The 57,367-nt window shown below is 67.4% G+C and carries 52 protein-coding genes and 1 tRNA gene (2 of these 53 only partly in view); 20 read left to right on the top strand and 33 right to left on the bottom strand.

Annotation, left to right across the window (positions count from 1 at the left end):
• On the bottom strand, window positions 1–260 hold the 5' portion of the coding sequence (locus EL338_RS19875; RefSeq protein WP_126335322.1) for a GAF domain-containing protein. It extends 220 nt beyond the left edge of the window; 260 of the gene's 480 nt are visible here — the first part of the coding sequence; its start codon is at window positions 258–260; its stop codon lies beyond the left edge, outside the window.
• A gap of 2 nt (window positions 261–262) precedes the next feature.
• Window positions 263–1,465 (bottom strand): menaquinone reductase MenJ, encoded by a 1,203-nt coding sequence (menJ, locus tag EL338_RS19870; protein ID WP_126336975.1) that lies wholly within the window; start codon window positions 1,463–1,465, stop codon window positions 263–265.
• Between the two features lie 63 nt (window positions 1,466–1,528).
• On the opposite strand from menJ, the gene grcC1 reads away from it, so the two are divergent.
• On the top strand, window positions 1,529–2,536 hold the full coding sequence (gene grcC1 / locus EL338_RS19865) for a nonaprenyl/(2E,6E)-farnesyl/geranylgeranyl diphosphat synthase (RefSeq protein WP_163791859.1): 1,008 nt from the start codon (window positions 1,529–1,531) through the stop codon (window positions 2,534–2,536).
• A gap of 72 nt (window positions 2,537–2,608) precedes the next feature.
• Window positions 2,609–3,517 (top strand): zinc metalloprotease HtpX, encoded by a 909-nt coding sequence (gene htpX, locus EL338_RS19860; protein ID WP_126335321.1) that lies wholly within the window; start codon window positions 2,609–2,611, stop codon window positions 3,515–3,517.
• On the opposite strand, the gene EL338_RS19855 is transcribed toward htpX, so the two are convergent.
• The 11 genes from EL338_RS19855 to EL338_RS19805 all read right to left on the bottom strand — a co-directional run bounded on the left by EL338_RS19855 (window position 3,511) and on the right by EL338_RS19805 (window position 14,775).
• Complete coding sequence (locus EL338_RS19855) at window positions 3,511–4,299, bottom strand: DUF3298 domain-containing protein (protein ID WP_126335320.1); 789 nt, start codon at window positions 4,297–4,299, stop codon at window positions 3,511–3,513. The two genes, htpX and EL338_RS19855, sit on opposite strands and share 7 nt — an antisense overlap.
• Window positions 4,300–4,316: 17 nt before the next feature.
• A complete protein-coding gene (locus tag EL338_RS19850) occupies window positions 4,317–4,970 on the bottom strand; it encodes an Rv1363c family protein (protein WP_126335319.1) in 654 nt (217 codons plus the stop codon).
• Window positions 4,971–4,998: 28 nt separating this feature from the next.
• Window positions 4,999–6,252 (bottom strand): MlaD family protein, encoded by a 1,254-nt coding sequence (locus EL338_RS19845; RefSeq protein ID WP_126335318.1) that lies wholly within the window; start codon window positions 6,250–6,252, stop codon window positions 4,999–5,001.
• Window positions 6,249–7,484 carry an MlaD family protein gene (locus tag EL338_RS19840; RefSeq protein ID WP_126335317.1) on the bottom strand — a complete coding sequence of 412 codons (1,236 nt, stop codon included), beginning with the start codon at window positions 7,482–7,484 and terminating at the stop codon, window positions 6,249–6,251. Before EL338_RS19840 ends, EL338_RS19845 begins: the two co-directional genes overlap by 4 nt.
• A complete protein-coding gene (locus EL338_RS19835) occupies window positions 7,481–8,596 on the bottom strand; it encodes an MlaD family protein (RefSeq protein ID WP_126335316.1) in 1,116 nt (371 codons plus the stop codon). The genes EL338_RS19840 and EL338_RS19835 overlap by 4 nt, the downstream gene beginning before the upstream one ends.
• Complete coding sequence (locus EL338_RS19830) at window positions 8,593–9,642, bottom strand: MlaD family protein (protein WP_126335315.1); 1,050 nt, start codon at window positions 9,640–9,642, stop codon at window positions 8,593–8,595. Before EL338_RS19830 ends, EL338_RS19835 begins: the two co-directional genes overlap by 4 nt.
• Window position 9,643: 1 nt before the next feature.
• Window positions 9,644–10,690 (bottom strand): MCE family protein, encoded by a 1,047-nt coding sequence (locus tag EL338_RS19825; protein WP_126335314.1) that lies wholly within the window; start codon window positions 10,688–10,690, stop codon window positions 9,644–9,646.
• Entirely contained in the window at window positions 10,687–12,102 is a 1,416-nt protein-coding gene (locus tag EL338_RS19820) for an MlaD family protein (RefSeq protein ID WP_126335313.1), read from the bottom strand. Before EL338_RS19820 ends, EL338_RS19825 begins: the two co-directional genes overlap by 4 nt.
• Window positions 12,103–13,000 (bottom strand): IS5 family transposase gene (locus tag EL338_RS19815; protein WP_410431126.1). Its coding sequence is split into 2 segments (ribosomal slippage): window positions 12,103–12,655 and window positions 12,654–13,000, totalling 900 coding nucleotides; the frame shifts between segments, so codons are not numbered across the junction.
• 46 nt (window positions 13,001–13,046) lie between these two features.
• Window positions 13,047–13,904 (bottom strand): MlaE family ABC transporter permease, encoded by an 858-nt coding sequence (locus EL338_RS19810; protein ID WP_126335312.1) that lies wholly within the window; start codon window positions 13,902–13,904, stop codon window positions 13,047–13,049.
• Between the two features lies 1 nt (window position 13,905).
• The gene (locus tag EL338_RS19805; RefSeq protein WP_276005641.1) at window positions 13,906–14,775 is read right to left on the bottom strand and encodes an MlaE family ABC transporter permease; all 870 of its coding nucleotides are present in this window, start codon (window positions 14,773–14,775) and stop codon (window positions 13,906–13,908) included.
• A gap of 468 nt (window positions 14,776–15,243) precedes the next feature.
• Here EL338_RS19805 and EL338_RS19800 point away from each other — a divergent pair, with 468 nt between their 5' ends.
• On the top strand, window positions 15,244–15,780 hold the full coding sequence (locus EL338_RS19800; protein WP_163791857.1) for a hypothetical protein: 537 nt from the start codon (window positions 15,244–15,246) through the stop codon (window positions 15,778–15,780).
• Between the two features lie 10 nt (window positions 15,781–15,790).
• Here EL338_RS19800 and EL338_RS19795 read toward each other — a convergent pair whose 3' ends face one another.
• The 3 genes from EL338_RS19795 to EL338_RS19785 all read right to left on the bottom strand — a co-directional run bounded on the left by EL338_RS19795 (window position 15,791) and on the right by EL338_RS19785 (window position 18,973).
• Window positions 15,791–16,816, bottom strand: coding sequence for an NAD(P)H-dependent glycerol-3-phosphate dehydrogenase (locus EL338_RS19795; protein ID WP_126335311.1), 1,026 nt, complete (start codon window positions 16,814–16,816; stop codon window positions 15,791–15,793).
• Between the two features lie 72 nt (window positions 16,817–16,888).
• Window positions 16,889–18,400, bottom strand: a complete 1,512-nt coding sequence (locus tag EL338_RS19790; protein WP_126335310.1) for a flavin-containing monooxygenase — start codon at window positions 18,398–18,400, stop codon at window positions 16,889–16,891.
• Window positions 18,401–18,481: 81 nt separating this feature from the next.
• Window positions 18,482–18,973 (bottom strand): YajQ family cyclic di-GMP-binding protein, encoded by a 492-nt coding sequence (locus EL338_RS19785; protein WP_126335309.1) that lies wholly within the window; start codon window positions 18,971–18,973, stop codon window positions 18,482–18,484.
• 117 nt (window positions 18,974–19,090) lie between these two features.
• On the opposite strand from EL338_RS19785, the gene EL338_RS19780 reads away from it, so the two are divergent.
• Window positions 19,091–19,176 (top strand) — tRNA-Tyr (locus EL338_RS19780).
• 208 nt (window positions 19,177–19,384) lie between these two features.
• Here EL338_RS19780 and EL338_RS19775 read toward each other — a convergent pair.
• From EL338_RS19775 to EL338_RS19755, 5 genes are all read right to left on the bottom strand, one after another.
• The gene (locus EL338_RS19775) at window positions 19,385–19,750 is read right to left on the bottom strand and encodes a hypothetical protein (protein WP_235666221.1); all 366 of its coding nucleotides are present in this window, start codon (window positions 19,748–19,750) and stop codon (window positions 19,385–19,387) included.
• Window positions 19,747–20,019: a transposase gene (locus EL338_RS19770; RefSeq protein WP_126335308.1), complete on the bottom strand. Its 273-nt coding sequence runs from the start codon at window positions 20,017–20,019 to the stop codon at window positions 19,747–19,749. Before EL338_RS19770 ends, EL338_RS19775 begins: the two co-directional genes overlap by 4 nt.
• Before the next feature lie 141 nt (window positions 20,020–20,160).
• Window positions 20,161–21,666: a CotH kinase family protein gene (locus EL338_RS19765; RefSeq protein WP_126335307.1), complete on the bottom strand. Its 1,506-nt coding sequence runs from the start codon at window positions 21,664–21,666 to the stop codon at window positions 20,161–20,163.
• Window positions 21,647–22,324 carry a DUF4956 domain-containing protein gene (locus tag EL338_RS19760; RefSeq protein ID WP_126335306.1) on the bottom strand — a complete coding sequence of 226 codons (678 nt, stop codon included), beginning with the start codon at window positions 22,322–22,324 and terminating at the stop codon, window positions 21,647–21,649. Before EL338_RS19760 ends, EL338_RS19765 begins: the two co-directional genes overlap by 20 nt.
• Before the next feature lie 24 nt (window positions 22,325–22,348).
• A complete protein-coding gene (locus EL338_RS19755; RefSeq protein WP_126335305.1) occupies window positions 22,349–23,227 on the bottom strand; it encodes a polyphosphate polymerase domain-containing protein in 879 nt (292 codons plus the stop codon).
• Between the two features lie 181 nt (window positions 23,228–23,408).
• Between EL338_RS19755 and EL338_RS19750 the strand changes: the two genes are divergently transcribed.
• Entirely contained in the window at window positions 23,409–24,218 is an 810-nt protein-coding gene (locus tag EL338_RS19750) for a TspO-related membrane protein (RefSeq protein ID WP_126335304.1), read from the top strand.
• An 18-nt stretch (window positions 24,219–24,236) separates the two neighbouring features.
• On the opposite strand, the gene EL338_RS19745 is transcribed toward EL338_RS19750, so the two are convergent.
• Window positions 24,237–25,172, bottom strand: coding sequence for a serine hydrolase (locus tag EL338_RS19745; protein ID WP_126335303.1), 936 nt, complete (start codon window positions 25,170–25,172; stop codon window positions 24,237–24,239).
• A 205-nt stretch (window positions 25,173–25,377) separates the two neighbouring features.
• Window positions 25,378–26,781, bottom strand: coding sequence for an IS1380 family transposase (locus EL338_RS19740; protein WP_126332676.1), 1,404 nt, complete (start codon window positions 26,779–26,781; stop codon window positions 25,378–25,380).
• Between the two features lie 287 nt (window positions 26,782–27,068).
• Between EL338_RS19740 and EL338_RS19735 the strand changes: the two genes are divergently transcribed.
• Both EL338_RS19735 and EL338_RS19730 read left to right on the top strand, forming a co-directional pair.
• Window positions 27,069–28,073: a hypothetical protein gene (locus EL338_RS19735; protein ID WP_126335302.1), complete on the top strand. Its 1,005-nt coding sequence runs from the start codon at window positions 27,069–27,071 to the stop codon at window positions 28,071–28,073.
• A gap of 63 nt (window positions 28,074–28,136) precedes the next feature.
• Window positions 28,137–28,595 (top strand): hypothetical protein, encoded by a 459-nt coding sequence (locus EL338_RS19730; RefSeq protein WP_126335301.1) that lies wholly within the window; start codon window positions 28,137–28,139, stop codon window positions 28,593–28,595.
• On the opposite strand, the gene EL338_RS19725 is transcribed toward EL338_RS19730, so the two are convergent.
• Entirely contained in the window at window positions 28,592–29,419 is an 828-nt protein-coding gene (locus tag EL338_RS19725) for a sigma-70 family RNA polymerase sigma factor (RefSeq protein ID WP_126335300.1), read from the bottom strand. The two genes, EL338_RS19730 and EL338_RS19725, sit on opposite strands and share 4 nt — an antisense overlap.
• 127 nt (window positions 29,420–29,546) lie before the next feature.
• Here EL338_RS19725 and EL338_RS19720 point away from each other — a divergent pair, with 127 nt between their 5' ends.
• The 9 genes from EL338_RS19720 (at window position 29,547) to EL338_RS19680 (ending at window position 37,739) form a co-directional block, all read left to right on the top strand.
• A complete protein-coding gene (locus tag EL338_RS19720; protein WP_126335299.1) occupies window positions 29,547–29,897 on the top strand; it encodes a DoxX family protein in 351 nt (116 codons plus the stop codon).
• A 132-nt stretch (window positions 29,898–30,029) separates the two neighbouring features.
• Window positions 30,030–30,857, top strand: coding sequence for an SDR family NAD(P)-dependent oxidoreductase (locus EL338_RS19715; RefSeq protein ID WP_126335298.1), 828 nt, complete (start codon window positions 30,030–30,032; stop codon window positions 30,855–30,857).
• 9 nt (window positions 30,858–30,866) lie between these two features.
• Entirely contained in the window at window positions 30,867–31,724 is an 858-nt protein-coding gene (locus EL338_RS19710) for an enoyl-CoA hydratase-related protein (protein ID WP_126335297.1), read from the top strand.
• A gap of 29 nt (window positions 31,725–31,753) precedes the next feature.
• Window positions 31,754–32,749 carry a DUF7064 domain-containing protein gene (locus EL338_RS19705; protein ID WP_126335296.1) on the top strand — a complete coding sequence of 332 codons (996 nt, stop codon included), beginning with the start codon at window positions 31,754–31,756 and terminating at the stop codon, window positions 32,747–32,749.
• Window positions 32,750–32,767: 18 nt separating this feature from the next.
• Window positions 32,768–34,315 carry an AMP-binding protein gene (locus tag EL338_RS19700; RefSeq protein WP_126335295.1) on the top strand — a complete coding sequence of 516 codons (1,548 nt, stop codon included), beginning with the start codon at window positions 32,768–32,770 and terminating at the stop codon, window positions 34,313–34,315.
• On the top strand, window positions 34,308–35,447 hold the full coding sequence (locus tag EL338_RS19695) for an acyl-CoA dehydrogenase family protein (protein WP_126335294.1): 1,140 nt from the start codon (window positions 34,308–34,310) through the stop codon (window positions 35,445–35,447). Before EL338_RS19700 ends, EL338_RS19695 begins: the two co-directional genes overlap by 8 nt.
• Complete coding sequence (locus EL338_RS19690; RefSeq protein WP_126335293.1) at window positions 35,447–36,223, top strand: SDR family NAD(P)-dependent oxidoreductase; 777 nt, start codon at window positions 35,447–35,449, stop codon at window positions 36,221–36,223. Before EL338_RS19695 ends, EL338_RS19690 begins: the two co-directional genes overlap by 1 nt.
• Before the next feature lie 27 nt (window positions 36,224–36,250).
• On the top strand, window positions 36,251–37,318 hold the full coding sequence (locus EL338_RS19685; protein ID WP_126335292.1) for a phosphotransferase family protein: 1,068 nt from the start codon (window positions 36,251–36,253) through the stop codon (window positions 37,316–37,318).
• Window position 37,319: 1 nt separating this feature from the next.
• Entirely contained in the window at window positions 37,320–37,739 is a 420-nt protein-coding gene (locus EL338_RS19680; RefSeq protein WP_126335291.1) for a hypothetical protein, read from the top strand.
• Between the two features lie 11 nt (window positions 37,740–37,750).
• Here EL338_RS19680 and EL338_RS19675 read toward each other — a convergent pair whose 3' ends face one another.
• A complete protein-coding gene (locus EL338_RS19675; protein WP_126335290.1) occupies window positions 37,751–38,983 on the bottom strand; it encodes a TetR/AcrR family transcriptional regulator in 1,233 nt (410 codons plus the stop codon).
• 231 nt (window positions 38,984–39,214) lie between these two features.
• On the opposite strand from EL338_RS19675, the gene EL338_RS19670 reads away from it, so the two are divergent.
• Window positions 39,215–41,053, top strand: coding sequence for an acyl-CoA dehydrogenase (locus tag EL338_RS19670; protein ID WP_126335289.1), 1,839 nt, complete (start codon window positions 39,215–39,217; stop codon window positions 41,051–41,053).
• Window positions 41,054–41,344: 291 nt separating this feature from the next.
• Here the strand turns inward: EL338_RS19670 and EL338_RS19665 are convergent, their stop codons facing one another.
• On the bottom strand, window positions 41,345–43,408 hold the full coding sequence (locus EL338_RS19665; protein ID WP_126335288.1) for an acetate--CoA ligase family protein: 2,064 nt from the start codon (window positions 43,406–43,408) through the stop codon (window positions 41,345–41,347).
• Window positions 43,409–43,582: 174 nt separating this feature from the next.
• Here EL338_RS19665 and EL338_RS19660 point away from each other — a divergent pair, with 174 nt between their 5' ends.
• On the top strand, window positions 43,583–44,479 hold the full coding sequence (locus EL338_RS19660; protein WP_126335287.1) for an alpha/beta hydrolase: 897 nt from the start codon (window positions 43,583–43,585) through the stop codon (window positions 44,477–44,479).
• A gap of 43 nt (window positions 44,480–44,522) precedes the next feature.
• Window positions 44,523–46,025, top strand: coding sequence for a histidine phosphatase family protein (locus tag EL338_RS19655; RefSeq protein ID WP_235666220.1), 1,503 nt, complete (start codon window positions 44,523–44,525; stop codon window positions 46,023–46,025).
• 196 nt (window positions 46,026–46,221) lie between these two features.
• On the opposite strand, the gene EL338_RS19650 is transcribed toward EL338_RS19655, so the two are convergent.
• Window positions 46,222–47,427 carry an acyl-CoA dehydrogenase family protein gene (locus EL338_RS19650; protein WP_126335285.1) on the bottom strand — a complete coding sequence of 402 codons (1,206 nt, stop codon included), beginning with the start codon at window positions 47,425–47,427 and terminating at the stop codon, window positions 46,222–46,224.
• A 191-nt stretch (window positions 47,428–47,618) separates the two neighbouring features.
• Here EL338_RS19650 and EL338_RS19645 point away from each other — a divergent pair, with 191 nt between their 5' ends.
• Window positions 47,619–49,166: an acyl-CoA synthetase gene (locus EL338_RS19645; RefSeq protein ID WP_126335284.1), complete on the top strand. Its 1,548-nt coding sequence runs from the start codon at window positions 47,619–47,621 to the stop codon at window positions 49,164–49,166.
• Between the two features lie 7 nt (window positions 49,167–49,173).
• Here EL338_RS19645 and EL338_RS19640 read toward each other — a convergent pair whose 3' ends face one another.
• From EL338_RS19640 to EL338_RS19615, 6 genes are all read right to left on the bottom strand, one after another.
• The gene (locus EL338_RS19640) at window positions 49,174–50,076 is read right to left on the bottom strand and encodes a TIGR03619 family F420-dependent LLM class oxidoreductase (RefSeq protein WP_126335283.1); all 903 of its coding nucleotides are present in this window, start codon (window positions 50,074–50,076) and stop codon (window positions 49,174–49,176) included.
• A 2-nt stretch (window positions 50,077–50,078) separates the two neighbouring features.
• A complete protein-coding gene (locus EL338_RS19635; RefSeq protein ID WP_126335282.1) occupies window positions 50,079–52,241 on the bottom strand; it encodes a 3-hydroxyacyl-CoA dehydrogenase NAD-binding domain-containing protein in 2,163 nt (720 codons plus the stop codon).
• A 19-nt stretch (window positions 52,242–52,260) separates the two neighbouring features.
• Window positions 52,261–53,472, bottom strand: a complete 1,212-nt coding sequence (locus tag EL338_RS19630; protein WP_126335281.1) for an acetyl-CoA C-acetyltransferase — start codon at window positions 53,470–53,472, stop codon at window positions 52,261–52,263.
• A 30-nt stretch (window positions 53,473–53,502) separates the two neighbouring features.
• Complete coding sequence (locus tag EL338_RS19625; protein WP_126335280.1) at window positions 53,503–55,431, bottom strand: flavin-containing monooxygenase; 1,929 nt, start codon at window positions 55,429–55,431, stop codon at window positions 53,503–53,505.
• A complete protein-coding gene (locus tag EL338_RS19620; RefSeq protein WP_126335279.1) occupies window positions 55,428–56,480 on the bottom strand; it encodes an LLM class F420-dependent oxidoreductase in 1,053 nt (350 codons plus the stop codon). Before EL338_RS19620 ends, EL338_RS19625 begins: the two co-directional genes overlap by 4 nt.
• 268 nt (window positions 56,481–56,748) lie before the next feature.
• Window positions 56,749–57,367, bottom strand: partial view of a PDR/VanB family oxidoreductase gene (locus EL338_RS19615; RefSeq protein WP_308213139.1) — the 3' portion only. 338 nt of this gene lie beyond the right edge of the window; 619 of the gene's 957 nt are visible here — the last part of the coding sequence; the start codon falls outside the window, past its right edge; its stop codon occupies window positions 56,749–56,751.

Below are 57,367 nucleotides of genomic sequence, written 5' to 3'. Positions count from 1 at the left end.
AGCCGGAACAGCCCGTCGGGGTCCCGGGCCCACACCAACGCCCCGGCGGCGACGGCGGCGAACCGCTCGATGAGCGCGCTGGTGCGCGGGTCGTACTGTTCGCCGGCCAGGCGCAGCGCCGAAGCCAGATCGCGCGGGGCGGGCCGCAGGACACCGCCGAATCCGCACAGCCCGAGGGTCATCGCCCGGTCGAAGGCCAACGCGGGATCGATGTCGGCGCGGCGGGACCGCAGCGGCGCCCGATACACCCCGACCGACATGGCTAGGCGAACGGCGCACGCCGGTCGAGGCGTCGCGATCCGGCACCCGCGGCGCGCCAGACCTTCGCCACCCAGTCGGCGTCCTCGTCGGTCACCAGGTTGCCCATGACGCGCACGGCGATGCCCATCAGCGCGGTCGAGCGCATCGCGATCGGGCCGGTCATGGGCAGGAAGCGGGGGATGGTCAGCAGCAGCGCCAGCCGCCGGGCCACCGAGAACCCCTTGGCGTAGTGCTCCTGCAGGACCGCCGGCCAGGCGCGCGAGAGGTCGGCGACGTCGAGCATGTCGGCGGCCAGCCGCCCGGTCTCGAGTCCGTAATCGATGCCCTCCCCGTTGAGCGGGTTGACGCAGGCCGCGGCGTCGCCGATCAGCATCCAGTTCGGTCCGGCCACCCCGGACACCGCCCCGCCCATCGGCAGCAGCGCCGACGACACCCGCAGCGGCGGACCCTCGAAACCCCAGTCCGCACGCTTGAGATCGGCGTAATGCCTGATCAGCGGCTTGAGTGCGACGTCGGCGGGGCGCTTCACGGTGGCCAGCGCACCCACCCCGAGATTCACCTGACCGTTGCCCAGCGGGAAGATCCAGCCGTAGCCGGGCAGCACGGCGCCGTCGGTGGAACGCAGTTCCAGGTCCGAGGAGATCCACGGCTCGTCGGCGCGCGGGGAGTCCAGGTAGCCGCGCACCGCCACGCCGTAGACGGTTTCCTGGTGCCACTGCCGGCCCAGCACCCGGCCCAGCGTGGAGCGCGCCCCGTCGGCGACGATCAGGGTGCGACACCGCACCCGGGCCCCGTCGGAGAGCACCAGCGTGTCGACCCGCCCGGCGGAATCGCGCTCGACATCAACGACTTTCACGCCGAGCAGCATCTTGGCCCCGGCGTCCTCGGCCACCTGCCGGATCCGGTCGTCGAGTTCGGTGCGCGGAACCGCCGAACCGGTCGACGGGAACGCCGGGCCCGGCCAGTCCACCTGGACCGCCGAACCGAAGCCCGCCAGCCGCAACCCGCGGTGCCGGATGTGCTCGTCGAGCCAGCCGTCGAGACCCAGCAGAGCGAGTTCGGCGACCGCCCGCGGGGTCAGCCCGTCGCCGCAGGCCTTGTCCCGCGGGAAGGTGGCCGAATCGATGACCACGACGTCGCGGCCGGCGCGCGCGGCCCAGGCCGCGGCCGCGGAACCAGCCGGTCCGGCACCCACCACAACCACCTCGGCGGTGTGGGCGGCGCAGGTTGGTTCCGAGATGTTCACGAAGCCCAGTATGTTGGACGCATGAGGACGCCGGCGAGCGTGGTTGCGGGAGTGGACTTCGGGGACCCCGATTTCGCGCGAAGTGTCCGCGACGGGGTTGAGCAGATCGAGAAGCTGATGGAGGCCGAACTCGGCCGATCCGACGGCCTGATGTCCGAGGCGGTGCAGCATCTGTTCCGCGCCGGCGGAAAGCGGTTCCGGCCGCTGTTCACCGTGCTGTCGGCCGGGCTGGGGCCGCGGCCGGACGCCCCGGAGGTCACCATCGCCGGTGCGGTGATCGAGATGGTGCACCTGGCGACGCTGTACCACGACGACGTGATGGACGACGCCCAGGTTCGCCGCGGCGCGCCCAGCGCCAACGCGCGCTGGAGCAACAACATCGCGATCCTGGCGGGCGACTACCTGTTCGCGACGGCCTCGCGGCTGGTGTCCCGGCTGGGCCCGGACGCGGTGCTGGTGATCGCCGACACGTTCGCCGAATTGGTCACCGGTCAGATGCGCGAGACCCGCGGCGCGGCCGAGGACGCCGATCCCATCGAGCACTACCTGAAGGTGGTGTACGAGAAGACCGCGTGCCTGATCTCGGCCTCGGGCCGCTTCGGTGCGACCTTCTCCGGGGCCGCCGAGGAGCAGGTCGAGCGGCTGGCCCGCCTCGGCGGTCAGGTCGGCATGGTCTTCCAGATCTCCGACGACATCATCGACATCGACAGCGACCCCGACGAGTCGGGCAAGCTGCCCGGCACCGACCTGCGCGAGGGTGTGCACACGCTGCCAGTGCTCTACGCGCTGCGCGAAGACGGTCCCGACGCCGCGCGGCTGCGGGAACTGCTGAAGAAGCCCGTCGAGGACGACGACGTGCTGGCCGAGGCGTTGGGCCTGCTGCGGGCCTCCCCGGGCATGGCCAGGGCCAAGGAAACCGTGCGGGACTACGCCGAGCAGGCGCTGGCCGAGCTCGAACAGCTGCCCGATGTACCGGGCCGGTACGCCCTGGCGTCGCTGGTGAACTACACCGTCAACCGGGACGGTTAGTCCCGTTCGCGGAACTTCGGTGCCTCGGTTGCCGTTTAATCAGCTGACAGCTGTCAAGGTAGGAGGACGTTGATGACTTGGCACCCGACCGGTAACCGGATCAAGACTTTCGTGTTGTTGGTGGGCTTCACCGCCCTGATCATGTTCATCGGCGCGCTGTTCACCCAGTCGACCGGGTCGACGATCTGGATCTGGATCGCGCTGCTGTTCGCGCTGGGCACCAACGCCTACACCTATTTCAACAGCGACAAGCTGGCGCTGCGGGCCATGCACGCGGTGCCGGTCACCGAGGTGCAGGCCCCGGTGATGTACAAGATCGTGCGCGAGCTCGCGACCACCGCGCACCAGCCGATGCCGCGGCTGTATGTCTCCGACACCGCCAACCCGAATGCCTTTGCCACCGGTCGTAATCCGCGCAACGCCGCGGTGTGCTGCACCACCGGCATCCTCAACATCCTCAACGAGCGCGAACTGCGTGCGGTGCTCGGCCACGAGCTGTCCCACGTCTACAACCGCGACATCCTGATCTCGTGTGTGGCCGGGGCCATGGCCTCGGTGATCACCGCGCTGGCCAACTTCGCCTTCTTCGCCAACATGTTCGGCGGTAACCGCCAGGGTGGTGGCGGCGGGAACATCTTCGCGCTGCTGCTGATTCAGCTGCTCGGTCCCATCGCGGCGACCGTGGTGCGGCTGGCCGTCTCGCGTTCGCGGGAGTACCAGGCCGACCAGTCGGGCGCCGAACTCACCGGCGATCCGCTGGCCCTCGCCTCGGCGCTCCGCAAGATCTCCGGCGGGGTCGAGCGGGCCCCGCTGCCGCCCGACCCGAAGCTGGCCGATCAGGCGCACCTGATGATCGCCAGCCCGTTCCGCGCCGGCGAGAAGATCGGCAAGCTGTTCTCCACGCATCCGCCGATGGAGGAACGCATCAAGCGCCTCGAGGACATGGCCGGCCGCGGCGGGCTGCGTCCCGGCGGCTACTGACCGCCGAACTCGGGGCGCAGCACCGGCCGCAGCGCCGACAGCGGGATGTGCGCCTCCACGGTGCCGCCGTCCATCGACCACTGCATGACGCCCGGGGTGAAATCGGTTGGGCTGTCGCGTCCCACGGGATAGTCGGGCATGTAGAGGATCAGTTCGTCCGGGGTCAGCGCCCACGCCTTGTAACCACCCGAATACACCTTGTCCGGGGTCCAGCGGTCCGCGACGAACGGGTAGGTCCCCGGTTGGTGCGGCGGCTGCGCGCGGTCCAGCGCGGCCACCACGTAGGGCTGCGCCAGCGGCGGTAGCGCCACCAGCGGGTCCACGCCCGGCTGCACCAGGTCGGCCAGGCCGAGTTGACGGCCACCGGCCATGTCGAACGTGAAGGTGCGGTAGGCGTTGTTGAAGTCCGGACCGTCGGCGTGATAGGTCTCCCGGAACACCGCCGAGACGACGTCACCGCGCCGGTGGATCTGATAGTTACCCTCGCCGAAGCTGTCGGCGACCATGTTCGCCCCGGCCCGCCGCCAGTTCTCCACCAGGGTGTTGAGGTATCCGCGCACCACCGGCCCGGCCACCGGGTCGTCGACGAGTTCGGCGGGGATCGCGACCTTGATGTCCCGCACCGCGTTTCGCTGCGAGACGACCGAGGTGCGGCAGTACTGCCCGTCCCACTGGCCGCGCAACTCGTCACAGAACGATGCCTGCGAGGCGCCGGCCCCGGGCGCGACGAGTAGCGCCGCGGCGGTCGCGATCGCCGCGGCCAGGCCGAATCGGATACCCATACTGGTCACCGCCGCGCTCAGGGCAGCTCGACTTTGCTTGCGCGCCAACGGCCGTCGACCAGCTCCATAGTCATCTTGATCCGGCTGCGGTCGATGCGCGGATCGGGCACGCTGGTGTTGGACACCGACTGGTCGACGAACAGCAACACCACGACCTCGTCGGGGCTGGCGGACTGCACCGCGGACTCGACGACGACGCCGTGCGCAGTGGCCTTGTTGTCGATGAGCAGTTGCCGCAGCTGGGTGCTGGACTGCGAGTACATGTCCTTGAACTCGCCGGTGGCGCCGTCGAGTACCTGGTCGAAGTTCTCGTCGACCTTGTTGGAGTCGATGCTGGTCAGCACCTGCGCGTAGGCGTTGGCGGCCTCCTGGGCCTGCCGACCGGCCTCGTCGACGCTGGTGACGTTCCACAGTTTCCAGCCCAGGAACCCGGCTCCGGCCAGCGCAACGACGAGCGCCCCGGCCAGGGCGCCGACCAGCCAGCCGGGCCGTGACGACGCGTTGGTGGTCGGCGCGTCGGTGGACTCGGAACTCTCGGGGCTGTCCGCAGCGTCGGCGGCGTCGGGTTCGGTGGCCGACTCCTCGGTGCCTTCGGTCTCGTGGATCTCCTCGGTGGCCTCGGTGAGTTCTTCGGGGGCGGTGTCGGTCTTCTTGTCAGTGGTCACAGTCAAGTCAGTCTCCTTTCTCTGACTGTCGGGGTCAACGGGGTGGGTCGATCGGCAGCTGGGGACCGCCGTACGGGGTGGGGATCGAGAAGCGGCCCCGCGGCGTCGGATCGGTCTGCCGGCCGAGGTCGGCACCGGCGGGCGGACCCGCGCCGTTGTCCGCCTCGGCGGGGCGCGGCGCGTTCTTGGCGCCCCGCACCAGCACGCCGGGATGGTCGTCGCGGCAGTAGGTGTACATGAACGGTTCGGCGAAGTCGGCGGCCGACGGTGGGCGCCGTGGCGTGCCGTAATCGCAGGAATACCGGGTGTAGATGTCCGCGGTGGCCCACAGCCCGTTGTCGTGCATCACGCTGCCCAACGCGTCGAGCACGGAGGTGCGGTAGTCCGGGAACAGCGCGTGCAGCGCCGGCACCCGCAGGTAGAGCAGTCGCGAAGTGGTGGTGAGGTTGCCGAGCAGTTGCACCATGGTGTCGGAGTTGTCGACGAACAGGTGGTCGATCGACGTCAGGGCGTCGGGGGTCTGGTCGGTCAGGCGCCGGAAACCCTCGCGCATATTGCTGACACCAGTCAGCGTGTGGCGCAGATTGTCGGCGGCCACGTCGATGCCGGCGTTCTTGTCGGCGGCCAGGGTCAGCACCACGCGGCTGGTGCGCAGCACGCTGGTGGTCTCGGGCAACACGGAGTCCAGCGTCGAGAGCAGGAACGTGCCGCCGTCGATGATGTCGGCCAGCTTCTGCGGCCCGGCCTGGCTCAGGCTCAGCTCGTGCTTGATGAGCTCGATCTTGTCGGTGTCCACCTGGGCCAGCGCGCCGTCGGCGTTGGCCAGCAGTTCGGCGAGGCTGACCGGCACGGTCGCCCGCCCGTGCGCGACGACGGCGCCGTCCTGCAGGAAGGGGCCGGTATCGGAGTCGGCGACGAAGTCGATGTACTGTTCGCCGGCCGGCGAGAGCCCGGAAACCCGGACATCGCTGGATTCCGGTATCTGGACCGTGGACTTCACGGTGACGACCGCGTCGACGCCGGCCGGGGTGATGTCGAGGTGTTCGACCCGCCCGATCGGCACCCCGCGCAGCGTCACATCCTGATTGGGTAGCAGCCCAGCCGATTCCGGCAGTTCGACGGTCACCCGATAGCTCGAGGCGAACGGGTTGACCCGCAGCGCGCCCAGCAGCAGGTACGCGGTGGCCACCAGCAGCGTGAGCACCAGGGCGAGCCCGGACAGCCAGGCGCGCTTGCGGTGCCCGGCGCGCACCACCCCGACGATGCCGTCGGCGACCGCGCCGATCATCGCGGCCCCTCCGCCGGAAGCGGCCCGGCCGGGGGCGGTTCGGGCGGCGGCGGTTCGGCGGGGGCCAGCACCACCTGACCCGGCTCGGTCGGGCTCGGCTGCACCGGCACCTGCGGCACGCCCGGGCCCCTGCCGACGATGCGCTCCTGCAGCCGCCACAGGGTGTACTTGAACGACCCGACCAACTGCTCCCAGTTGTAGCGTTTGGGCCCGTGCAGACCGGCGTCGCCGGTGAACCCGATGTCGGGTATCGAACCCAGGATCAGGCGGTCGATGCTGGCTCGGGTGGCCAACGAATTGCCCGCGGTGCCCTTGATCAGTGGCGGCATCAGCCGGTTGAGCGAATACAAGGTGGCATCCGGGGCCAGCACCAAATCGTTCCAGGCCGCGGCGATCTGGTTGGCGTCGGCGATGACGCTGCGCCCGCTGGCGTCGGTGCCGGCGATCGACGGGAACTTCTTGAGCTGATCGGTGGTGTCGCCGACCTGGCGGACCAGATCGGTGATGCCGGTGGTGTGTTCGGCCAGCGTGTTGGCGGCCGGGCCGGCCTGGGTCATCAGTTCGCCGAGCGCGTCGTTCTTCGTCTCGATCTGGGCCACCAGCTCGTTCGTCTCGGAGATCGCGGTGGAGATCTCCTCGGAGCGCGCGTTGAGCTTGCCCAGCGTCCGGTTGGTCTTGCCGATCAACGCGCCGAACGCATGCCCCTGATCGCCGGTCGCCTTGCCCAGGCCGTTGATGATGTTGGTGAAGTTGCGCACCGCGCCGCCGTTGACCAGGATGGCCGCCGAGCCGAGCACGGATTCGACGGTGGCCGCCGAGGTGGTGGAATCCAGGCCGATGGTGTCGCCCTCGCCGAGCACCGGTGCGTCCGGAGCGGCATCGTCCGGCGGTCGCACGGAGATGAAGACATCGCCCAACGGTGTGGCCGAACGCAATTCGGCCGTGGTGCCCTGCGGCAGCCGCACACCGTCCATGATGCGCAGCGTCGCGACCGCCGTGTAGTCGCGGGCCACCATCGATTCCATCTGCCCCACGTCGGCGCCGGCGAGTTTCACCTTGGCGTCCGACGGCAGGTTGAGCGCGTTGCCGAACACCGCCGTGAGGGTGTAGCCGCTCGAGCCCACGCCGGGTGCGGGCAGCGGCAGGCTGCCCAATCCCTCGGTGGCGCAACCGGACAGCCCGAGTGTCGTCGCGAGCAAGACGGGCAGCAGAGCGCGGCGGCGGGAGGTCATTTCTGCCCCATCGCCGCGAGTCCGTCGAGCACGTAGGACAATCCGAAGTCCGGGCCGAAGTCCTGCAGCGTGCCGGTGCTGCAACCGAGTTGGCGCAGGCCCATCATGTTGCAGACCTCCTTGATGGTCTGGGTGTCGAACAGCACCTTGTCGACCAGCACGTGCGCGCGCGCCGCGCCGTTCTTCTGGTCGACGACGTTGTAGATGTTGTCCAGCGTCAGCGGCGCCACATCGAGGAACTCGGCGAGGTCGCGTCGATGCTCCACGGTGGTGAACAGCGAGGTGTCACCGTTGGCCACAATCTGTTTGATGGTGTCGCGGTGGGTGTCGAGCACCTCGCTGAGTTGCGTGACGACCTCGTTGATCTTCTGGCCGGTGGTCCCGGAGCCCAGGTTCTCGTCGGCGAGGATCTGGCTCAGGGCGCGCACCGAGGACCCGAACTCGCGCAGCGTGGCGTCGTTGTCGGCGGCGGCCTGCATCAGCGAACTGAGGTTGCGGATGATGGTGGTCAGCTGATCGCGGGTGACATCGCCGCGGTCGGCGCTGAGTCGCAGCGCGTTCGACAGCTCACCGAGCGCATCCTTCATCAGTTGGCCGTTGCCGTCGGCGATGGCCGCGCTGGCGTTGACCACCGAGGCCAAGGGGCCGTTGCCCTGGCCGTCACCGCGCAGGGAACCGGCCATCTTGTCCAGGACGTCGAGCACGCGGGCGAATTCGACCGGGGTCTTGGTCCGGTCCAGACCGATGGTGGCGTGGTCCTGCAGTCGGGGGCCGCCGCTGTAGGCCGGGGTGAGCTCCACCTGGCGGTCGGTCAGGATCGAGTTGGAGATGGTGACGGCCTGCACGTCGGCGGGCACCGCGACGTCGGCGTCGACGGTGAAGTCAACCTCGACGTAGCCGCCCTTCGGGGTGATCTTGGTGACCTGCCCCACCGGCATGCCCAGCACCGCGACGGTGTTGCCCTCGTAAAGTCCTGCGGCGCTGTCGAACTGCGCGGTGACGTTGATGGTGTTCATCCGGTCCTGCAGATAGAACCAGCCGACGCCGACCGCGCCGAGAACCAGCGCGACGGCGGCGACGAGCACCACGGCCAGCCTGCTGCGCGCGCTCATGCCTTGCAGTCCTGGTAGTACTGGATCATCCCGAACTGCTCGGCGCGACCGCTGATGGCGCACATCCACGAGTCGATGAGCAGACCGCCGGGGGCGTGCAGGTCGGCGGCGTTGCCGTTGCCGGTGGCGTTGGCGATGCCGCGCAGGGCCACCGGGCCGGACTGCAGGATGCTGCGCAGCAGGTCGTCGTGCTGGGCGAGCATGTCGGTCAGTTCCCGGATGTTCTGCAGCAGCGCCTCGAGTTCCGGCCGGTCCTCGATGACGGTGTCGGACAGCGTCTCCACGAGGTTGGTCAGACCGGCCATCATGGCGCGGAACGAATCCCTGCGCGCGACGAACTCGCCGATCAGGCTGTTGCCCTGGTGCACCAGGCTGCCCAACGTGGACTGCTGCCGACGCAGCGTGTTGGTCACCTTCTCGGTGGTCGCGAGCAGCGACCCGAGTTGGTCGCGGCGTTCGGCGATGATGGTCGACAGCGTGTGGGTGTTCTGCATGGCCTGCGGCACGATCTCGGGCAGCGACTCCATCTGGTTGCCCAGGATGCCCAGCGTTTCGGCGAACTTGTCGGAGTCGACCTGTTCGAAGGTCGTGGTGACGTCGGCCAGGGCCTCCTGCAGGTCGTAGGGGACCTCGGTGTGGTCGAGGTCGAAGGTGTTGTCCGGCAACGATCCGGGGCCGGCGGGGTGCAGCGCCAGGTAGCGGGAGCCGAGGATCGTGGTGATCTTGATGGTGGCGCGGGAGTTCTCCCCGAACGAGATGTCGTCGCGCACCTTGAGTTCGGCCTCGACGTGGTCGCCGGCCAGGCGCATGGCGGTCACCTCGCCGACCGGGATGCCGGCGATGGTGATCGGGTTGCCCGCCCGCAGCGCCGCGGCCTGCGCGAACTTGGCGGTGTAGTGGCGGTGGCCGACGTCGGCGAGCTTGACCGCCAGCAGCCCACCGATCAACACCGCCACGACGGCGACCGCGACCACGCCGAGCCAGGTCTTGTTCAGGCTCTCCAGGGTCCGGCGCCGGTGGTGCTCTTGCGGGGTGTCCTCAGCCATGTCAGTTGTTCCTGCATCGGGGGGTGTATTGCACGCCGTCGCCGGGGCTCGCGGCGTCGACGATGATCGGCACGACATCGTTGAGGCCGGGGAAGAACCCGGTGATGTTCAAGTCGCAGATGTAGGCGTTGACGTAGGAGCCCTCGCCGGTGACCCGGGCAAAGCCCTTGAGCAGCAACGGCAGATTGGCGCCGGTGAAGGCCAGCTGCGGTTCGATGCTGACCAGGTGCTGGGCGAAGCCGGGTTCGCGGACCACGAGCTCGTTGAGGTCGGGGTACACCTCGTCGGAGATCTTCGACAGCTGCTGGACCACCGCCGAGATCGACCCCACCGACGCCACGAGTTCGGGACGGCGGGCGTCGAATGTGCTCACCATGGAACGGGTTTCGCCGATCACCTCGTCGAGGGTGTCGTTGTGCTGGGCCAGGTTGCCCACCACCGAGTTCAGGTCGGTGATGACCTTGCCGAGTTCCTGGTCCCGGCCGGCGAACGAGTCGGTCAGCTGCGAGGTCTGATCGACCAGCGCGGCGATCGAGGCCCCGTCGCCCTGCAGCGATTCGATCACCCCCTTGGTGAGGTTGTCGGCGGCGCGGGGATCGAGCACGCTGAACAGCGGTTCGTAGCCGTTGAGCAGGGTGCCGACGTCGAAGGAGGGGTCGGTGCGTTCGACGGGGATGACGCTGCCCGGCGGCAGCGGTCCGGGTTCACCGAGGGTGCCCAGCGACAGGCCGAGGTAGCGCTGGCCGACGATGTTCTGATAGATCACCGAGGCCACGGTGCGGCCCAGCACCTGCTGATCGGATTGCACGACGAACGACACCTTGGCCAGATCGCCCTGCAGTTCGATCTTTTCGACCCGGCCCACGCGGACCCCGGCCATCCGGACGTCGTCGCCCTCACGCAGGCCGAACACATCGGAGATCATCGCCGCGTACGGCACGGTGTGGCCGGCCACGTCGCGACGCAGCGTCACGTACACCAGCCAGGTCAGGGTGAGCGCGACGACCATGAACAGCGACAACCCGATGAGCGCACCGCGATCTTTCATGGCGATCCTCCCTCTGCGGCAAAGCCCGGCGGTGGTGCCTGACCCGGCTTGGGGGCTACCGGCGCCGGCGGCGACAGCGGCACCGGTGGCGGCGGTGTCGGGATCAGGGCGGGGTTGGCGGTTCCCGGGACCGGCGGCGACGGGTTCATCCCCGGCGGCAGCGGCGGGTTCGGGTCGGCGAGGCTGGGGTTCGGGTTCACGTACGGCGGTCCGACGGCGACGAGGTTTCCGTTGGCGCCCAACACCGTCCCCGGTGGCGGTGCCAGGTCCTTGGGCGGTTGATAGTTCTGCGGCAGCAACACATCCGGCAGCTCCGGGCGGGTGGGCACCAGCGGAGCCGTGAAGCAGCTCGGGCCCTTGAGTTCGCCGTATTGCGGGCAGTCGGCCCGGGTGTAGGAGTACGACGGCGTCAGCGACAGGTTCACCCGCATGTTCCCGATGCCGTACTCGGGCAGGTAGACGTGTTCGAAGTACTTGTCCGCCAGGCCGTTCATCTTCAGGAAGGCCGGCAGGAAGTGGTGCGCGGTCTGGGCCACCGCACCCAGCACCGGTGTCAGGTCACTGGTGATCCCGACCAGCCGGTCGGAATGGTTGTGCAGCGCGGTGTGCGTGGTGCCCATCGTGTGCAGGCCCCCGCTGAGCAGCGTCGACAGCTGCGCGCGCTGTTCGACCAGTGTCTGCATGGGCGCCACGGCCTCGTGCAGGGCGTCGACCAACTCCGGGGCCGTGCTCTGCAGGCCGCGGGCCGCGGCGGTCAACGCCGAGACGGTGGTGGGCCCGGGGTCGGTGGCCACCACGGCGTCGAGTTCGTCGAGCAGCCGGTTGAGCTGGGCGCCGGCGGTCAGCAACTCGGTGCGCCGGTTCTCGGTGGCGGCGTTGACCGCGGCCAGCAGGCCGATGGTCTTGTCCTCGCGGCCGCGGCCGGTGGCGGCCAGGATGTCGCGCAGCTTGCTGATGGTGGTCTGGAACAACACCGTCGGCAGTTCGGTGTCCTCGGGGATCTGCGCACCGGCCTGGATGGGCGGCGCGTCGCCGCGGTCGACCAGCTGCACCGAGGAGACCGCGAAGACGTTGCTGGGCACCACCCGCGCGGTCACCGACGCCGGAATCGACGCGGCGTATTCGGGTTTGAGGTCGATGTCGACGTAGTTCGGATGACCGTGCGCGGCGGGGGTGACGCTGTTGACCATGCCGACCAGCACGCCGTGGTACTTGACGTCGGAGCGCTGGGGCAGGCCGTCGCCGACGTTGATCAGCGCCGCCACCACGCGCACCCGCGGATCAAGGCGGCCGGTGGCCTTCACCACCAGGGTGGCCGAAATCAGCGCGGCCACAACCAGTACGGCGGCGCCGCAGGCCAGCAGCTGACGGTCGGTGACGCCGCGGCCGTCGGGTTCCAGTGAGTTCGCCACCTAGGCCGTGTCTGATAAATGCGGTAGCCAGAGTGTGATGGCCCGTAGGACTGCTGCGCCCCGGTAGACGATGGCGAGTTTGTCGTAGCGGGTGGCCAGACCACGCCACTGCTTGGTGACGCTGAATCCTCGTTCAACAACGTTGCGGCCCTTGTAGTCCTCGGCGTCGAATGCTGGCGGTCGGCCGCCGTGGGTGCCTCGACGTTTTCGGTGGCCGATCTGATCGGACGGTTCGGGAATGACGGCGACGATCCCTCGTCGGCGCAGCCGCTGCCGGGTCGCTCGGCTGGAATAGGCCTTATCTCCGCGCAGGCGATCGGGCCGGGTGCGGGGCCGGCCAGGCCCGCAGCGCTCAACTTTGAGGTGGGCGAGCAAATGCTCCAGGACTGGTCCGTCGCCTGCCTGGCCGGCGCTCACGAGCACCACCAACGGTCGTCCGTGGCCGTCGACGAGGTGATGGATCTTGCTGGTCAGCCCGCCGCGCGAGCGACCAATGCCGTGGTCAGGCGGCTCGCTCGCCAGATTTGTGTAATTCGACCCAGCCCCCTGTGTCACGGGTGATGTTCGTGGCATGTTGGTGAGCGCGGGCGATCGTGGAATCCACCGACACCGCCCAGTCGATGATCCCGGCCTCGTCGGCGGCGGCCAGCAACCGAGCCAGCACCATGTCCCAGGTGCCGTCGGCACTCATTCGTCGATGCCAGGTCCAGATCGACTGCCACGGCCCGAACACCTCCGGCACGTCGCGCCAGGCGATCCCGCACCGATACCGATAGATGATGCCTTCCACCATCGAACGCGCATCCTGAAAGGGTCTGCCCCGCTTACCCGTACGTGCAGGAAGCAGATCCTCGATCAACGACCACTGAACATCGGTAAGCAGCTGAAACCGCGACATACCTCAAGCCTCCGGCATAACACCCGAAACCTTTGTCAGACACGCCCTAGCCCCCGAACCTAGCGCCGGCGTCCACCGTCCACAGCGCCATCGTCAGGAGCATGTTCACGATGATCACGACGGTGATGCTGGCCCGCATGGCGTGGCCGGCCGCGACCCCGACGCCCTCGGGCCCACCCGAGGCGTAGAAGCCGTAGTAGCACTGGACCGTCGAGGCGATCCACACGAAGATGATGGTCTTGATCAGTGAGTAGACGATGTCCTGACCGGACAGCATCAGCGTGAAGTAGTGCAGGTAGGAACCCGTCGCGCCGCCGCTGATGATCCGTACCACCAGTTGGGTGGTCAGGTAGCTGACCGCCAGGCACGCCGCGTACAGCGGGATCACCGCCACCACCGAGGCCATCAGGCGCGTGGTCACCAGATACGGGATGGGCCGGATGGCGACCGCCTCGAGCGCGTCGATCTCCTCGGCGATGCGCATGGACCCCAGTTGCGCGGTGAAGCGGCAGCCGGCCTGGGTGGCGAACGCGAGCGACGCGGCGATCGGGGCCAGCTCGCGTGTGTTGACCAGCGAGGAGATGATGCCGGTCGCCGGCCCCAGTCCCAGCAGGTCCAGGAAGTTGTAGCCCTCGATGCCGACCAGCGCACCGACCGTGATGCCCAGCACTATCGCGACCCCGGCCGTGCCGCCGCCGACCACCAAGGAGCCGTTGCCCCAGGCAATGTCGGAGAGCAGCCGGATGAACTCGTTGCGGTAGTGGCGCAGCGCGACGGGCACCGCGGCCAGGGCCCGCACGAAGAACACCAGCATGTGACCCAGCCGGATCAGCGGCACCGAGGTCCGCTGGTACAGCCAGCGCCACGGCGCCAGGATCTTCGGGGTGTAGGCCGATGCCGTCACGTCAGAGCCCCACGCGCGGGAACATCATGATGTAGAGCTGGCTGATGGCCACGTTGACCACCATCAGGATGAGGATCGATTCCACGACCGCGGCGTTGACGGAGTTGGCCACCCCCGTCGGCCCACCGACCGTGGACAGCCCCTTCTGACAGGAGACGATGGCCACGATGGCGCCGAAGATCACCGCCTTGATCAGCGCGACCACCAGGTCGCCGGTGGTGGCGAACGAGGCGAAGGTGGCCACGAAGCTGCCCGGGGCGCCGTTCTGGAAGTACACGTTGAACAGGTAGCTGGCCAGGAAACCGACGAAGCAGACCACCCCGGTGAGCGCGACACCGATCATCACCGCCGCGACGAAGCGCGGCACCACCAGGCGGCGGATCACCGAGACGCCCATGACCTCCATGGCGTCGGTCTCCTCGCGCATCTTGCGGGAACCGAGGTCCGCGGTGATCGCCGAACCGACCGCGGCGGCCATCAGGATCGCGGCCGTCAGCGAGGCGGCCTGCCGGATGACTGCCAGCCCGCTGGCCGCGCCGGCCAGGGAGGTGGCGCCGACCTGCCCGGCCAGCAGCGCGAACTGGATCGACAGCGTGACGCCGATGGGCAGCGCCACCAGAACCGTTGGCACCACGGCCGTTCCGGCCATGAAGGCACCCTGCCGGATGAACTCGCGCCACTGGAAGCGCCCGGTCGCCAGGTCGATGAACAGGTACTGCAGCGTGCGCACCGCGAGGACGAACTGGTCGCCGACGGTGGCCAGCGAGGCGAGGGGGTGGCGCCGGGCGTAGCCGGTGGCCCAGTCCTCGATGGTGCTGACGCCGGATGGCGGGGCACCACTCGGTGGGGTCCCGTCGACCGGCACAGTCAAACTTCCTCCCTGGGTCCCTGACCGCCGTGGTGTTGTGAAGACCGGCGTTGTCAACTTTGAGACGGTATCGACGCCGCGGCCGCATGTCTTGGTTTTGACGAGAATCGCCGTACACATATTTGGGAAGTTGTTCATTGCGCGCGCCGGGGCGATACGCGTCGCCCGATGGCATTATTGACGCCAAAGTCAGGCGTCACGAGGGTTTTTTCGGCGCGGAGACGGTTCGCTGGTGGGATGGGGCGCCGTTGGTTCGCGGGGCTCGGCGGCGGAGCGGCGGGGGCGTGGCGACCGGCCACCGGAGTTAACTTAGGTACGGTCCCGCGGCTTCGGTCCGCCGGGGCGGTATCCGAAGCGGACTTCGCGCTGAAGTGTAAGGGCCCGGTCGCGGCGGCACTGCGTTATGCACGCGCCGTCGAGTCCGGGCGTAACGATCTGCGGGTCCGATGCCGAAGCCTTAGTGTGGGCACCGTGTGGAGCAGAGTTGTTCTGGCAGGAGCAGGGCTGGCCGCGGCCGCCGCGATCGCGTCGCCGCTGTCGGCGTCGGCCGAACCCGCGCCGCCACCGCCGGCCGTCCCGGACGTCAACGCGCTGCCGTTGGTCAGCCCCGTGGAGTACTCGGTGATGAACGACCGCTACTTCGCCTTCGGCACCGCCGACGGCCTGACGTGCGCGTTCGACCGCACCAGCGGGGCCTACGGCTGCAGTGGGCCCATTCCGGCCGCACCCGGTGGCGCCAACGTCGTCAGCGGGGGAGCTTTCGGTGCGCCGGGCTTCACCTCGGCCGCCCAGCCGATCTTCCAGAATCTGGGGCCGGTCAAGCAGTTGCCGCCCAACACCCGGATGAGCTTTCGCACCGTCAGTTGCACCACCGACGGCGCGGCCACCACGATGTGCGTCAACGCCCAGGATCAGACCGGGTTCGTGCTGACTCCGTCAGGCAGCTTCGTGCTGTCCAGCAACCCGCTGCTGGAGCGCCCCGAGGGCACCAACCCCTACGCCAACTGACGTCGGGGACTCAGAAGCCCGAGCCGTGCACCTCGTGGCCGGGCTTCTCGGCGATCAGGCCGCGGTAGGCCTGCTCCACCGTGGAGCCGTGGTTGATGACGCCGTCCACCTCGCGCGCGATCGGCATGTTCAGGCCGTACTGGTTGGCGAACTCCATGATGACGCTGGCGGCCTTGACGCCCTCGGCGACCTGGTTCATCGCGGCGATGACCTCGTCGATCGACTTGCCCTGTCCGAGTTGCTCGCCGACGTGACGGTTGCGGCTGCGCTGGGAGGTGCAGGTGACGATCAGGTCGCCCATGCCCGCCAGCCCGGCGAACGTGTCGCGCTGGCCGCCGACGGCCTCGCCGAGCTTGGACATCTCGCGGATGGCGCGGGCCATCACCATCGCGCGGGTGTTCTCCCCGATGCCCAGCGAATAGCCCATGCCGACGGCGATGGCGTAGACGTTCTTCAGTGCGCCGGCCATCTCCACCCCGATCACGTCGTCGGTGGTGTAGGTGCGGAACCGCTTGGTGCGGAACAACTTTGCCAGATAGGCGGCCTGGCTCTGGTCGGGCATGGCCAACACCGCCGCGGCGGCGTACCCCTCGGCGACCTCGCGGGCGATGTTGGGACCGGCGAGGATCCCGGCCGGATGCCCCGGCAGCACCTCCTCGACGATCTGGCTCATCCGCATGTTCGTGCCCTGCTCGAGACCCTTGACCAGCGACACCACCGGGACCCACGGCCGCAGTTCCTTGGCCAGCTCGCCCAGCACGCTGCGGAAGCCGTGCGAGGGCACCCCCATCACGATGACGTCGGCGGTGTTGGCCGCCTCGGAGAAGTCGTTGGTGGCGCGCAGCGAGTCCGGCAACTCCACCTCACCGCCGAGGTAGCCGGTGTTGCGATGGTGTTCGTTGATGTCCTTGGCGGTGGCCTCGGAACGCACCCACTGCAGTGTCGGGCAACGGCGGGCGCAGATCGCCGCGACCGTCGTTCCCCACGACCCCCCGCCCAGCACCACAACCTTCGGTTGACGCAGATCTGAACCCATGCCGCTCAGGGTATTGCCGGCCCTGCCCGTTGGCGGCGCTTTGCCCGGACCCAGCGGCGCGTCGGATTGCGGCTAAGCGCTCAGCGGGCTGCGGTGCGCGACCCGGCCGAAGATCATCGACTCCTCGATGCGGTCGAAGCGGTGGTCGATGGCATCGGCGAAGAAGTTCTGCCGCACGTTCCAGGGCCGCTTGGTGCCGGACTTCGGCAGCGCGTGCGGGGCGCGCTGCACGTAGCCGGCGTTGATGTCCCAGGACAGCTTCTCGGGCATCGGCTCGTCGCCGAGGTGCGGATAGGCGTGGGTGTAGCCGTGGGCGTCCATGAAGGCGACCAGCTTGGCGAACTGCTCGGCGGTCATGTCGGCGCGCAGCGTCCAGGAGGCGTTGGTGTAGCCCAGGCACCAGGCCAGGTTGGGCACGTCCTCGAGCATGTGCGCCTTGTAGGCGTAACGGTCCTGCGGCTTGATCTCGGTGCCGTCCAAGCTGATTCGGACCCCGCCGAGGGCCTGCAGCTGCAGGCCCGTGGCGGTGGCCACGATGTCGGCGGTGAGGTGCTGGCCGGATTTCAGCCAGATGCCGGTGGCGTCGAAGCGGTCGATGTGGTCGGTGATGATCTCCACCTTGCCGGCCGAGACCGCGTTGAACAGATCGCCGTCGGCGTCGAGGCACAGCCGCTGATCCCACGGGTTGTAGCGCGGCTTGAAGTGCACGTCGACCGGATAGCCGCTGGGCAGGTTGGCGGTTGCGCGGCGGCGGATGAAGCCGCGCATCATGGCGGGGAACTTGCGCGACAGGAACCACACCACGCCCTCGAACAGGGCGGCGAACCAGCGCGCGAACCAGTGCGAGAACTTGCGCGGGGCGAAGTTGCGGACGAACTGGACGATCCCGTTGACCCGCTTACCCGGGAACACGTACGTCGGGGAGCGTTGCAGCATGACGACCTTGGCCGCGCGCTCGGCCAGGGCGGGCACCAGCGTGACCGCCGTGGCGCCGCTGCCGATCACCACCACCCGCTTGTCGGTGTAGTCGAGGTCCTCGGGCCAGTGCTGGGGGTTGGCGACGACGCCCTCGTACTTGTCGATGCCGGGGAACTCCGGGACGTAGGGCTCGTCGTAGTTGTAGTAGCCGCTGCCGAAGAACAGGAAGCGGGCTTGGAAGGACTTGGTGGCGCCCCCCTGGTCGACCTGCACGGTCCAGGTGTCCGTCGTCGAGTCCCAGTCGGCGCTGCGCACGTAGGAGCCGAACCGGATGTGGCTGTCGATGCGGTGCTTGGCGGCGAAGTCGATCAGGTAGTTGCGGATGTCGGCGCCGTCGGCGACGCCGTCGCGGTGCGTCCAGGGCTCGTACGGGAAGCTCAGCGTGAAGATCGAGCTGTCCGAGCGGACCCCCGGGTAGCGGAACAGATCCCAGGTGCCGCCGATCTGGTCGCGACGCTCCAAGATGACGTAGCGGGCTCCCGGGTTCCGCTCGACCAGGCGGTAGGCGGCGCCGAGACCGGAGATCCCGGCGCCGATGATCACCACGTCGAACTGTTCGGTGTTGCCGCCGGTGTCGACCTGTGAATCGTGCTCGATCGTCGTCATGGAAGACCCTCTCGCGGTGTGCTCTTCGTCACTGCCCACGATAGGCATCAACCCACTGGTTGACCAGCGGCCTGTCCGGCGTCAGCGGTAGTTGACGAACTGCAGCGCAACCTCGAGGTCGGCGCCCTTGAGCAGCGCGATCACGGCCTGCAGGTCGTCGCGCTTCTTGGAGCTGACCCGGATCTCCTCGCCCTGGATCTGCGCCTTGACGCCCTTGGGCCCCTCGTCACGGATGAGCTTGGTGATCTTCTTGGCGTTCTCGGAGTCGATGCCCTGCTTGAGGCTGCCCGTCAGGCGGTAGGTCTTGCCGCTGGCCTGCGGCTCGCCGGCGTCGAACGCCTTCATGGAGATGTCGCGGCGGACCAGCTTCTCCTTGAAGACGTCGACCGCGGCCTTGAGGCGCTCCTCGGTGGAGCTGACCAGCTCGATGGCCTCCTCGCCCTTCCAGGCGATCGTGGTGTCGGTGCCCCGGAAGTCGAAGCGGGTCGCCAGCTCCTTGGCCGCCTGGTTCAGCGCGTTGTCCACCTCCTGACGATCGACCTTGCTCACGACGTCGAACGATGAATCCGCCATTGGATGCCATCCCCTCTCACTCGGTGGTGTCCCGTTTTCGTGTTGGGTACATCCTCGTTGTACCCTGCTAGTCGCACCAACCCGGGTGCTCCTCTGACCCGGGCGTGGCGCACACCCGGCAGGTTGCCCGAGCGGCCAATGGGAGCGGACTGTAAATCCGTCGGCTTACGCCTACAGTGGTTCGAATCCACTACCTGCCACCATGGTCAGGCCCCCTTTCGAGGGGGCCTGATTTGGTTTTGTGGGTGCTTGGGGTTCGTCCACGCCCAGGGTTGACATGTTGTACCCATCGCGCGAGTGGGCCCGCGAACAAGTCACCCCTCGGCGAAGGTTGCGGCGACATTCAAACTGCTTCGAAACCGGGCCGGGGAACTACTCGCTCTATCTCCCGGACTACTGAGCGTGTGGTGGTCACTCCCTACCTACGGGCGCAGTAGGCTCCATCGACCGCAACCGCTGGGTGACCCGCAATGTCACTGCCTCCAATTGCGACGCCATCCCGGCCAAGTCTGACGGCTCGAACTCGCTTTCGGCGATCAGTTTCAGCAACTGCTCACGCGCAACCGTTGACGACGGCAAGCCTCGCCGCTTCGCGATCTGCTCGATGGCCTCGAACTCTTCCGGGTTCAACCGCACCTGCAGCACCTTGGACCGGGCCCGGCCCGGGCGGCTGACCTTGACGTGCGGAGGGATCGGGCGATCGGTTTGGTCAGCCTCGGCGGCCTCAATCTCGTCGGCTTCGGCCAGGGCCTGCTCAAGTCGTTTACCCATGGTCATTCCTGCCTTTCGTATTTGCGGGAGTCGGTGTCATTTGACGGCCACGCATTGATTCCAAATACCGTGCCGGCCTCTTCGACGGTGATAACGGTGACGAGCGCGCCGAATGATGGCGAGTATCCGATGGTTCGGACGCTAACGCCGGATTTGCTGGCTGGATCGGGATCCTGCACCAGGCGCGCCGGGTCTGTAAGCGCCTCGTCGGCTATCGCCGGCGTCATTCTCCGCTTGGCGATGTACTCGCCTCGCTTGCTCCAGTCGACAGGCATGCTATGAATGTATTTGAAAGTGTAATACAAAAAAGGCTCCGGCAAGCCTTTGGTGATAGACCTTCAACAGAGATCACCGTCACTCGAACAACCATCGAGATCGACGAAATGCCGGACAGCTCTCGCGCAAACCGGTTCCAACTACCTTTGGGCAACAGGGTCCAGCGCGGCCATCCGCTTGTCGATCCAGCGATGCATCGAGTCCACCGCCTCGCGTAGCTCCTGCTCGCCGAGCCCCTCGCCGGTCGGCACGGTCGCAGCGATCGCGTCCAGTCGAGTGTGGGCGTGCCCGCCGGCGTACATCTGCTCGTAGAGATCCCAGTACGCCTCGTCGTAGGTCTCGGCCCAGACCTTCGAGTCCAGGAACTTGTCCTTGAGCTGGTTGCCGCCCAGCGGCGGCCGGTCGCCCCTGCCGTCGTTGTCGACACCGGGCGGTGGGCCGGCGCCCTCCGGGATCTTCAGCTCCACCTTGTCCCGCGGTCCCGTCGCGGCGTCGCCGACCATCGCCAGGTTGAGATCCCAAGACACCACCGAGATCTTCTTTGTCGCCAGGTCGTACCAGAGGTAATAGTTCTGGCCCGGCCCGCCCATGTCGTCGGCGTTGACCAACAGGTTCTGGGTGGCCACGTAGCGGGCCAGCGATTCGACATCGACCCAGTCGGCCAGCCGGGCGTCGAACTCGTCCTGATCGGCGTCCTGCAGCCACTCGACGAAGTTGATGATCGGCTGCAGGTTGCCGCTGTCGGCGGCGTTGATCTGTTTGAACTGGTGGGCGTACTGGGACTGATCGGTGCCGACGAACTCGAGGCGCGACTTCGCGTCGGCCTTGTAGAGGTAGCCGTCGGAGTCGAACAGCCCGTTGGCGTAGGCGTCGTCGGGGTGCTCCAGCAGCAGCCGGGTGGTGCTCTGCCCGTTGAACGTATAGGTGGCATACGCATAGCGCTGCGTGGGTTGGCCCGACTCGGCGGTCAGCGACAACGCCAGCGCCTCGTTGAGCACCGGCGCGCCGGGGCGTACCGAGAGCTCGGTGAGGCCCTGATAGCCGCGCCCGGCGGCGTTCTCGTTGAAGCTGATCAGCAACGGCAACGACGTCGGGTCGTCGGCCGAGGCGGCCATCGACATCATCGTCTTCATGAACTCGTCTGACACGGGCGGCTTTCCGGATCCGCCGGGCCCGCCAGGCCCGCCAGGCCCGCCAGGCGGGCCACCCGGACCACCCGGGCCACCGGGCCCGGGTGGGCCGTCGCCGCGCAGGCCCATCAGCGTCGAATTGCCCTTCAGCCGCACGGCCACATCACTGATCGGGGTGCCGTCGATGGTGATGTCCGCGCTCACCCACTTCTTGGCGCCGTCGTTCACATACGCCGAGACCATGTCGTGGTACTCCGCATCGGTGAGCTCGACGGTCAGGGTGTGCGGCACCGTGGCGTCGAACAGATCGACGGTGCCGGTGATGTTCTCGGTGATGGGGGAGGCCAGCACGGTGACGTCGCCGGTGATGTACGGACGGATCACCGTCTGGCCGAAGGCCGTCATCAGGCCGACCGTGGCAACAACCAGCAACGCCAACAACTTCCAGTGCTGGCGCAGACGGGTAGGGATCCGGTGGACGAACCGCCGACGTGGCTCAGATGTCGGTCTGGTCATAACCGGTCAGCACCGTCACCCGCTGTCCGCTGTTGACCGCGCCCAGCGCGGCGATCAGCTCGCCGGCCTTGCGGCCCTTCTTCAGTTGCGCGGTGTAGTACAGCTCGTTGAGCGCCCCGGCGCGGGTGGATTCGGTTGACACCAGCTCGAATTCGGAGCAGAACTCGATCAGCACATCCTCGACCCGGGCGGTGTACTCGGGCTCCGGCGGAACCTGGACCTTGACCACCTGGCGCTGCACGTCCAGCGAGAACCAGTTGAACCGGTACATGATGACCAGCACCAGGCACACCACCACCGTCGCGACCGCGGCCAGCAGGTAGAACCGCGTGCCGGTGGTCATACCGATCGCCATGGCCAGGAAGACGAATCCGACATCACGAGTTTCCTTGATGGCGTTGCGGAATCGGATCACCGACAGCGCGCCCACCAGAGCGAACGCGCGGGCGATGTTGGAGCCGACCACCAGCATGATCACCGAGATCACCATGCACACCATCACCAGCGTCTGCACGTAGGACTGGCTGTAGGAGACGTTCTTGTGGGTGTAGCGGTAGACCCAGCCGATGATCGACGCCAGCACGAACGAGAGCGCCAGCGAAGCGGCGACGTCGAACACGGTGAACGTCCCGCTGAGGTCCTGCAGGTCGATGGTCATGGAATTCCTTTGTGGAGGTGGGGATTACAGGTCGGCGACGACGGGTTGGTCGGCGGGCATCACCAGTTCCGGTGCGCCCAGCGTCGAGCGTGGGGCCAGCCCGAAGGCCTGCACCGACTGGCAGTACTTCGAGATCCGCACGACGGACATGTCGGCGCGGGCAGCCAGGTCGGTGACCCAGTAGGGGACCCGCTCGTTGGCCTTGATCTCGACGATCGCCAGCTTGGGCGGGATGGTGTAGCGATTGGCGGCCCCGGAGGCGAAATGGAAATCCCGGTCGCGGCCATGCACCTTGTGATCGATGGTGACCCGCAGGCCCAGGTCGGCCTCGCGCCCGATGAACGCCTCACGCAGGTAGCCGGTGGTCACAACGGGCCGCAGGTCGAGATTGCCCACCAGCATGGCGACCTCGTCGACGAACGGGCGTTCGGCGGGACTGCAGGAGATCGGCTCGCGCTGATCGAGCCAGCGCCGCGCGGTTCCGTAGGGCAGGGCAAGGCGGCGCTTTTGGGTGACCCGGTTGACGCGCTGTTTGATCTCGACCTGTACCGAGGTGTCCTCGGTGCATTCCGACGGCGTGCCGTACAGCCGCATCCGCAGCTTGCGGCGAAACCGCAGGCCCTCGATCTTCTCCCAGTAGAACCGCAGATCCGGGGTGTCGTAGTACAGCGAAGTGACGGGGTAGCCGCCGCGGGGGGAGTAGGGGTCGGCGGACATGTGTGCGGCAAGTTGTTCGCGCAGGGCCGGCACCTTCATCTCGTCGAGCAGGTACTTGATCTCGTAGCGATTGAACGCGTGCAGGCGACTGGCGGTCTGCTGATACCCGGTCGGGGTGGTCGGGACGTCCTCGGGTTGCTGGGTGCCACCGGGCGCACGCCTGGAGAATCGGTCGAACACTCTCATCGCTTTTCGTCGTCTTTCCCGCTCGTTCATACTTAGTTCATCTAGCAGACCATCTAAAGCTATGCGATTCCTGTGCGGCGGCTAGGTGTAGCGACTGTGACCCAGATCTAGGCCGGTCAGGATTCAAAAGTGCCGGTAGCGGGCATAGGGCGGGCACACGCACGAGGCAGAGGAGTCCCGCATGTCGTCACCCGCCGCCGGTCCCGAGGTTCAGAAACGGACCATGAACGGCGTCGTGCTGGCCGTCGCGGTCGCCGTCGCCACCATCGGCATGATCGCCGTCAACGCGTTGGCGAACGCACTCCCGATCAACGGTCAGGGCACCGGCGAGGTCACCCTGCGTTACGACGTCTACTTCATCCCCGCGGGCTACGCCTTCAGCATCTGGAGCGTGATCTACCTCGGCCTGATCGGCTACACCGTTTACCTGGTGTGGGCGGTCTTCGGTCACCGCAGCGCCGGGGCGGCGCTGGCGATCGCGCCGTGGTACCTGCTGACGGCGGTGGCCAATGCCGGCTGGCTGCTGGCCTGGCACTACAACCAGTTCCCGCTGAGCATGCTGCTCATGGTCGTGTTGCTGGTGGCGCTGATCGTCATCTACCGGATGCTCGCGGTGCGGCCGGCGGCCTCGCGGCTCGAGCTGTGGACCGTGCACATCCCGTTCCGGGTCTACCTCGGTTGGATCTCGGTGGCCACCATCGCCAATGCCACCATCACGCTCGACGACGCGGGTTGGAACGGTTTCGGCATCGCCGAGCCGACGTGGGGCGTCATCATGATTCTGGTCGCGACGGCGCTGGGCCTGGTGATGAGCTTCATGTACTCCGACATCGCCTATGCGGCCGTGATCGTCTGGGCGCTGGTGGCCGTGGCGATCCGGCTCAGCGACACCACCTCGATTTTCGTCACCGCCTTGGCCGGTGCGGTGGTGCTGACCGGGGTCGCGGTGGTCACTGCGCTGCGTCGGCGCAGGATGGTTCCGGTTCTATAGGTCGGGCTCCAATCCTGGTCACCCTCCCTCGCAGCGGCCGGACGGCAGCTTGTGGAGGCGGTCGCCTATCCAACGAGTCACCTGGGTGAGGTCCCGGACGCCATCTTGGAAAACTCCCGAGTGTGGTTGGGCGGCAACCGCAACGGCCAGCGCCCCGCCGTCGGTGGTCGTGAGCAATCCGAACTGGCGGACGAGATAGCTGCCCGCTTCGTCCGGACCCCACCCGCCTTTGAACCGTGCTGCCGGCTGCTCACCCAGTCCCCATGCTTGGTCGGCCGCGATATCGCCCATAAGGGCGAGGACGGGCTCGTCGCGCGGATCGCATGCCGCATGCGCTAGAAATGCAGCTTGCTCCTTCAGTGGCCAGAGGGTTTGTCCGAACGCAGTAAAGCCTGGCCTGATGCGTTCCGACTGGACGACTGACGGGTCACCGGCTTCCGTCAGGACCTGTTGAACCTTTTGCGCTGCCGTCGATGGTTCACCGAGATCTGACCAAAGTTGTTCGGCCGCAGCGTTGTCCGACAACGTGATTGCGGCACGCGCCGTGTCGGTCACGGTAGGCGAGGTTGAGTCACGGATCGCTGCGATCGCCAGTGGCACCTTGATGGTGGACCAGGCCGGACCTTGCTGCCACGACCCGAACTGAATGGCTTCCGATGGGTTGTTGATCGGGTGGACGGCGAGTCCGATGGTTGAAGCTATGTTCTGTTCGAGCGCAGCGAAGGCCGTGGCCAGGGTGCCCTCCGGCATCGCTGGGGTATCGGTATCAGGGCCGGTCTTGGTGAGAGCAGGCGGTGAGGCAGCTGGAGCGTCCGATGTAAGCACCGCCGTGGTCTCCATCGGCGTCGGGCCACCGTCGTGTTCCGCCGGTTGCGTCACCAGATGCACTGAAGCGAACACCAATCCCGCCACCATCAGAACGGCCGCGACAATCAGAGCCAGCTGGTGTGTCATGGGTGGCTTCGGAGAGTGTCGGGATCGCGGCCGAGCACGATGACGGTGACCCGACGCTGCCATGGCTTTAGCCTCGATCCACTGATGGATTGGGTGGCTGTGCTGGGGGTGGCTGTTGATGGTCGACTTTGGCGGTGAGCAGGTGGTATCGGCTGGTCTGCTCCAGCTTTTCCTGTGTGCTCCGGTTGGGCCTTTCGGCAGATGATCAGGTTGATGTGGGTGCAGGTGGGCTGTATCCGATGGTGTTGCGCCACAGTGTGAGCCAGTGCTGTGCCCACGGCCAATGCTGTGGTAGGTGCAGGATCGGCCGGCGTTGGGGGCGGGCCAGTCGGGCGGGGATGGTGATGAGGCGCCGCCGCAACGTTGATCCTCGTGCGACTGCGTGGGCGCCGCCGGCCAGGATGCCGGCGGCGTGCAGCAGGTTGTGGGCGATCGCGGCGCACAGGATCCAGGCCGAGTTCGCCCCGAAGCGTCCTGAGGGCATGTGGGCCAGGGGTCCGTCGATGAGGTCGGCGAACACGGTCTCGATGATGGCGTGGCGGCGGTGGGTGATGTCGGCGGTGTCGACGGGTTCGTCGGTGTCGGTGAAGAACGGGTGATACCGCCACACCGGGAATAGTGCATCTGGGTAGCGGGCGTCTTTGACGCGGCGCACGATCAGCCGGGCGGTGACCGGATGGTTGGTGGAACCAAAAGCGGTATAGGTGGTTTCGGCGACTTCGGCGTCAGAGATCCATGCGCCGGTGTCAGGATCGCGGACGGCGCCGGGGTATTTGACCGGGGTCCAGGCATCGTCGGGAATCGAGGCGATTGCCGCAGCGACGGTGGTCGATTTGGTGAGCACGAGTGAGAACCGTGCGCCGGCACGGCGGCAGGCTGCCACGACGGTGCTGTTGCCGTAGGCGGAATCACCGCGGACCAGGATCTGGCCGGTGACCCCGGCGCCGCGGGCGGTCGCCACGGCCTGGGCGATCATGCGGGCTGCGCCCTTGCCGGAGTTGGTCTTGCCTGCGCGCAGCCGTGCCCCGGTGATCACCGGGGCGGCGGTGGCGGTGCTGATCGTTGTGATCAGTGGCGAGAGGCCTTTACGCAGGATCTGTTTCCCGGCGATCTTGGTGTGTCCGTAGGAGGCGCCCTGTTTGGCGTGGCCGTAGACCGGGCGCAGCAGTGAATCGACGTCGATGAACACCCGCTCTTCGGCGCCGGGCAACAGATCGACGCGTCGGTACAGTTCGGCCAGGTGCTCCCGCAGAACTGATTCGAGTTGTCGGGCATGGCCGAAGGTGAACTCCCGCAATAGGGTTCCGATGGTCGAGGGTGCGTACACACCGTCGAACAACGTCTTCATCCCGCCTGAGCGCACGATATCGAGGTCGTCGATACCGTCAGCGCCGGCGCACATCCCGGCGATCAGCGTCGTCAGCTTCGGCGCCGGGTTTGCCGACCCGGATTTGATTCGCGGTTCGGCGATGCGAACCTTGTCGGCCAGCAGCCTTGACAGCCCGGTCTGGGTGGCCAGTGTCATCACCGGCACCAACCCTGCACACGACACGAGATGGGCATCATCGAAGACCGCCGACGACGCGGTGAACCTGTGGGACACTTGCACCGGAAGTGCCTTTCCGAGTTGTGCCGATAAGTGCGTAAGGAACACTCATCATCACAGTTCAGAGGGCACTTTCCTCATTCCGACACCCCATGACCAGCCAGTTCATCGGTGGAACGAGGTTTAGACCATGCGCGAGGGCACCGCACCTGTCAATCGCCGCTATTGAGGGTTTTGTCCGCAACTCACCCGGGCGGGTGTCGGGTTTCTGCTACGGTCCCGTCAAACCACATGTTCTTGTGTCCCACAAGCGTCGTCGTGACGGTGTGGTCCGTGTCGAGGGGGCGCGAATGACAGGGCCGGGTGACGACTCTTGGACCGACGCCGACATCTATCGGGATAGTCAACCGGGCGTTCCGTACCCACCACGGCCGCTGCTACAGGATTCGCCTTTTTACGGACCGAACCTGATCGCCGCCATCGTCTGTGCCGTCGGCATCGTGATTGGTTCGGTAGGCACCTGGGCTTCGTTGAATTCCCTCAGTGCCGGGGGCCTGGAGTTCAAGCCGTGGGGGACGGCCACCCTCATCCTTGGAGCGGTTTCTGCGATAGCACTGTTCGTCCAACTGAATCTCGGACGTACCAACTTCGATCTTCGTTGGTCGGTGCCGCTCTGCTGGTCGGTTCTCGTTGCTGCGGTCGCTTGCATCGCGATTGCGTTGGTACAGATCGTCAAGATTCGCTCTTTTGGCACGGACTATGAAGACGAGATCCTCACTCAGGTTGGTTGGGGGCTATGGCTCGTCGTCATTTGCGCCGGAGTGCTCGGCATTACTGCGCCCATCGTGGCTGGGCAGATCGCCAAGGCCGCAGAGGCTCAGGCCGGAGGAGCGTTGACAGCCTGGGTTCCGGGTTGGAGGTGGGGCGCCGTTGCGACTTCGGCCGCGATATTGATCGTCGCGTTGTTCTTCGCCTATAACCCGACCCGAGTGGATGTCAACATTTCGCAGAGCACCACGGAGACGGTGACTGCTCCGCCGGTCACGGTCGCGCAAGCGGAACCGGAACGGGCGTTCGGCGGAGGTGGGAGTCGCGTGTTGCCTGCTGACGCGACACCGTGCCCGTCGACGTTTGTCGACGCTGAGTTCTCATCATCGGCGGTGGGGACGAGCGTGACATCGTGTGCATTCGCCGAATCGGTGCGGCGCGCCTATATCGGCAATCCGGGCCGTGATCGACCGGTGGTGATCCACGCAACCAGTCCGGTCACCAAACTCAGCTACAGAATGTCCTGCACTGCGGGGCCGGTGGTGCAATGCACCGGTGGTAACGATGCTGTGGTTTACGTCTACTAGCGGTCCTGGCATCTGAGATCTGTCGTCGCAGTGAGGCTAGGTGTTAGAAGGAGGTAGCTGCCGATGGAAGCGCTATTGGCACTCTGGTTCATCTGCGGAATCGTTTGCGCCGTCATCGCGAATTCAAAAGGGCGCAGCGTATTTGGCTGGTTCCTTATCGGCCTGCTCATCGGGTTTTTCGGCGTTATCTTGGTTGCGGTATTGCCCTCTGAACAAAAGACCCCACCAGGTCTACGCGCCGTGAAGTGCCCTCGGTGCAATGCCGCACAGAACGTACCGAACTGTAGTCAATATGAGTGTTGGCAATGCAAAACAGAAATCACTGCGGGTATGCCGAATACCGTGACGGCGAGCACTATTTCTCCGGGTGCGGTATCCGTCACGCCCAGACCGCCGCGGCAAGGGATTGCGAAGCGCACGATACGCTGCCCGCTGTGTAATGCGGAACAAAAAATTCCGACCGGCGCGAAACGTTATACCTGCGGACGATGCGGTGAAATTAGCCCTTCTCCTCGGCTCTAGTCGTGTCCAGGTTTGATCCGGCTGATACCGATCCGGCGCACCAGCCCGTCGCGCACCTCGACGTCGATGACCGCCAGCGGATGACCACCGGGGGCGATGATGCGCACGAGGCGCCCGTCGAGTACCACCTCCACGATGGCGCGGATCCGGTCGGCGAAAAGTGTTGTTTCCTCAGCGATTTGGCGGGCGCCGATGATGCGGGTCGGGGTGCCCGCGGGCACCAGCGACGCGTCGGCCTCGCGCGCGCAGTCCTCGCTCATCAAAGCGACCATCGCCGTCATGTCACCACCGGCGGCAGCGGCCAGAAACGCATCGACGACGGCGGCGTCGGCCGCCCGTGCGGTCCGCTCCGGGATGCCGGCCTGAACCCGTTGGCGCGCTCGGCTGGCGTGCTTCTTGGCGCTCGCCACCGAGGTGCCCAGAGTCTGCGCGATGTCGGTGAATGGGACGTCGAACAAGTCGTGCAGGACGTAGGCGACCCGTTGGGCCGGGGTGAGCGCATCGAGCAGCACCAGTAGGGCGCGGGAGACCTGTTCGCGTTGCAGGTAGTGCTCGTCGGCGGCCACCTGCTCGCCCGGGAGCAGGTCGGCCGACAACGGTTCCTCGCCGCGTCGCCGGCGGGCGCGTAGGTGGTCGAGGCAGACGCGGGTCGTCACTGTGGTCAGCCACGCCGCGCTGTTCCGGACCTCGACGTCCGCTGCGCCGTCGGCGCGCAACCAGGTGGACTGCACGGCGTCCTCGGCGTCGTGCAGGGAACCGAGCAGGCGGAACGCGACCGCCATCAACTGCGGGCGGGCCGCCTCGAAATCTTCCGTCGCTATCACCGGGTGTCACCTTTCTGCGGCGCGTGACGTCGGATCTAGGAGAGAGCCATCTCGACCAGATCGACCGACACCTTGAGGAGCTACCCGTGCATGAGAATACTGCCGCGATACGAGTCGAGGCCGCCGCATGAGCCTGTTGTTGGGCATGACAACGCTGTGCATCGTCGCCAATGCCGGCGTCGCGATCGCCGACTACGCGCGCGCCGACTTCGTGGTGAAGAACTCCGCCGAAGTGGGCGTAGCGCCGGCCGCGGTGCCGTATCTGGCGAGTCTGAAACTGGCCGGGGCGCTGGGCCTGGCCGTCGGGTTGATCGCGGTGCCGTGGTTGGGGCTGGCCGCCGCCATCGGCTTGGTCCTGTTCTTCGTGGGGGCGGTGGCGGTGCACGTCCGGGCCCGGGTGTTCTACAACATCGCCTTCCCGGTGTTCTACCTCTTGCTCGCGGTTGCCGCCGCGGCGTACTTCGCGGTCGGGGCCTGAGTCACCAAGTCATATTCGTCCATACTTGACATTTACCTTTTAGGTAAAAACCCAGGTAACACCGCACTTGACGCGGATTTGAAGTGAAGTTATCGTTCACAACAACTGGAGGAACTTGGAGAGGACGCTGCAGTGGCCACAGGACGACTGGATGGAAAGGTCGCGCTGGTTTCCGGATCGGGGCGCGGGATCGGGCGCGCCGTTGCCGAGAAGCTCGCCGCCGAGGGCGCGCGGGTCGTGGTCAACGACCTCGACGCCGAACCGGCCAAGGAAGTTGTCGCCGCGATCGAGGCCGCCGGCGGGCAGGCGACCGCCTGCGTCGGCAGCGTCACCGCCGCCGACTTCGCCGAGCGTTTCGTCGCCACGGCGGTCGACACCTACGGCGGCCTGGACATCATCGTCAACAACGCCGGCTACACCTGGGACAACGTCATCCAGAAGATGACCGACCAGCAGTGGGACGACATCATCGACGTCCACCTGACCGCCCCGTTCCGCATCCTGCGTGCCGCGCAGCCGGTCATCTCCGGCTTGGCGAAGAAGGAGAAGGCCGAGAACGGACAGGCCTCGCGGCGCTCCATCGTCAACACCTCGTCGACGTCAGGCCTGCTGGGCAACCCGGGCCAGGTCAACTACTCCACCGCCAAGGCCGGCCTGATCGGCATGACCAAGACGCTGGCCAAGGAGTGGGGCCGGTACAACGTCACGGTCAACGCCATCGCCTACGGCGTGATCAACACCCGGCTCACCGAACTCACCACCGAGGCGAAGACCATCGACGTGGAAGGCCGGGAGATCAAGGTCGGCGTCAACCCGGACGTGTATGAGGCGGTGACCACGCAGATCGCGCTCGGTCGCGGCGGCAGCGTCGAGGAGGCCGCCGGCGCGGTGTACCTGCTGTGCGCCCCGGAGTCGAGCTACATCACCGCGCAGACGCTGGTGTGCAGCGGCGGGGCCTGAGCAACTGTCATGACCAGCCAGCAGCCGGCGCAGCCGACGTACGAGGAGATCGACTACCGCTTCGACGACGGCATCGCCGTCATCAGCTTCAACGCCCCGGAACGCCGAAATGCGTTGCGCAACCAGATGTTGTACGACCTCTGGGACGCGCTCGACATCGCCGACCGGGACCCGGCCGTGCGCGCGGTCGTGCTGACCGGTGCCGGCAAGCACTTCTGCGTCGGCGCCGAACTCACCGGACCGGACACGCTGCTCCAAGCGCTCGAGGATGACCGCGCCGGGCAGACCCCGACGGGTTACCGCGAGCCGGGCGGCCGGGTCAGCGAGCGGCTGTTCGACATGCGGACCCCCGTCGTCGCGGCGGTCAACGGCGACGCGGTCGGCGGGGGAGCCTCGATCATGGCCGCCGCCGACGTCCGCATCGCCGGCGACAAGTCCCGCTTCGGGTTCGTCTTCACCCGCCGCGGCGTCGTCCCGGAGAGCGCGTCGTCGTGGTTCCTGCCGCGGCTGGTCGGCGTGACCCGCGCGACCGACTGGGTGCTCTCGGGCCGGGTGTTCGACGCCGCCGAGGCCTACGAGGCCGGGCTGCTGACGCGCGTCGTCGCCGCCGACGCGGTGCTCGACGAGGCCATGGCCTACGCGCGGGTGTTCGTCACCGAAACCTCGCCGACCTCGGTCGCATTGGCGCGACGGTTGCTCGGCCGCAGTTGGGGGCACCCGACACCGAGGGCGGCTGCCGAAGACGAGTCCCGGGTCTATGCCAGCCGGCTGCGCACCGCGGACGTACACGAAGGCGTGATGTCCTTCCTCGAACGCCGCCCCGCGGTGTTCCCGCCGTTGGACGATCATCCCGCCGACTACTTCTGAACACCACAGCGATCCGGAGGAACGCAGGCATGACCAACTCAGCACCATTCACCGCATGTCAGTACGGCGCCGACGCCGAGTTGACCCACGATCCGGCCGGTATCTCCAACTACAACGAGAGTGTCTACGTCAACTTCGTCGACCCGCTCGGCGAAGTCAGCGCCCTGATGCGCATCGGCAACCGGCCCACCATGGGCTACTCCGAGGCGACCGTGCAGCTGACGCTGCCGGGTGGCCGGATCGCCCTGCGGGCCGGGCGCGAACCCAACGAGACCAACGACCGGTGGGCGACCCAGGGCCTCGAGATCGCGGTCAAGGAGCCGACCCGGACCCTCGAGGTCAACTACCGCAACACCGTTGCGCTCATCGACACCCCGTCGCTGCTGGCCGAGCGCGGCCGGCAGGCGCTGAAGAACGCGCCGTCGCTGGAGTGCGAGATCGCGCTCACCTTCGAGGCCTCGGTCCCGTTGTTCACCATCGCCGAGGACGGCGACTGCACGCCGGGCAGCTCCCAGATCGCCACCGACCACTACGAGCAGTTCGGGCACGTCAGCGGGACGGTCCGGGTCGGATCGACCACCTGGACGGTCGACAAGGCCACCTCTTTCCGCGACCACTCGTGGGGGCCGCGGGAGTGGGCGTCCTACAACGGTGAATGGCTGGCGGCCTGGTTGGCCGATGGCACCGCGATCACTGCCTACGGGGAAATCGAGCCGACCGGCGAACGTGCCTCGGGCGGCGTGGTGGTCACCCCGGACGGCGTCTTCCACCCGATCCGTGAGTACACCGTATACACCGACTACGCCGGTGAGGCAACGTATTCCGGTCGCAACACCGCGGTCATCACCGCCGATGGGCTACCGACTCTGGTGCTCGACGGGTCGATCAACCACTTCGTGCCGGTCACCCAGCGCACGGCCGACCGGGCCGCGCGGATGGGCCAGATGTCCGTGCGCTACGCGGGTGGACAGGGTGGTTGGGGCATCGCCGAGTTCCTGCGGCCCCTCACTCCTCCGGCGCGCTGACGGCAGAGGAGAGCCAGGATGTATCCCGGGCCCAAGGCACAGGAGTATCCCGACCGTCCCGCGGTGATCATGGCGGGCAGCCGTGAAACCCTGACCTATCGGCAGCTCGACGAGCGTGCCAACCAGGTGGCGAACTACTTCCGCTCGCTGGGGCTGCAGCGCACCGACCCGATCGCGCTGCTGATGGAAAATCACCTCGACATGATCGTGGCGATGTCGGCGGCCGAGCGGTGCGGGCTGTACTACACGCCGGTCAACTCGTTCCTGTCGGTCGAGGAAGTCGCCTACATCGTCGACGACTGCGGCGCCCAGCTGCTGCTGACGACCGCCGCCAAACTCGAAGTGGCGCAGGGTCTGCCGAGTCGCTGCCCGAAGGTCCGGCACTGGCTGGTGGCCGATGTGGCCGACCCGCCGGCACCGTTCGCCGGCCTGGCGGCCGTCATCGAGGAGTTCCCGACGACACCGGGTGACGATGAACGGTTGGGCACCCCGATGTTCTATTCGTCGGGCACCACCGGTCGACCCAAGGCCGTCAAGCGTCACCTGCCGGATGTCTCGCCGCAGGAGCAGTTGGGCATCGAGGAGATGGGCAAGCGCCTCTTCCGGATGCGCGAGGGTATGACGTTCCTGTCGACGGCGCCGCTGTATCACTCGGGCCCGCAATCCAGCATCTCGATCGGTATGCGCCTGGGTGCCACCCACATCGTGATGGACCGCTTCGACACCGAGCAGTTCCTCGCCCTGATCGACGAGTTCAAGGTCACCCACACCATGGTGGTCCCCACCATGTTCTCGCGAGTACTCAAGCTGCCCAAGGACGTTCGGGACAAGTACGACTACTCGTCGCTGGAGGCCGTGGTGCACGGCGCTGCGCCGTGCCCGCGCCAGGTCAAGCAGGAGATGCTCGACTGGTGGGGCCCGGTCATCTACGAGTACTACGGCGGCACCGAGGCCAACGGCACCTGCGGTTGCACGCCCGAGGAATGGTTGGCCAATCCGGGCACCGTCGGCAAGGCCTTCTTCGGCGAGATCGTCATCCGCGACGACGACGGCAACGAACTGCCGCCGGGCCAGCCCGGCACCATCTGGTTCCGCGGCGGCAACAGCTCGTTCGAGTACCTCAACGACCCCGAGAAGACCGCCGAGGCACAGGATTCCAGCGGCACCATGTCGAAGATCGGCGATATCGGCTACCTCAATGAGGAGGGGTACCTGTTCCTCACCGACCGGCAGGCCTTCGTCATCATCTCCGGCGGGGTGAACATCTACCCGCAGGAGATCGAGAACCTGCTCATCACCCATCCCGAGGTGATGGACGCCGCGGTGTTCGGCGTTCCCGACGAGGACTTCGGCGAGGCGGTCAAGGCCGTCATCCAACCGCTGGACCCCGACGGCGGGACACCCGAACTCGCCCAGCGCCTCCGCGAGTTCTGCCTGGAGCACCTGGCCCGATTCAAGTGCCCCAAGTCGTTCGACTTCATCGACGAGATGCCGCGGCTGCCGACCGGCAAGCTGTACAAGCGCCAACTGCGTGACCAGTACTGGAAGGACATGGCGAGTGCGTAGGACGCTCTACACCGAGGAGCACGAGGCCTTTCGAAAGGCCTTCCGCGCCTTCATCGATCACGCCGCGGTGCCGCACGTCGAGGCGTGGGAGGAGGCCGGCACCGTCGACCGCGAGTTCATCCGCGCCGCCGGCGAGGGCGGGTTCCTGGGCTTCGAGTTCGCCCCCGAGTTCGGCGGCCTGGGCATCTCCGACTTCCGGTACAACGCCGTGATGACCGAGGAGGTCGTGGCCTCCGGGATGGTCGGCGACCTGTTCTCGATGCAGAACGACATCATCGTGCCGTACCTGCGGGATCTGGCGACCCCCGAACAGCAGCAGCGTTGGCTGCCCGGATTCACCCGCGGCGAATGCGTCACCGCGCTCGGGCTGACCGAACCCGGCGCGGGCTCGGACCTGGCCGCCATCAAGAGCACCGGCCGCCGCGAGGGTGACCACCTAGTCCTCAACGGCCAGAAGACGTTCATCACCAGCGGAGCGACCTGCGACCTGGCGATCGTGCTGGTGCGCACCGGCGAACGCGACGGCCGCGGCACCACCTTCGTCGCCGTCGAGAACGGCACCCCGGGCTTCGAACGGGGCCGCCCGATGCACAAGATCGGCCGCAAGGCCCAGGACACCGCCGAGCTGTTCTTCACGGATTGCCGGGTCCCCGTGACCAATATCATCGGCGAGCCCGGGCGTGGATTCGGTTGCGCCATCGCCAATCTGCCCCGCGAGCGGCTGTCCATCGCGGTCGCGGCGATCGCCTCGGCGCGTCAGGCCCTGGAGCTGGGCCTGGATCACGTGCGGCAGCGCGACGCGTTCGGCGGCCCGCTGGCGCAGTTGCAGTCGGTGCGGATGCAGATCGCCGAGATGCACACCGACATCGCCGTGCTGGGCGAGTATGTCGACCGCTGCGTGCTCGCACTCAACGACGGCGAGCTGACCGCGGCCGAGGCGGCCGGCGCGAAGTACAAGGCCACCGAACTGCAGTGGGAGGTCCTGGACCGGGTGCTGCAGCTGTTCGGCGGCTACGGCTATATCGAGGAGTACCCGATAGCCCGGATGTGGCGCGATGCGCGCATCCAGCGGATCTACGGTGGATCGAACGAAGTCATGAAGGATCTGGTCGGACGAGCGGTGGTGGGTTGATGTCAGGGTTGCAGGGCCGGGTGGCGATCGTCACCGGCAGTTCGCGCGGCGTGGGTCGCGCGATCGCGCTGCGGTTGGCCGCCGACGGCGCGGCGGTCGCGATCAACTACCGGCGTGAGGCCGCCGCGGCCGATGAGGTCGTCGCCGAGATCGTCGCGGCCGGAGGCAAAGCCAAGGCCTACGGCGCGGCCATCAACGACGAGGCCGCCGTGGACGCGATGGTCGAGGCCGTGCGCACCGATCTCGGCCCGGTGGACATCGTGGTCAGCAACGCGGGCACCGCGAGCAAGGGGCAGTCCGTCGGTGACACCCCGGCCGCGGACTTCCTGTCGTTGCTGCAGGTGCACACGCTGGGCCCGATCCACCTGCTGCAGAAGGTGCTGCCCGATATGCGGGCGGCCGGGCGCGGCGACGTCGTGATGGTCTCGAGCAGCACGGTCGCCGACGCGCCCGCGCTGTCCGCGCCCTACACCATGGCCAAGGCCGCCATGGAGATGTGCGTCCGGACCATCGCGCAGGAGGAGCGCGCCAACGGTATCCGGGCCAACATCGTGGCGCCGGGCCTGGTGGAGACGGAGATGGGTCGACGCCTCGTGAAGGCGGCGACCGGCGGCGGGACGATGGACGACATCGCCGCTTCGTACCCGTTCGGTCGGGTCTGCACCCCCGAGGATGTCGCCGGGACGGTGGCCTACCTGGTCTCCGCCGACGCGTCGTACGTGACCGCCCAGCGCATCACGGTCGACGGCGGCGGCCGGTCGGTCCAAGTGGTCTAGCCGCGACACGGAGAAGGAACTGAAACTATGACGGCGGTGACCGAGGAGGGCACGCAGATGAGCGACGGCACTTCGGAATTCCTCGCTGAGCTCGCGGAGGCCCTCGGCGCGGCGGTGGCCGACGGTAAGCCGGTCGAACTCGTCGAGGTCGACCGGCGCGCGGAGGGCAACTCGTGGGAGACCTACCTGGTCACCGCCGAGTGGCAAGGCGGTAGCGCCTCGTACGCGGTCAAGCGTGAACCCCTGAGCGGCATCGTCGGCAGCTACGACGTGGCCCGCGAGGTGGCGCTGCTGCGCGCCGCCGCGGGTCTCGGGCTGCCGGTGCCGGGGGTGATCGCGCACCGCGTCACCGAACCGGGCAACCGCGGATTCTTCGTGATGGAACGCCTGATCGGCGCGGTGCCGTTGCCGCACAACGTGACCCGACAGATCACCGACGCCGACGACCGCGCCGCCCTCGGACGCCGGGTGGCCCGCGAGATGGCGAAGCTGCACTCCGCGGCGCCGGATTCGTTGCACCTGCCCGAACTCGACGCGGCACCCGCGCCGGGGGACACCGGACGGGTGGAGAACGACTTGTGGCGACGCACCTACGAGGAGGTGGCGTCGATCCGGATCCCGATCCTGGATCTGGCGCTGGCCTGGCTGGACCACCGCGCCGACCATGTGTCTGGACGGGTATCTCTGGTACACAACGACTTCCGCGTCGGCAATCTCGTCGTGGAACCGGACAACGGGGCGCTGGTCGGCGTCCTGGACTGGGAGACCGCGCACTTCAGCGACCCGGTGGCCGACCTGGCCTGGTTCTTCCAGCGCACCTCGCGGGGTCGTTCGCCGCTGGCCTGCAAGCTGCTGCACGTCGACGAGTTCGTCGACGAATACGCCGAGGCCGCCGGGTGGCGTCCCGAGCAGCAGACCCTGAACTGGTGGGCCGTGCAGTCCCTGGCGAAGACCGCGATCGGATGTCTGCAGGCCGTGGCGATCTTCGAGCGCGGCGATCGACCCGAACTGCGGTACGCCAACATGGCGCACAGCGTCTACTACAGCCTGGGCTGGCTCAATCAGATGCTGCGCGACGGAGAGTGGGGATCCTGAGATGACCATCTACGCACTGGATCTGGGCCAGGTTCAGCAGACCATCCGCGACACCCTGGCCGAACGGGTGCTGCCGGCAATCGACTCCGGCGATGCGCGCAGCGAATTGCTCAGCGTCATCGAGATGCTGGACAGCCTGGCGGCGCGCCTGGCCTGGGATCCGGGTCCGCTGGCCGCGACCGCGTCGCGCACCGCCGACCTCGGCGCCGCGCTGGGCCAGCCGGCCAGGACCGCGACACCCCCCACCGAGTCCGGTGAGCTGTCGGCGCTGCGGGAACACCGCGCATCCATCGCCGCGGCGCTGTCGTCGGCGTACGCCAACGGGATCGACCCGGCGATCGTCGGCGCCGTGGCCGAATTCACCACCGCCGACATCCAGGCCGAGATCTCGCCCGGACTGCGCCGCGGCCTGCCGGACTGACCCCTTGCGGCTCAGGTGAGGTCGGGCGGTAACACCATGGCCCGAACCAGCGCGGTGAGTTCATCGGCCAGGCCCGGGCGCCGGCGCAGCCGCGGATCCTGGGACACGTCGGTGACCACCGCGATCGCGGCCTGCGCCAGCGCGCGGGCATCGGCGGCGCTCAGCGAATCGGAGAGCGCCGCGATGGCCTCGACCCATTCGGCGACGTACTCGCGCTGGGTGTTGCGCAGCGCGGCCTGTTCGTCCTCCGGCAGGTAGAGCAGATCGGAGGCCAGGATCTGCATGATCCGGCCGTACACCCCGAGCGCCTGCTGAATGTAGGTGGAGATCAGGGCATCCAGCACTTCCTGGGGCGTGGTGGCATACGCCAGCGCATCGGCGGTCACGTAGAGCAGGCCCTCGGCCCCGCGCTCCAGCACCGCCCGCAGCACCTCGGTCTTGCCCGACATGTGTTGGTAGAGCGTGGCGGTCGACATGTCGGAGGCCTTGGCGATGTCGTCGATGCGGACGTCGTAGAAGCCATGTTCGTTGAACAGCCGCGCCGCGGCGTCGATGATCCGCTCGCGGCGGCCGGCCGGCTGCCGATGCTCGGGGTCGGCCAGCGGCTTCTCGGCTGGGTCGGCGTCGGGCAGCTCGCAGTCGATCAGCGCCCACGCCATGGCCGCCTGCAGTTCCTGCAGACGTTCCGCGGACAGGTTGCCGCGGATGTTGGGGGTATTGGAGAACATGGTCAGCACCGCGAAGCCCAGCAGGTCCGCCTTGTGGGCGCCGGCCTCGGGGCGCAGCTGCACGATCCGGGCGGCGATCATGTCCTGGTTGGCGGTGAAATAGCCGCGGAACAACTCGAGTTCGTCGGGTCCGAGGTGGCGACGCTCGCGGCGCCACAGCGTGGCCTCGTTGCCGTTCGCGGTCAGGTCGCAGAGCCCGGCGATCAGCACCTGCAGCTGTTCTTGGGCGTCGGCGGTCTCCTGATCCGACAGCGAGTGCAGCTCCTCGAGCAGCTTGACCTGGCTCATCAGGGCGTGCACCAGGATGTCGTGCTTGCCCTTGAAGTGGCGGTAGACGGCTGGGCCGGTGAGGCCGACGGCCGAACCGATCCGATCGATGCTGACGTTCTGGTAGCCGAACTCCTGGAACAGGTGGGCGGCGGCACGGGCGACCTGCTCGGTGCGTTGGGCACCGCGCGCCGACGAGCGCAACGTGGCCTTCACGGTGTCGGCGCGCGTCGCCGTCGATCGTGACATCTCACTCTTTCCCATCCGCGGGGCCATCACACCAGTGTCGCACCACCGCCGCGAACCACCTCGCGCGCCGCTGCGCCGCGATGCCCCCGATCCTAGCCGGATTTCCCGACACCTACTATAGTCTGAATTAACTATAGCCCGTATTATCAGCGTATACGACGGCAATCAGGCCTTATGTGCCATATCTTCGGTTCACTGCAGATCCGCTGACAGATTGGGAGAAACATCGTCATGGGTCACTACAAGAGCAATCTGCGCGACGTGGAGTTCAACCTCTTCGAACTGTTCGACCGCGCCCCGCTGTTCGGGGCGGCCCCCTTCGAGGAGGTCGACCTCGACACCGCGAAGTTCATCCTGCGCGAGGTGGACCGGTTGGCGCGCGAAGGCCTCGCCGAGTCCTTCGAAGAGGCCGACCGGCACCCGCCCGTCTACGACCCGTCGACCAAGACCGTCACCGTCACCCCCGAATTCGCCGCGACCTACAAGACCTGGCTGGACGCCGAATGGTGGCGGCTGCGCGTGCTGCCCGAACTCGGCGGGACCAATGCGCCGAACTCGTTGAACTGGGCGCTGGCCGAGTTCGTGATGGGTGCCAATCCCGCGCTGTGGACCTACGTCGGCATCCCGACGGCCGCGCGCGTGGTGTACCGCCACGGCACCGAGCGGGACAAGAAGATCGCCCAGATCGCCGTCGACAACCACTGGGGCGCAACCATGTTGCTCACCGAGCCCGACGCCGGCTCCGATGTGGGGGCCGCGCGCACCCGGGCCGTCCCGAACGAGGACGGCACCTGGAACATCCACGGCGTCAAGCGCTTCATCACCGCGGGCGAACACGACCTGGCCGACAACATCCTGCACCTCGTGCTGGCCCGGCCGGTCGGGGTCGACGGCGTGGGCGGGCCCGGGACCAAGGGGCTGAGCCTGTTCCTGGTGCCGAAGTACAACTTCGATGTGGAGACCGGTGAACTCACCGGCGAGCACAACGGGATCTACGCCACGAACGTCGAGAAGAAGATGGGCATGAACGTGTCCACCACCTGCGAGATGTCGATCGGTGAGGACGCCCCGGCGCGCGGCTGGCTGCTCGGCGAGAAGCACGACGGCATTGCCCAGATGTTCGAGGTCATCGAAGACGCGCGAATGATGGTGGGCTGCAAGGCCTTGGCCACCCTGTCCACTGGCTACCTCAACGCGCTGGAATACGCCAAGCAGCGGATCCAGGGCGCGGACTTGGCCCAGGCCGCCGACAAGGCGGCACCGCGGGTGGCGATCACCCGACACCCCGACGTGCGCCGTTCGCTGCTGTCGCAGAAGGCCTACAGCGAGGGCCTGCGGTCACTGGTGCTCTACACCGCGGTGTGGCAGGACGAGATCGCGCTGCAGGCCGCCGCCGGCGCTGACACCAGCCTGGCCGAGGCCGTCAACGACCTGTTGTTGCCGATCGTCAAGGGCTACGGCTCGGAGCGGTCCTGGGTGCAATTGGGCACCGAGTCGCTGCAGGTCTTCGGCGGCTCCGGCTACCTGCAGGAGTACCCCATCGAGCAGTACGTCCGCGACGCCAAGATCGACACCGTGTACGAGGGCACGACCGCGATCCAGGCCCAGGACCTGTTCTTCCGCAAGATCGTTCGTGACCGCTCCCGGGCGCTGACGCATCTGCTGGACGAGATCAAGGGCTTCGTGGCCGCGGGGGACCCCGCCGAACTCGCCGCCGAGTCTTCGCTGTTGGGGCGGGCCGTCGCCGACTTGGAGGCCATCGTCGAGAAGATGATCGGCGACGTCGCGGCCGGCGATGCCGCGCACAGCTACCGGGTGGGCCTGAACGCCACACGCCTGCTGTACGCCCTCGGTGATGTGGTGGTCGGCTGGCTGCTGCTGCGGGGCGCCCAGATCGCCGCCCGCGCTTTGGCTTCCGGTGCGAGCGAGTCGGACGCGTTGTTCTACCAGGGCAAGATTGCCGCGGCGCGGTTCTTCGCCCGCGAGGTGCTGCCCCTGGTGGCGGCCCAGCGCGAGGCCGCGCTGGGCGTGGAGGACTTCGTGATGGAGTTGGACGAAGCGGCCTTCTGAGGATTTACGCCATACGCCCCCAACGTGTTACGCCGAGGACCGCAGTCACCAGGTGGCTGCGGTCCTCGGAGTAAGCGCGCTATGCCGCCAGGCCGACACCTGGGCTCGCACCGTCCACTGCGATGCCGACGCGAGATCACCCCGTGCTGTAGGAGCAGTATCTCGTCGATGTCCACGGGGTCGATCCTGACGAAGCAGGTGTGGGGTCACCAGAGCCCCGCGACGGTCTGTGGATAACCGCTTACGCCGAGGTCTGCAGCCACCCGCTGACTGAGGTCCTCGGCATTGAGGTCACTTACGCACGATGCACAGCGCGTCGACCGCGACGAGCCCGTCCTCTGTCACCAGAAGCGGGTTGACGTCCAGGGATTCGATCCAGTCCCGGCCCGCGGCGGCCAGCCGGCCCAGGCCCACCAGGGTGTCGGCGAGCTGCTCGAGATGCCAGGGCTGTGAACCCCGGAAGCCGTGCAGCAGCCGGAGGTCGCGGAACTCCTCGATCAGCGACTCCGCGTCGGAACGGGACAGCGGGGCGGGGCGACCGCCGATGCGCTGCAGCACCTCGACGAAGACCCCGCCGAGTCCGAGCATCACCATGGGGCCCAGCTCGCTGCGACCGTCGACACCCATCAGCAGCTCACCGCGGGAGCCCGTCATGGGCTGCACCGCCACGGTGGGCGCCACCGAATGCTGCGCGGCGATCTCCCGCAGGCGCGTGACGCTGTCGGCCAACTCGCTGGCCGCCACGTTCAACGCCACCGCGCCCAGCTCGGTGCGGTGCGCGACGTCGGCGAGCTTCACGGCGTAGGGACCCTCGAACGACGGGGCCTGCACCTCATCGGCAGCCTCGATGATCGCGAAAGGTGCGGTGGGAACGCCGAATTGCTCCAGCAACCCCATGGCCTCCCGGAACGGCAGGAACTGACCACCGCTGGTGGCGTCGGCGATGGCCTCGGCCGGGCGCGCCACCGGCGCGGGCGCCTCGACGGGCTGGCGGGCGGCCGCGCGCTCGCGCTCGAAGGCACCGAGCGTGTGCAGTCCGCGCAGGGTGCCGCGGATGCCGTAGCCCAGTGCGACGGCGCCGTCGTCCCCGATCACCTCGAGCGCGAAGTCGCCGACCGCTCCGGTGCCCGCGGCGATCGCGACGGGCTTGCGGTAGCGCCGCGCGGCCACCGCGACGTCGTCGATGAGGCGATGGTAGAGCGGGGCGTCGCTCCACATGTTGACGAACACCACGGCGTCGAGCTCGTCGGAGCCGACGTAGCGGTCGACGATGTCGGTCCAGAAGGTGGCGCCGAAACCGGTCGTGTCCAACGGGTTCGGGACGGTGATACCGGGGATGGTGTCGGCCACCCAGTCGGCGAGGCTGTCCAGCGGCGGCAGCGTGAGCCCCTCGGCCTCGGCCACGTCGAAGGCCAACGAGGCGAACCCGCCGGTGCCCGCCACCACGCCGATGCGCTGCACCGGATTCCACAGCTTCGGGTCGATCTGGCTGACGAGCGCGAGCCGGTCGACGAGTTCCTCCAGGTCGTAGGCGAGTTGGATCCCCGCCTGAGCGAACGCGACGTCGTAGGCCCACGCATTGCCGGCCAGCGCGCCGGTGTGGGAGGCGGCCATCTGCTGGGTGCGCGCGTTGCGGGCCAGCTTCAGCGCGACGACAGGCTTGCCCGCGGCGATGCACTTGCGAGCCGCGGCGAAGAACTCGTCCGGCCGCCGAATACCCTCCACGACTAGGCCGATGGCCGTGGTGTCCGGATCGCTCGCCAGGAAGTCGAGGTAGTCGGCGACGTCGGTGGTGGCTTCGTTGCCCGCGGAGATCAGCCGCGAGATTCCCACCCCGGTGCGCTGCTTGGCGGCGATGGCGATGCCGCCGATCATCGCGCCGCTGTGCGAGATCACCGAGATGCCTCCCGGTTCGGGCTGATAATCGGCCGACGCGGTCAGGTACAGGCTGCGGGGGACACTGATGTAGCCCAGGCTGTTCGGGCCGATGATCGACATGTTGCCGCGGCGGGCCGCCTCCGCCAAGCGGCTCTGATGGTCGGCGCCGGCCTCACCGAGTTCGGAGAATCCCGCGGCGTAGATGACCAGTCCGCCGCAATCAAGGTCCGCGCATTCCTCGGCCAAGGCCACGGTGCGCTCCGCGGACATCACCGACAGCACGGCGTCGATAGGACCCGGCACCTCGCTGATCGACCGGAACGCGGGCCGACCCAGGACGGTCTCGGCCTTCGGGTGGACGAAGTGCACCTCGGCGGCGCTGTTCAGGGTCGGCGCGATGAAGCCGGCCACAGGCGAGGTGTCGCTGAGTCCCACGACGGCGATGGTCTTGGGGTTGAGCACGCGGTCGACGGTCATGGCTGCTGTCCTCGGGTTGTTCGGACCTGGGATGTGAACATTCATTATGGTGCCTTTTCGGCATGGAAGCCAGAAAAGGCTGGAAATACCTTCTAAAGTTAGCAGCCGCTATGTAGCATCACCACTAGTCCGGCGCTCAGGCGGCGACCGGGAGTTGAGCGACCTGGAGGATCCGTGGCGAGAACCGAGGCGTTGGACCGCGTCGAGCAGATGTATGTGAACGGGTTTCCCGATCCGGCGACGGCAAGCGTCGAGGATCTGCGTGAGGCCTACGACAACCTATTGCTGCAGTTCCCACTGCCCGAGGGCGTCGAACCCGTCGAGGGGGAGATCGCCGGGGTGCCCGTGCTGTACGTGACCGCCGAGGACGCCACCCGCGACAAGGTGCTCGCGTGGTTCCACGGTGGCGGCTACGTGCTGGGCAGCGCCCGCGGTTTCCAGGATCTGGGCCACAACCTGTCGCGCGCGGCCGGCGTCACGGTGGTGCTGCCGGACTATCGGCGCGCCCCGGAGAACAAGTTTCCCGCCGCGGTCGACGACGGCGTCGCGGTGATCGCCGAGTTGGTCTCGACCTACGGGGCCGACAACGTCACCGTCGGCGGCGATTCCGCCGGTGGCGGACTGACGCTGGCGGCGCTGACGGTCCTGCGGGACCAGGGTGCGTCGCTGCCGGCCGCGTCGGTGTTCATCTCGCCGCTGCTCGACTTCACCGCGACCGGCGCCAGCGTGGACCTCTACGACGGCAAAGACGTTGCGGTGTCGCGGGGTTCGATCGCCAATCTGCGCGAGGCCTACCTGCAGGGCCACGACCCGCAGGACCCGCTGGCCTCGCCGGTGTTCGCCGACCTGGGCGGCCTGCCCCCGGCGCTGTTCATGGTCGGTTCCCATGAGGTGCTGCTCGACGACTCCAACCGCGCGGCGATGGCGATCACCGAACGGGGTGGCACCGCGGCCGTCTCGCTCTACGACGACATGGTCCACGTCTGGCCGTTGTTCGCCTCGATCCTGCCGGAGGGCGTCCAGGCCGCCGACGAGGCCGGCGCCTTCGTGCGTAAGCACCTCAAAGACTAGCGCTGACTCCACATCCCGGCTCGACCTGCAAGGTCGAGCCGGGATGTGTTGTGCCCTAGAAACACCCATCCCTTCATTACGAAAGGCAGTACCCATGAACGGTGCGCTCTATACGAGGCCGGGGCGACGACGATATACGCTCTGGCTGACGGCTGTTGTCGCGGCCTTCGCCCTGTTGGTCGGTGCGGCGATCCCAGCGGCGGCGGCCGAATTGATGAGGGTGACGTTCGTGCGTCACGGTCAGTCCCTCGGAAATGCCTCCGGCAGCATCGATTCCTCGACTCCGGGCCCGGTCCTTTCCGAGCTGGGGCAGCAGCAGGCTGAGGCTCTGGTCGGCACGTTGGGCGACAAGAACTACGACGCGATCTACGCCTCGACGATGGTGCGTACGCAGCAGACCGCCGCACCGATGTCCAGCTACCTCGGCCTGCCGGTCCAGGTCCTGGCGGGTCTCCAGGAGATCGAGGCCGGTGACTACGAGGGCACGCCGGAGAGCGAAGCGGCAAGCGGGTACATGCAGGCCCCGCTGGCGTGGTCGCTGCAGGGCAACCTCGACGCCCGGATTCCCGGTTCCATCGACGGCAACGAGTTCAACGACCGCATGGGCGGGGCGTTGCAGACGATGTACGACAACGGTGACCGCAACCCCATCGTGTTCTCGCACGGTGCCGCGATGATGTTCTGGACGTTCATGAACGTGGACAACCTCACCGCCGTGCAGAAGATGGAGCTGCTCGGGCAGTCGCTGAGCAACACCGCGTACGTCGTGGTCGAGGGTAATCCCGAGGACGGCTGGACGTTGGTGAATTGGAACGGTCAGGAGTTCAGCCCGGAGCGCACTTTCGGCGCCGAGCTCAGGCTCCAGATCCGTACGTTGTCACGTCAGTGGCAGGCGGCGGCGGAGTCGGTGGGAACGTCGCTGGCTACTCATGATCCCGTGGCCATTGCGACCGCCCTCAACCGCGGTATCAGCGACGCCGGGTTCTCCCTGTTGAAGTTCAATCGCGCGGTGACCGCCGAAGTCATCGAGCGGATGGAGAAGGCGACCGCCAAGTCGGTTCCGGCGTCGCGAGTTTCGCCTGCGGCCTCCGACGAGCCGCAGGAGTCTGAGGTGGATCTGCGAGCGGCCGTCACGCCCGTGGAGCCGGTGGTCGCGCGGCAAGAAGCGCGGGAACTCGTCAAAGCTGGTGCACCGCAGCGCGACACCGCTGTCACGCAGGCAGCCGAGGAGGCACCCGAGCGTGCCGAATCGGCGAACGCGGTCTCGGATGTCACCGGCTCGGCTCCCGAGACGGCCATCTCCAAGCTGAAGTCGCAGCTGAAGAAGGACGCGGATAAGGACACCGTGAAGTCGCGGATCGCCGACCGGCGAGAATCGGTCAGGGCGAAGGTGGGCGCCACGGCGGAAACCATCAAGTCGCGGTTGGGCGTCAAGCCACAGCGTGGGTCCTCGTCGGTCAAGGCCGGTGCCGGTTCCTCGAAGGACAAGGGCGCTGATTCACGCAGCAGCGATTCGGGCAGCGACGGTGGCTCCGATGGCAGCTGACCGGTAGGTCGGAAGTAGGACGACGAGGCGCCCCAGCACTGGAAAGTGCTGGGGTGCCTTGGTTTTAGGCTTGTGTCGAGGACTGTGGTCAGTATGTGGCTGCGATCCTAGACGCAGCCGCACCTGGCCGACGCTCAGAAAGTTGAAGGCCCGGTACCCCCAAAGCGGGGGTACCGGGCCTTCGCGGAAGCCGGGATCAGGACTCGGCGGCCGCCGCGTAGATCGGCAGCAGATCGGTCGCCGCGTCGGCCAACCACTTCGGGTCGACGAGCAGGTGCTGGGTGGCGACCTGCATGTCGCGCACGTACCGGCCCAGGGTGGCGGTGCGGCCGATGCTCTGGCTGCCGCTCCAGCGGTGGGCGAAGCCGACGATGGTGTCGGCGGCCTCGTGGCTCCAGGACAGCTGCTGGCGCATCCGGGCCATCTGCTCGGTGGTGCGGGTGCCGCCGGCCTCCACGGTCGCCTCGGTCGAGCGGACCAGATCGTAGAAGGACAGCCGCACGGCGTGCAGCAGCGCTTCCATCCGGGCGAACTCGAGCTTGAAGATCTCGGCCTCGCCGATCGGGCCGCCGTAGTTGGGGCGGAACTTCTTGATCGCTACCGCGGCAAGGAGTTCCAGCGCGCGGGTGGCGATCCCGAGCACGATCGGGACGTGCGGCAGCGGGCCGACGAACTCGTTGGACAGCTTGTAGATGGTCTCCGAGCGGTAGGGCTTGCCGCCGAAGGTGACGATGGTGTGCTCGTCGGGCGCGAACTTGTTGTCGACCCGGTAGTCATGGCTGCCGGTGGCGCCCAGGCCCCAGACATCCCAGTTCTGCTTCAGGTCGATCTCGGCCTTGGGGAACATGGCGACCCGGGGCTGGGGCTGGCCGTCCTCGCCGGGGATCGTGTTGCCGTCCTCGTCGGCGACGAACACACCGGCGCCGATCCAGGTGGCGTGATCCGAGCCACTGGCGAAGTTGAAGTTGCCCTCGACCATCAGCCCGCCCTCGACCTGCTTGGCCGGGTAGCGGGGGAGTAGCTGTCCCGCGACGATGAAGGGCTCGTCCCCGCTGGTGAGCTTCTTGGCCACCTCGGGCTTGAGGTAGCCGATGACCTCGGCGGTGGACCACGAGGTCGCCATGAACGCCCACGCGGTGGACGCATCGGCCTTGGCCATTTCCTCGTAGACGCGCAGGCCCTCGCTCGGCAGTAGCCCGCCGCCGCCGAGTTCGGTCGGAACCAGCATGTAATGCAGGTCCTGCTCGGCGATCGCGGCGCGCACCGTGTCGGAGAGGGTCTGGGCCCGCTCCATGCTCTCGGCCTCGGCCCGGATCAACGGAGTGATGGACCGCACGCGCTGCAAATAGTCAGCTTCCCGGCTGCTGCCGGCGTCGGCTTCTCGGGTCAGCGTCTCTGTCATCTCCATACCTTTCTTGCAGTTCCGAGCAGAAGGAGCGCCCGCCGCTGCAAAGGGCCTGTTCGGGGCCTCCGCGGAGAGCGTTTCAACGCGCTTCTGTGACCAATCTAACGAAATTAGTGCTAATGTCAAGTGGCAATATTGCAGGCCAAGGGCTTGTCAGTAACTGTTCACCACCGAAACGAGTACTAACCATGTATCTCACGCAGGCATTGCACCGAGCTGTTCAGCAGACGCCGGATCTGCCGGCCACGGTGTTCGGGGAACGCGTCCGGACGTGGGCGCAGAGTGCCGACCGCGCCGCGCGGTTCGCTGGGGCGCTGAAGAGCCTCGGCGTGGGCAGCGGGGACCGGGTGGCGATCCTCGCCCAGAACTGCGACGACTACCACGACGTGCTGTTCGCCACCCCCTGGGCCGACGCCGTCGTCGTCCCGGTGAACACCCGCTGGAGCCCGCGCGAGATCGCGTTCTCGCTCGAGGATTGCGGTGCCGCGGTGCTGGTGGTCGACGACAGCTTCCTGGACGTGGTCGACGAACTGCGCACGCTGGCACCGGTGGTGCGCGCCTACGTGCACACCGGCGAGCGCGCCCGGCCGGACGGCGTGCACGGATTCGAGGACCTCATCGCTGCGCACGACCCGGTCGAGGACGCCCGCCGCGGCCAGGACGCGCTGGCCGCGATCTACTACACCGGCGGCACGACGGGAACCCCGAAGGGCGTGATGCTCAGTCATGCCAACCTGATGGCCGCGGCGCTGGGCGCGTTGGCCACCGGACAGTTCTTGCAGCCGCGCGGCCGGTTGCTGCACAGCGCGCCGATGTTCCATCTGGCCGACGGGTCGGGCTGGGTCGCGCGCAACGTGGTCGGCGGGACGCACGTGATCCTGCCGGGGTTCAGCGCGGACAGCGTGGCCGCGGCCATCGAGCAGTACCGGATCACCGATATGTTCCTGGCCCCCACGATGATTCAGACCCTGGTGGACTCCGCGGCGGCGCGCACCCACGACCTGTCCAGCCTTCGGCACCTGCTCTACGGGGCCTCGCCGATCTCGCAGGCCCTGCTGGAGCGCACCATGCGGTTGCTGCCGGAGGTGCGGCTGCTGCAGGCCTACGGGATGACGGAGTTGTCCCCGACCACCACGGTGCTGACCGCCGACGATCACCGGGATCCCGCGATGCTGCGCTCGGCCGGGCGGGCGGTCCCGATCGCCGAGGTCAAGATCGTGGACGACGACGACAACGAGGTGCCGCGCGGCACGGTCGGGGAGGTGGTGGCTCGGGGGCCGCACGTCATGCTCGGCTACTGGAACCGGCCGGAGGAAACCGCCGAGGCGCTGCGCGGCGGCTGGATGCACACCGGCGACGGCGGCTACATGGACGCCGACGGTTATCTGTTCATCGTCGACCGCATCAAGGACATGATCGTCTCGGGCGGGGAGAACGTGTACTCCGCCGAGGTGGAGAACGCGCTGGCCCAGCATCCGAGCGTGGCGACCAGCGCGGTGATCGGCGTGCCCGACGACAAATGGGGCGAACGCGTGCACGCGGTCGTCGTGCTGCACGACGGCGCGTCCGCGACCGCCGAGGAGTTGCGGGAGCACTGCGGAGCGCTGATCGCCCGCTACAAGGCCCCGCGCAGCGTCGACTTCGTCGATGCCCTGCCGTTGACCCCGGCGGCCAAGGTTGCCAAACGCGAACTGCGCGAGCGTTACTGGAAGGACCAGTCTCGCTCGGTGTCCTAAGGGGGAGTCAGGGCCGCGCGAGCAGGCCCGCCGCCCGTAGGACACCGGCGGTGTCCTGGATGCACTGCACGTGCTCGCGGTGGGTGCTGCCGGCGATGGTGAATTCCACCCAGGTGGCACCGGCTGCGGCGAGCGCCTCGACGTCGGCGGTGATGCTCGCCGGTTCGGCCAGCCAGTCCGGCCAGGACCGGACGAAGCAGATGTCGGGATCACCGGTGCGCCCGGCCGCACGCCACTGCGCCTTGAAGGTGTCCACCGCTTCGGGTAACGCTTCGATCGTCAGGGCGTTCGTCCCAGCCAGTGCAGCCACGGTGGGATCCGGGACCTCCAACGGCGCCCAGCCGTCGAAATGGGTTGCAGCGCTGCGGATTGCCGAGCGGGAGTTGCCGCCCCGCCACAGCGGCGGGGCCTGGGTGCGGGCGGGGAACAACTGGTTGCCGGTGGCGGTCCAACCCTGGCCGTCGGCGTGGACCGGTTCACCGGTCCACGCCGAACGCATGGCCTGTGCGGCCTCGTCGACCGCGGGTCCCCGCCGCGCGAAATCGCCGCCGAGGGCCTCGATCTCGGTGCGGTTGTAGCCCGCGCCCATGCCGATGATGGTGCGGCCGTCGCTGGCCTCGTCGAGGGTGGCGATCATCTGCGCGGTGAGGAACGGATTGCGGTGGCAGGCTACCAGCAGGCTGAAGTGCAGCCGGATCCGTTCCGTCGCCGCAGCCACGTAGGCCTGCAACGTGAACGGGTCGTAGGTGCGGTGGCTGACCGACCCCGTTCCCAGGAATGGGAACGGGTGGTCAGTCACCGACACCGCGTCGAAGCCGGCCTCCTCGGCGGCGCGCGCCACCTCCACCAGCGCGGGGATAGCCGTCTGTCCCGTCCCGTCGGGACGGGGCAGCGACACCGAGAACCGCATCGTTACACCAGCGATTCCGGCGGGGCGAAGCGGTCGCCGTAACGCTCGGCCAGTTGCTTGGCGCGGGCGACGAAGGCTTCCTTGCCGACGCCGAGCTCGCCCTGATAGCCGACGATGAACTGCGCGCTACCACCGGTGTACGGCGGGAAGCCGATGCCCATGATGGAGCCGATGTTCGCGTCGGCGGTCGAGGTCAGCACGCCCTCGTCGAGGCACTTCTGGGTCTCGAGGGCCTCGGCGAAGAGCATCCGGTCGATCATGTCCTGCAGCGGGATATCCGAGCTTCCTGAGTTGAAGGTCTCCTTCAGCCCGGGCCACAGGCCGACGCGCTTGCCGTCGACGTAGGAGTAGAAGCCCGCACCCTTGAGTCGCGACGGACGACCGATCTCGATCATCTTGTCGACGATGGCGTCCCCGGGATGCGGCCGATACTCGGTACCCGCGGCCTCGGCGGCCTTGCGGTTCTCGTCGGAAACCTTCTGCAGCAGTTCCAGGTTGAGCTCGTCGAGCAGCTGCAACGGGGGCGCGGGGTAGCCAGCCTGGCCGCCGGCCTGCTCGATGCTGACGGGATCGACGCCCTCGCCGAGCATCGCCATCGCCTCGTTGAGGAACGTGGTGATCACCCGGCTGGTGAAGAAGCCGCGGCTGTCGTTGACGACGATCGGGGTCTTCTTGATGGCCAGGGTGTAGTCGAACACCCGGGCCAGCGCCTCGTCGGAAGTCTTTTCGCCCTTGATGATCTCGACGAGGGGCATCTTGTCGACGGGGGAGAAGAAGTGGATCCCGATGAAGTCCTCCTGGCGCTTGACGCCGGTGGCCAAGCCCGTGATCGGCAGGCTGGAGGTGTTCGAGCCGAGGATGGCGTTGGGTTCGACGATGTCCTCGATCTCACCGAACACCTTGTGCTTGAGTTCGGTGTTCTCGAAGACCGCCTCGATGACGAAGTCGACGCCCTTGAGGTCCGCGGCATCGGCGGTCGGGGTGATCTTGGCCAGCAACGCCGCAGACTTCTCCTCGGTGGTTTTGCCACGCTTGAGCGCCTTGGCTTCCAGGCCCTCCGAGTAGGCCTTGCCCTTCTGGGCTGCCTCGAGGCTGACGTCCTTGAGCACAACGTCGTAGCCGGCCTTGGCCGACACGTAGGCGATACCGGCGCCCATCATGCCCGCACCGAGCACGCCGATCTTCTTGATGTCCTGCTTGGCGATGCCGTCGGGGCGCGACGCGCCGCCGTTGATGGCCTGCACGTCGAAGAAGAACGCCTGGATCATGTTCTTGGCGGTCTGGCCGGTCACCAACGACGTGAAGTAGCGGCTCTCGATGCGGCTGGCGGTGTCGAAGTCGACCTGGGCGCCCTCGACCGCGGCGTTGAGGATGGCGCGCGGCGCGGGGGTCGGGGATCCCTTGGCCTGCTTCTTGAGCAGCGCCGGGAACGACGGCAGGATCGCGGCCAGCGCCGGAGTGGCGGGGGTGCCGCCGGGCATCTTGTAGCCCTTGGCATCCCACGGCTGCACGGCGGCACCCTCCGGGTTGGCGTCGAGCTCTTGCTGGATCCACGCCTTGGCGGCCGGAACGAGTTCGTCCACCGAGCCCACCAACTCGTCGATCAGTCCGATCTCGAGCGCCTTGGTGGGGTTGAACCGGGTGCCCTGGCTCAGGATCTCGGTGAACGCCTTCTGGATGCCGAACATCCGGACCGTGCGGGCCACGCCGCCACCGCCGGGCAGCAGGCCCAGGGTGACCTCGGGCAGGCCGATCACCGAGCCGCGCACGTCGGCGGCGATGCGGTGATGACAGGCCAGCGCGATCTCCAGGCCGCCGCCGAGGGCAGCGCCGTTGATGGCGGCGACCACGGGGATGCCGGCCGTCTCGAGGGTCCGCAGGTCGGCCTTCGTCGCCTCGACGTCGGCGAAGAACTCCGCGGCCTTGTCCTTGTCGACCGCGATGAGGTCCTTGAGGTCGCCGCCGGCGAAGAAGGTCTTCTTCGCGCTGGTGATGACCACACCGGTGATCGAATCTTTTTCGGCCACAAGGCGTTGCACGGTGTTGTGCATCGATTCCTTGTAGTGCTCGTTCATCACGTTGGCCGATCCGGTCGGATCATCCAACGTCAACGTGACGATGCCGTCGGCATCCTTGTCCCACGCAATAGTGTTCTCAGCTGTCATTTTCTCAGGCTCTCGTTCTCTAGACGCGCTCGATGATGGTGGCCACACCCATACCGCCGCCGACACACAGCGTGATCAGCGCACGCCGAGCGCCGCGACGCTCGAGCTCGTCGACCATGGTTCCGGTGATCATGGCGCCGGTGGCGCCCAGCGGGTGACCCATCGCGATGGCGCCACCGTTGACGTTGAGCTTCTCGTCCGGGATGTTCAGATCCTTCTGGAACTTCAACACCACCGACGCGAACGCCTCGTTGAGCTCGAACAGATCGATGTCATCGACGGTCAACCCAGCGCGATCCAACACCTTCTGGGTCGCCGGGGTCGGACCGGTCAACATGATCACCGGATCGGCACCACTGGTCGCGGTGGCCACCACGCGCGCCCGCGGGGTCAGGTTTTGGGCCTTCCCCGCACTTTCGCTACCGATCAATACCAGCGCGGCACCGTCGACGATCCCCGACGAGTTACCGCCGTGGTGGACGTGGTTGATCTTCTCCACGGAGTGGTAGTGCTGCAAAGCGAGATCATCGAAACCGCCCATGGCTCCGATCGTGTCGAAGGCGGGCTTGAGCTTGCCCAGGCTCTCCACGGTGGAACCGGGGCGCATGTGCTCGTCCTGGTCCAGCACGATCAGACCGTTCTGATCACGCACCGGGACCACCGACTTGGCGAAGTAGCCGCCCGACCACGCTGCGGCCGCGCGCTGCTGCGAACGCGCGGCGTAGGCGTCGACGTCCTCACGCGAGAAGCCCTCGATGGTGGCGATCAGGTCCGCGCCGATGCCCTGGGGCACAAAGCTGACCTCATAGGCCGTATCGGGATCGTTCGACCAGGCGCCGCCGTCGGAGCCCATCGGCACGCGGCTCATCGACTCCACGCCACCGGCGTAGACCAGGTCGTCCCAGCCCGAGCGCACCTTCTGGGCGGCCATGTTGACCGCTTCCAGACCCGAGGCGCAGAACCGGTTGAGCTGCACACCGCCGGTGGTCTCGGGCATGCCCGAGGCCAGCACCGCCGTGCGCGCGAGCACCGCACCCTGATCCCCGACCGGGGAGACCACGCCGAGGATGACGTCGCTGATCAGCGTCTCGTCCAGATCCGGATAGCGCGAGCGCATCTCGTCGATCAGGCCGGTGACCAGGCTGATGGGCTTGATTTCGTTGAGTGCCCCGCCCCGCTGCTTGCCGCGCGGTGTGCGAATGGCCTCGTAGATGAAGGCTTCTTCAGACATGTGTCATTCCTTGTCGATAGTGGCTACTGCTCAAGACTTTTCGGTGCCGCGGTGGACCACGGTGTAGTCGGCCAGATTCGGCTCCGAGGTGAGCGCGAAGTAGTCGGGTACGGCCCACGGCGAGTTCGTGACCACCCGCCCTGCGCTGTTGCGGTAGTAGTTCTGCACGCCGTCGATCGCGTACACCATGGCGTTGTTGTTGGCGTCGACTTCGGTGTTGTAGTCCTCGAACGGCTCCGGCCGACATTCGACCGCGGCGATATCGTCGCGGACCATCCGCGTCAGCAGGTCGACGACATAACGCACCTGTGCCTCGGCGATGGTCAGCCAACTGCCACCGGGCGGGTTGGTGTTGGGACCGAACAGGAAGAACAGGTTGGGGAACTGCGGGGCGGACAGCCCCAGGTAGGCCCGGGCGTTGTCGTCGCTCCAGGAGTCGCGCAGTTCGATGCCGTCGCGTCCGCGCAGCTCCATGGGGTAGAGGTAGCGCTGCTGTTGGAAGCCGGTGCACAGGATCAGCACGTCGATCTCGTGCTCGTCACCGGAGGTGGACACCAGGGTGTTCTCGGTCAGGTGATCGACGCCCTCCGCGACGAGAGTCACGTTCGGCTTCCGTAGCGTCGCGAACCAGCCGTTGTCCATGAGCAACCGCTTGCCGAATGGGGGGTAGCTGGGTGTGCACTTCTCGATGAGGTCGTCGCGGCCGTCCAACTGGGCGCGCAGATAGGCCGTGAAGTGCCGCCGGTAGGCATCGTTGAGGGAGCTGATCTGCTTGCCCTTCTCGGCCGCCTTGGGGTCCACGCGCAGCGCGGGGAAGTTGCGCTCGGTGTAGACCCAGTACAGCCGGAACCGAAACCACGCGCGGTAGAAGGGCACGTGCCGGAACAGCCAGTGCCGGCTGGCGGGCTGCTCCCGGAAGTACTGCTCGTTGGGGGTGATCCAGTGCGGTTCCGGCTGCACGACGGTCATGTGCTCGACGTCGTCGACGATCTTGCAGACCACCTGCATGGCGCTGGCGCCCGCGCCGATGACGGCGACCCGCTTCCCCCGGTAGTCGACGTCCGGTGTCCAACGAGCCGAATGGACCACCTGGCCGGAGAACTCGGACAGGCCGGGAAAATTGGGGATGTTCGGGGTGTTGTGCAGGCCGGCTGCGGTGATCAACGCCGCGGTACGCACGGTCTCGGTCCCGGCGGCCGAATTGGTCGTGATGACCCATTCGCAGGCCTCGGCGTCCCATTCGGCACCCTCGACGACGACGCCGGTCTCGATGTGGGGTCCGAGGTCGAAGTGTGCGACCACGCGGTCGATGTACTGCCGGATCTCGTCGGCCTGGGCGAAGTTCTCCCGCCAGTCGTGGTGGAAGAACGAGTAGGAGTAGAGGTTGTTCGGGACATCCACTCGAGCGCCGGGATACCGTGCCTCGTACCAGGTTCCGCCGATGTGGTCGTTGCGCTCCAGCACCCGGAAGGGGATACCGGCCCGCTTCAGGTGGACCGCGGCCGCGAGGCCGGAAAAGCCGGCTCCCACGACGACGACCGAGAACCCGGTCTGTGTGCAACGTTCGCTCACATCGGCGGGAACGAAGGGCGAGAATCCGAGCTGCTCGCCGGCGAGTGCCGTGTACTTCTCGGAGATCGGCTCGCCCATCACCGCCGACATCAGCTTGACCAGTTCTTCGCCGTCGGGGCAGCGGTGCGCGATCGGCGTCCCGGCGGCCCAGTCCTGGACCGCGGCGAACGCCGCCTCGCGGACCTCGGTCGCGCGCTCGGCCGGCAGGCCGCCGTCGTCGAGGTCTTCGAAGCCGAGGGTGGGGGCAATCCGGTAGGGCTCGTCGAGCCACTTGGAATCGCCTGTCAGCTGATAGAGCACCCCGATGAGGCATGGGACGTTGGCGGCGGCCAACGCGTCGCGCAACTCCTCGACGTTGATGACGCTGGGATCAGCCAGGTGACTCACGATAGCTCCTTACTCAGTGCGGCAACCGTTTTCACGGCTTCCAGGCGTTCGGTGGGGTCTGTTGCCATGGGAGTGACGTTCACCAACGTGACTCCCGCGTCCCGCAGGACGGCAAGGCGTTGCCGGAGGTGGTCGACGTCGCCGATGAGGGCGGTCGCGTGGACCAGCTCGTCCGGCACCGCGGCCGCGGCCTCGGCGTGGCGGCCGGACAGGAAGTGGTCCTGGATGGTGGCCGCTTCCTTTTCGAATCCGTACGCCGCGACCAGTCGGTTGTAGAAGTTCTGCTCGCGCGAGCCCATCCCGCCGACGTACAGCGCCAGTTGCGGCTTGGCGGCATCGATCCAGGCCGAGGCGTCACCGTCGACGACGGCCAGCGGGGCGCGGGCGATGATCTCGAGCGGGCCGAGATCGGCCGAGCGCTTGGCGTTGCCCTTGGCCAGGGCCTCGCCCCAGACATCCTGGACCTTCTCCGGGTAGAAGAAGATGGGCTCCCAGCCCTCGGCGATCTCGGCGGTCAGTTCCACCATGCGCGGGCCGAGGGAGGCGATCGACACCGGAATACGGTCTCGCACCGGGCGATTGATGAGCTTCAGCGGCTTTCCGAGCCCGGTGCCGCGGCTCGGATCCAGTGGGATCTGGTAGTGGCGCCCGTCGTGCTGCAGGGTCTCCCGGCGCCAGACGGACCGGCAGATCTCGATGGTCTCCCGGGTCTTGCCGGGGACGTCGCCGAACGGCAGCCCGTGGAAGCCCTCGACCACCTGGGGGCCGGACGGCCCGAGGCCGAGCCGGGCGCGTCCGGCCGACACATAGTCCAGGCCGGCCGCGGTGGTCGCGATGAGCGTGGGGGTCCGGGTGTCCAGGGGGAGGACGCCGGTGGCCAGTTCGACGGAGTCGGTGCGGGCCGCCAGATAGGCGAGTTGAGTTGGGGCGTCGAGGGTGTAGGCCTCGCCCAGGGTCACCGACGCCAGGCCGACCTGTTCCCAGGCGGCGATCTCATCGCCCACGACCGACATCGGTCGGCCGAAGTCGAGGACGGTGCCGATTCGCATGTGCTGACGCCTTTCCGGGCTGTACCGGACCCCACCCGCGACGGTCCTGCGGTCCCATTGTGAAACTCAAATTTGGATGTTATTTGTCGCAGTACTGTCAATATACAGGTATTTGCTCCATTAACGTTAGTTTTGATTCTAGTTAAATAACGTGATGGGCGTCACTGCGACGGTGGCGAGCGTGCCGCCGGGAAAGGAGGCCGGCGGGGTCCGGCCCGTGGGGGAGTTGGGCGGACCCTCGCCGGCCAAGCGTGGGGTGAAGCGCGATTCAGATGTCGAGGACGAGCTTGTCGCCGCGGCAGCGGGACACGCAGATCATCATGTATTCGTTGGATTCCCGTTCCTCATGGGTGAGGACGTCGTCGCGGTGCTCGGGAATGCCGCTGAGGACCGGGGTCTCGCAGGTGCCGCACATACCCGACCGGCACGAGGACATCACGGGGAGGCCCTGCTCCTCGAGGGCCTCGAGTACCGATCGGTCGGCAGGCACCGTCACCGTCATGCCCTGCTGCGCCAGCTCGACCTCGATGGGCCGGTTCTCCAGGTGTTCGACCTCACCGATACTGCTGGTGAACCGTTCCACCCGCAGGGCATCGAGCGGCCAACTGGCGCAATGCTGCTCGACGGCCTTCAGCAGGCCGGTCGGTCCGCAGCAATACACGAGGGTGTCGGGCTGCGCCGATCCGACGGTGGCGTCGAGATCGATGAGGCCGCGCTGATCCTGCGGCCAGATGTCGACCCGGTCGCCGTGGGTGGACAGCTCGTCGAGAAAAGCCATCGAGTGGATGCTGCGGCCGCCGTAGACAATCCGCCAGCTTGCCCCGGCAGCTTCGGCTTCTGCCACCATCGCGAGGATCGGGGTGATGCCGATGCCGCCGGCGACAAAC

It is taken from the genome of Mycolicibacterium chitae, from assembly GCF_900637205.1.
Lineage (GTDB): Bacteria > Actinomycetota > Actinomycetes > Mycobacteriales > Mycobacteriaceae > Mycobacterium > Mycobacterium chitae.
This window is presented reverse-complemented; position numbering and strand designations above follow the sequence as displayed.

Coding starts and splice junctions, on each gene's coding strand:
- EL338_RS19630 (WP_126335281.1), bottom strand. CDS start 53,472: ATGTCTGAAGAAGCCTTCATCTACGAGGCCATTCGCACACCGCGCGGC.
- EL338_RS19745 (WP_126335303.1), bottom strand. CDS start 25,172: ATGACACACCAGCTGGCTCTGATTGTCGCGGCCGTTCTGATGGTGGCG.
- EL338_RS19650 (WP_126335285.1), bottom strand. CDS start 47,427: ATGACAGAGACGCTGACCCGAGAAGCCGACGCCGGCAGCAGCCGGGAA.
- EL338_RS19765 (WP_126335307.1), bottom strand. CDS start 21,666: ATGACCAGACCGACATCTGAGCCACGTCGGCGGTTCGTCCACCGGATC.
- EL338_RS19760 (WP_126335306.1), bottom strand. CDS start 22,324: ATGACCATCGACCTGCAGGACCTCAGCGGGACGTTCACCGTGTTCGAC.
- EL338_RS19720 (WP_126335299.1), top strand. CDS start 29,547: ATGAGCCTGTTGTTGGGCATGACAACGCTGTGCATCGTCGCCAATGCC.
- grcC1 (WP_163791859.1), top strand. CDS start 1,529: ATGAGGACGCCGGCGAGCGTGGTTGCGGGAGTGGACTTCGGGGACCCC.
- EL338_RS19620 (WP_126335279.1), bottom strand. CDS start 56,480: ATGCGAATCGGCACCGTCCTCGACTTCGGCCGACCGATGTCGGTCGTG.
- EL338_RS19645 (WP_126335284.1), top strand. CDS start 47,619: ATGTATCTCACGCAGGCATTGCACCGAGCTGTTCAGCAGACGCCGGAT.
- EL338_RS19685 (WP_126335292.1), top strand. CDS start 36,251: ATGACGGCGGTGACCGAGGAGGGCACGCAGATGAGCGACGGCACTTCG.
- EL338_RS19750 (WP_126335304.1), top strand. CDS start 23,409: ATGTCGTCACCCGCCGCCGGTCCCGAGGTTCAGAAACGGACCATGAAC.
- EL338_RS19845 (WP_126335318.1), bottom strand. CDS start 6,252: ATGATCGGCGCGGTCGCCGACGGCATCGTCGGGGTGGTGCGCGCCGGG.
- EL338_RS19795 (WP_126335311.1), bottom strand. CDS start 16,816: ATGGGTTCAGATCTGCGTCAACCGAAGGTTGTGGTGCTGGGCGGGGGG.
- EL338_RS19655 (WP_235666220.1), top strand. CDS start 44,523: ATGTGTTGTGCCCTAGAAACACCCATCCCTTCATTACGAAAGGCAGTA.
- EL338_RS19705 (WP_126335296.1), top strand. CDS start 31,754: ATGACCAACTCAGCACCATTCACCGCATGTCAGTACGGCGCCGACGCC.
- EL338_RS19700 (WP_126335295.1), top strand. CDS start 32,768: ATGTATCCCGGGCCCAAGGCACAGGAGTATCCCGACCGTCCCGCGGTG.
- EL338_RS19665 (WP_126335288.1), bottom strand. CDS start 43,408: ATGACCGTCGACCGCGTGCTCAACCCCAAGACCATCGCCGTCGTGGGA.
- EL338_RS19635 (WP_126335282.1), bottom strand. CDS start 52,241: ATGACAGCTGAGAACACTATTGCGTGGGACAAGGATGCCGACGGCATC.
- EL338_RS19790 (WP_126335310.1), bottom strand. CDS start 18,400: ATGACGACGATCGAGCACGATTCACAGGTCGACACCGGCGGCAACACC.
- EL338_RS19830 (WP_126335315.1), bottom strand. CDS start 9,642: ATGGCTGAGGACACCCCGCAAGAGCACCACCGGCGCCGGACCCTGGAG.
- EL338_RS19840 (WP_126335317.1), bottom strand. CDS start 7,484: ATGACCTCCCGCCGCCGCGCTCTGCTGCCCGTCTTGCTCGCGACGACA.
- EL338_RS19755 (WP_126335305.1), bottom strand. CDS start 23,227: ATGAGAGTGTTCGACCGATTCTCCAGGCGTGCGCCCGGTGGCACCCAG.
- EL338_RS19825 (WP_126335314.1), bottom strand. CDS start 10,690: ATGAAAGATCGCGGTGCGCTCATCGGGTTGTCGCTGTTCATGGTCGTC.
- EL338_RS19690 (WP_126335293.1), top strand. CDS start 35,447: ATGTCAGGGTTGCAGGGCCGGGTGGCGATCGTCACCGGCAGTTCGCGC.
- EL338_RS19730 (WP_126335301.1), top strand. CDS start 28,137: ATGGAAGCGCTATTGGCACTCTGGTTCATCTGCGGAATCGTTTGCGCC.
- EL338_RS19785 (WP_126335309.1), bottom strand. CDS start 18,973: ATGGCGGATTCATCGTTCGACGTCGTGAGCAAGGTCGATCGTCAGGAG.
- EL338_RS19735 (WP_126335302.1), top strand. CDS start 27,069: ATGACAGGGCCGGGTGACGACTCTTGGACCGACGCCGACATCTATCGG.
- EL338_RS19675 (WP_126335290.1), bottom strand. CDS start 38,983: ATGTCACGATCGACGGCGACGCGCGCCGACACCGTGAAGGCCACGTTG.
- EL338_RS19855 (WP_126335320.1), bottom strand. CDS start 4,299: ATGGGTATCCGATTCGGCCTGGCCGCGGCGATCGCGACCGCCGCGGCG.
- EL338_RS19670 (WP_126335289.1), top strand. CDS start 39,215: ATGGGTCACTACAAGAGCAATCTGCGCGACGTGGAGTTCAACCTCTTC.
- EL338_RS19835 (WP_126335316.1), bottom strand. CDS start 8,596: ATGAGCGCGCGCAGCAGGCTGGCCGTGGTGCTCGTCGCCGCCGTCGCG.
- EL338_RS19640 (WP_126335283.1), bottom strand. CDS start 50,076: ATGCGGTTCTCGGTGTCGCTGCCCCGTCCCGACGGGACGGGACAGACG.
- htpX (WP_126335321.1), top strand. CDS start 2,609: ATGACTTGGCACCCGACCGGTAACCGGATCAAGACTTTCGTGTTGTTG.
- EL338_RS19775 (WP_235666221.1), bottom strand. CDS start 19,750: ATGACCATGGGTAAACGACTTGAGCAGGCCCTGGCCGAAGCCGACGAG.
- EL338_RS19680 (WP_126335291.1), top strand. CDS start 37,320: ATGACCATCTACGCACTGGATCTGGGCCAGGTTCAGCAGACCATCCGC.
- EL338_RS19710 (WP_126335297.1), top strand. CDS start 30,867: ATGACCAGCCAGCAGCCGGCGCAGCCGACGTACGAGGAGATCGACTAC.
- EL338_RS19770 (WP_126335308.1), bottom strand. CDS start 20,019: ATGCCTGTCGACTGGAGCAAGCGAGGCGAGTACATCGCCAAGCGGAGA.